At 61.4% G+C, this 57,671-nt stretch carries 44 protein-coding genes, 1 tRNA gene and 1 other RNA gene (1 of these 46 running past the window's edge); 26 read left to right on the forward strand and 20 right to left on the reverse strand.

Translation table 11 applies throughout. The annotated features are described in order from the left end of the window. The 3 genes from ISX93_RS05480 to smpB form a co-directional block, all read right to left on the reverse strand. Positions 1–1,854: DUF5801 repeats-in-toxin domain-containing protein (locus tag ISX93_RS05480; protein ID WP_374987655.1), on the reverse strand; the 1,854-nt coding region annotated here is incomplete at its 3' end. 660 nt (positions 1,855–2,514) lie between these two features. Then, positions 2,515–2,901: a transfer-messenger RNA gene (gene ssrA, locus ISX93_RS05485) on the reverse strand. 78 nt (positions 2,902–2,979) lie between these two features. Continuing rightward, positions 2,980–3,447: an SsrA-binding protein SmpB gene (gene smpB / locus ISX93_RS05490; protein WP_195777713.1), complete on the reverse strand. Its 468-nt coding sequence runs from the start codon at positions 3,445–3,447 to the stop codon at positions 2,980–2,982. A 149-nt stretch (positions 3,448–3,596) separates the two neighbouring features. Here smpB and ISX93_RS05495 point away from each other — a divergent pair, with 149 nt between their 5' ends. Next, positions 3,597–4,031: a type II toxin-antitoxin system RatA family toxin gene (locus ISX93_RS05495; RefSeq protein WP_195777714.1), complete on the forward strand. Its 435-nt coding sequence runs from the start codon at positions 3,597–3,599 to the stop codon at positions 4,029–4,031. After that, complete coding sequence (locus ISX93_RS05500; protein WP_195777715.1) at positions 4,024–4,344, forward strand: RnfH family protein; 321 nt, start codon at positions 4,024–4,026, stop codon at positions 4,342–4,344. Before ISX93_RS05495 ends, ISX93_RS05500 begins: the two co-directional genes overlap by 8 nt. A gap of 52 nt (positions 4,345–4,396) precedes the next feature. Here the strand turns inward: ISX93_RS05500 and ISX93_RS05505 are convergent, their stop codons facing one another. Beyond that, complete coding sequence (locus tag ISX93_RS05505) at positions 4,397–4,906, reverse strand: outer membrane protein assembly factor BamE (RefSeq protein ID WP_195777716.1); 510 nt, start codon at positions 4,904–4,906, stop codon at positions 4,397–4,399. Between the two features lie 96 nt (positions 4,907–5,002). Here ISX93_RS05505 and fur point away from each other — a divergent pair, with 96 nt between their 5' ends. After that, positions 5,003–5,419, forward strand: coding sequence for a ferric iron uptake transcriptional regulator (fur, locus tag ISX93_RS05510; protein ID WP_195777717.1), 417 nt, complete (start codon positions 5,003–5,005; stop codon positions 5,417–5,419). A gap of 213 nt (positions 5,420–5,632) precedes the next feature. On the opposite strand, the gene recN is transcribed toward fur, so the two are convergent. Then, on the reverse strand, positions 5,633–7,306 hold the full coding sequence (recN, locus tag ISX93_RS05515) for a DNA repair protein RecN (RefSeq protein WP_195777718.1): 1,674 nt from the start codon (positions 7,304–7,306) through the stop codon (positions 5,633–5,635). A gap of 153 nt (positions 7,307–7,459) precedes the next feature. On the opposite strand from recN, the gene grpE reads away from it, so the two are divergent. From grpE to ISX93_RS05555, 8 genes are all read left to right on the forward strand, one after another. After that, a complete protein-coding gene (grpE, locus tag ISX93_RS05520; RefSeq protein ID WP_195777719.1) occupies positions 7,460–8,023 on the forward strand; it encodes a nucleotide exchange factor GrpE in 564 nt (187 codons plus the stop codon). A 113-nt stretch (positions 8,024–8,136) separates the two neighbouring features. Beyond that, positions 8,137–10,050 carry a molecular chaperone DnaK gene (gene dnaK / locus ISX93_RS05525; RefSeq protein WP_195777720.1) on the forward strand — a complete coding sequence of 638 codons (1,914 nt, stop codon included), beginning with the start codon at positions 8,137–8,139 and terminating at the stop codon, positions 10,048–10,050. Positions 10,051–10,211: 161 nt separating this feature from the next. Beyond that, positions 10,212–11,336 (forward strand): molecular chaperone DnaJ, encoded by a 1,125-nt coding sequence (dnaJ, locus tag ISX93_RS05530; RefSeq protein ID WP_195777721.1) that lies wholly within the window; start codon positions 10,212–10,214, stop codon positions 11,334–11,336. 44 nt (positions 11,337–11,380) lie between these two features. Next, the gene (dapB, locus tag ISX93_RS05535) at positions 11,381–12,184 is read left to right on the forward strand and encodes a 4-hydroxy-tetrahydrodipicolinate reductase (protein ID WP_195777722.1); all 804 of its coding nucleotides are present in this window, start codon (positions 11,381–11,383) and stop codon (positions 12,182–12,184) included. A 183-nt stretch (positions 12,185–12,367) separates the two neighbouring features. Then, entirely contained in the window at positions 12,368–13,519 is a 1,152-nt protein-coding gene (gene carA / locus ISX93_RS05540) for a glutamine-hydrolyzing carbamoyl-phosphate synthase small subunit (RefSeq protein ID WP_195777723.1), read from the forward strand. A gap of 34 nt (positions 13,520–13,553) precedes the next feature. Beyond that, entirely contained in the window at positions 13,554–16,775 is a 3,222-nt protein-coding gene (gene carB, locus ISX93_RS05545; RefSeq protein ID WP_195777724.1) for a carbamoyl-phosphate synthase large subunit, read from the forward strand. Continuing rightward, positions 16,772–17,248 (forward strand): transcription elongation factor GreA, encoded by a 477-nt coding sequence (greA, locus tag ISX93_RS05550; protein WP_195777725.1) that lies wholly within the window; start codon positions 16,772–16,774, stop codon positions 17,246–17,248. Before carB ends, greA begins: the two co-directional genes overlap by 4 nt. Beyond that, a complete protein-coding gene (locus tag ISX93_RS05555) occupies positions 17,226–17,675 on the forward strand; it encodes a DUF4149 domain-containing protein (RefSeq protein WP_195777726.1) in 450 nt (149 codons plus the stop codon). The genes greA and ISX93_RS05555 overlap by 23 nt, the downstream gene beginning before the upstream one ends. A 25-nt stretch (positions 17,676–17,700) precedes the next feature. On the opposite strand, the gene yhbY is transcribed toward ISX93_RS05555, so the two are convergent. Then, positions 17,701–18,015 (reverse strand): ribosome assembly RNA-binding protein YhbY, encoded by a 315-nt coding sequence (yhbY, locus tag ISX93_RS05560; protein ID WP_195777727.1) that lies wholly within the window; start codon positions 18,013–18,015, stop codon positions 17,701–17,703. Between the two features lie 74 nt (positions 18,016–18,089). On the opposite strand from yhbY, the gene rlmE reads away from it, so the two are divergent. The 15 genes from rlmE (at position 18,090) to rsuA (ending at position 34,015) form a co-directional block, all read left to right on the forward strand. Continuing rightward, positions 18,090–18,719 (forward strand): 23S rRNA (uridine(2552)-2'-O)-methyltransferase RlmE, encoded by a 630-nt coding sequence (gene rlmE, locus ISX93_RS05565; protein WP_195777728.1) that lies wholly within the window; start codon positions 18,090–18,092, stop codon positions 18,717–18,719. A 132-nt stretch (positions 18,720–18,851) separates the two neighbouring features. Further along, the gene (ftsH, locus tag ISX93_RS05570) at positions 18,852–20,765 is read left to right on the forward strand and encodes an ATP-dependent zinc metalloprotease FtsH (RefSeq protein WP_195778010.1); all 1,914 of its coding nucleotides are present in this window, start codon (positions 18,852–18,854) and stop codon (positions 20,763–20,765) included. Between the two features lie 9 nt (positions 20,766–20,774). After that, on the forward strand, positions 20,775–21,626 hold the full coding sequence (gene folP / locus ISX93_RS05575; protein WP_195777729.1) for a dihydropteroate synthase: 852 nt from the start codon (positions 20,775–20,777) through the stop codon (positions 21,624–21,626). Positions 21,627–21,643: 17 nt separating this feature from the next. Further along, on the forward strand, positions 21,644–22,981 hold the full coding sequence (gene glmM, locus ISX93_RS05580; RefSeq protein ID WP_195777730.1) for a phosphoglucosamine mutase: 1,338 nt from the start codon (positions 21,644–21,646) through the stop codon (positions 22,979–22,981). A gap of 65 nt (positions 22,982–23,046) precedes the next feature. Then, the gene (gene tpiA, locus ISX93_RS05585) at positions 23,047–23,802 is read left to right on the forward strand and encodes a triose-phosphate isomerase (protein WP_195777731.1); all 756 of its coding nucleotides are present in this window, start codon (positions 23,047–23,049) and stop codon (positions 23,800–23,802) included. Between the two features lie 3 nt (positions 23,803–23,805). Then, positions 23,806–24,192 (forward strand): preprotein translocase subunit SecG, encoded by a 387-nt coding sequence (gene secG / locus ISX93_RS05590; RefSeq protein ID WP_195777732.1) that lies wholly within the window; start codon positions 23,806–23,808, stop codon positions 24,190–24,192. Between the two features lie 7 nt (positions 24,193–24,199). Further along, a tRNA-Leu gene (locus ISX93_RS05595) sits at positions 24,200–24,285 on the forward strand. A 299-nt stretch (positions 24,286–24,584) separates the two neighbouring features. Next, on the forward strand, positions 24,585–25,043 hold the full coding sequence (gene rimP / locus ISX93_RS05600; protein WP_195778011.1) for a ribosome maturation factor RimP: 459 nt from the start codon (positions 24,585–24,587) through the stop codon (positions 25,041–25,043). A 47-nt stretch (positions 25,044–25,090) separates the two neighbouring features. Further along, positions 25,091–26,572, forward strand: coding sequence for a transcription termination factor NusA (gene nusA / locus ISX93_RS05605; RefSeq protein ID WP_195777733.1), 1,482 nt, complete (start codon positions 25,091–25,093; stop codon positions 26,570–26,572). Between the two features lie 23 nt (positions 26,573–26,595). Continuing rightward, complete coding sequence (infB, locus tag ISX93_RS05610) at positions 26,596–29,109, forward strand: translation initiation factor IF-2 (RefSeq protein ID WP_195777734.1); 2,514 nt, start codon at positions 26,596–26,598, stop codon at positions 29,107–29,109. 108 nt (positions 29,110–29,217) lie between these two features. Further along, the gene (gene rbfA / locus ISX93_RS05615; RefSeq protein WP_195777735.1) at positions 29,218–29,619 is read left to right on the forward strand and encodes a 30S ribosome-binding factor RbfA; all 402 of its coding nucleotides are present in this window, start codon (positions 29,218–29,220) and stop codon (positions 29,617–29,619) included. Positions 29,620–29,623: 4 nt separating this feature from the next. Then, complete coding sequence (gene truB, locus ISX93_RS05620) at positions 29,624–30,541, forward strand: tRNA pseudouridine(55) synthase TruB (RefSeq protein WP_195777736.1); 918 nt, start codon at positions 29,624–29,626, stop codon at positions 30,539–30,541. Positions 30,542–30,669: 128 nt separating this feature from the next. Next, positions 30,670–30,939: a 30S ribosomal protein S15 gene (rpsO, locus tag ISX93_RS05625; protein WP_195777737.1), complete on the forward strand. Its 270-nt coding sequence runs from the start codon at positions 30,670–30,672 to the stop codon at positions 30,937–30,939. Between the two features lie 183 nt (positions 30,940–31,122). Next, positions 31,123–33,228 (forward strand): polyribonucleotide nucleotidyltransferase, encoded by a 2,106-nt coding sequence (pnp, locus tag ISX93_RS05630; protein WP_195777738.1) that lies wholly within the window; start codon positions 31,123–31,125, stop codon positions 33,226–33,228. 94 nt (positions 33,229–33,322) lie between these two features. Continuing rightward, the gene (rsuA, locus tag ISX93_RS05635) at positions 33,323–34,015 is read left to right on the forward strand and encodes a 16S rRNA pseudouridine(516) synthase RsuA (protein WP_195777739.1); all 693 of its coding nucleotides are present in this window, start codon (positions 33,323–33,325) and stop codon (positions 34,013–34,015) included. A 288-nt stretch (positions 34,016–34,303) separates the two neighbouring features. On the opposite strand, the gene ISX93_RS05640 is transcribed toward rsuA, so the two are convergent. The 14 genes from ISX93_RS05640 to tssF form a co-directional block, all read right to left on the reverse strand. After that, a complete protein-coding gene (locus tag ISX93_RS05640; protein ID WP_195777740.1) occupies positions 34,304–34,948 on the reverse strand; it encodes a two component system response regulator in 645 nt (214 codons plus the stop codon). Positions 34,949–34,952: 4 nt separating this feature from the next. Next, on the reverse strand, positions 34,953–38,114 hold the full coding sequence (locus ISX93_RS05645; RefSeq protein ID WP_308705302.1) for a response regulator: 3,162 nt from the start codon (positions 38,112–38,114) through the stop codon (positions 34,953–34,955). Further along, positions 38,111–42,055, reverse strand: a complete 3,945-nt coding sequence (locus ISX93_RS05650) for a type VI secretion protein IcmF/TssM N-terminal domain-containing protein (RefSeq protein WP_195777741.1) — start codon at positions 42,053–42,055, stop codon at positions 38,111–38,113. Before ISX93_RS05650 ends, ISX93_RS05645 begins: the two co-directional genes overlap by 4 nt. Next, a complete protein-coding gene (locus ISX93_RS05655; protein WP_195777742.1) occupies positions 42,055–42,723 on the reverse strand; it encodes a DotU family type IV/VI secretion system protein in 669 nt (222 codons plus the stop codon). The genes ISX93_RS05650 and ISX93_RS05655 overlap by 1 nt, the downstream gene beginning before the upstream one ends. Next, a complete protein-coding gene (gene tssK, locus ISX93_RS05660; protein ID WP_195777743.1) occupies positions 42,720–44,105 on the reverse strand; it encodes a type VI secretion system baseplate subunit TssK in 1,386 nt (461 codons plus the stop codon). Before tssK ends, ISX93_RS05655 begins: the two co-directional genes overlap by 4 nt. A gap of 67 nt (positions 44,106–44,172) precedes the next feature. After that, positions 44,173–44,787 (reverse strand): type VI secretion lipoprotein TssJ, encoded by a 615-nt coding sequence (locus tag ISX93_RS05665; protein WP_195777744.1) that lies wholly within the window; start codon positions 44,785–44,787, stop codon positions 44,173–44,175. Beyond that, the gene (locus ISX93_RS05670; protein ID WP_195777745.1) at positions 44,784–45,194 is read right to left on the reverse strand and encodes a DUF4150 domain-containing protein; all 411 of its coding nucleotides are present in this window, start codon (positions 45,192–45,194) and stop codon (positions 44,784–44,786) included. The genes ISX93_RS05665 and ISX93_RS05670 overlap by 4 nt, the downstream gene beginning before the upstream one ends. A gap of 9 nt (positions 45,195–45,203) precedes the next feature. Then, a complete protein-coding gene (locus ISX93_RS05675) occupies positions 45,204–45,851 on the reverse strand; it encodes a DUF3540 domain-containing protein (RefSeq protein ID WP_195777746.1) in 648 nt (215 codons plus the stop codon). Between the two features lie 11 nt (positions 45,852–45,862). Next, a complete protein-coding gene (locus tag ISX93_RS05680) occupies positions 45,863–46,828 on the reverse strand; it encodes a pentapeptide repeat-containing protein (protein WP_195777747.1) in 966 nt (321 codons plus the stop codon). After that, on the reverse strand, positions 46,821–49,484 hold the full coding sequence (locus tag ISX93_RS05685) for a DUF2169 family type VI secretion system accessory protein (RefSeq protein WP_195777748.1): 2,664 nt from the start codon (positions 49,482–49,484) through the stop codon (positions 46,821–46,823). The genes ISX93_RS05680 and ISX93_RS05685 overlap by 8 nt, the downstream gene beginning before the upstream one ends. A 16-nt stretch (positions 49,485–49,500) precedes the next feature. Beyond that, the gene (tssI, locus tag ISX93_RS05690) at positions 49,501–52,677 is read right to left on the reverse strand and encodes a type VI secretion system Vgr family protein (RefSeq protein ID WP_195777749.1); all 3,177 of its coding nucleotides are present in this window, start codon (positions 52,675–52,677) and stop codon (positions 49,501–49,503) included. Positions 52,678–52,866: 189 nt separating this feature from the next. After that, positions 52,867–55,557: a type VI secretion system ATPase TssH gene (tssH, locus tag ISX93_RS05695; protein WP_195777750.1), complete on the reverse strand. Its 2,691-nt coding sequence runs from the start codon at positions 55,555–55,557 to the stop codon at positions 52,867–52,869. A gap of 16 nt (positions 55,558–55,573) precedes the next feature. Next, complete coding sequence (gene tssG / locus ISX93_RS05700; RefSeq protein ID WP_308705303.1) at positions 55,574–56,530, reverse strand: type VI secretion system baseplate subunit TssG; 957 nt, start codon at positions 56,528–56,530, stop codon at positions 55,574–55,576. Then, a protein-coding gene (tssF, locus tag ISX93_RS05705) for a type VI secretion system baseplate subunit TssF (RefSeq protein ID WP_195777752.1) crosses the window boundary here: on the reverse strand, positions 56,527–57,671 show its 3' portion. The gene runs 571 nt beyond the window's last position; only the last 1,145 of its 1,716 coding nucleotides appear in the window; its start codon lies beyond the right edge, outside the window — the gene reads right to left on this strand; it ends in the stop codon at positions 56,527–56,529. Before tssF ends, tssG begins: the two co-directional genes overlap by 4 nt.

Genomic DNA, 57,671 nt, shown 5'->3' on the forward strand with positions numbered 1-57,671 from the left:
GATGGTGTCGGTGCGGGTCAGGCGGATCAGGTCGGCGGCGCTGAGGGTCAGGGAGTCATCCGGGTCAGTGCCATCGGGATGCTTGAGGGCGCGCAGCTGGTCGAGGCTGACGGTGCCACTGCCATCCACGCTGACGGTGAACACCAGGTCATCCGAGGTTTCGGTGCGGCCTTCGACCACGCCGCTGCCGTTGACGGTGAGCAACACCTTCTCGTCGGTGGCCACATCCACCAGCCCGGAATCCACCCCCTCGCTCTTCACGCTGAGGGCGTAGTCGCTGTCCAGCGTGCCGGCGCCGTCGGTGCCGTAGGCAGACGAGCTGCTGAAGTTGTCGGCATAGTTGGCGCTGTCGTCGGCCGTCAGGTCGCTTTCATCCACCGTCAGTTCGTCGGCCGGCGCCACCGCACTCACCGACACACTCGGCCCGTCGTCCTCGAAGAGCATCTGCGAGCCGATTTCCAGGGATGAAGTGGAGACACTCAGCAGCTTGAAGCCGCCGATGTCAAAGTCGGCGTGGTTGTTGCCCTTGGCGTTGGTCGCCGCGCCGTTCTCGATGAGCACGCGGTTGTGGTCGGCAGTTGTGGTGAATTCGATCTTGTAGCCGGCCTTGACGCCGGTGATGGTGGCCACGCCGGACACCAGGCTGATGACGATGCCGGGGTCATTCGCCGAGCCGTCGGAGTTCTCGAGTACTGTCCCGCTGGCAATGTCGATCACCCGCACGCCGGTGATGGCGACCGTTGCATCGCCGGCATAGCCGTCGATGAATGCCGCACCGGACTCGAGGCTGGTGTTGAAGGCGGTGATCTTGACCTGGGCGCTCTTGCCGCTCTGCAGCTGCACCACATCGAAGGTGGCGGATCTGGCGCCGAACAGGCCGGTGAAGTCGATGTTGCTTTCCACGTCGGCTTCATTCTGGTCCAGGTTCGGGATGGTGACGTCGGCCCGGGCGCCGGTGACGTAGCTGAAGCGGATGCCTTCCTGCTCGACGATCATCTGGTTGTTGGTGCCGAAGGTGGTCGGGCCGCCGGCCTGGCTGGTATTGATGGTGTCACCGGTGGTGATGTTGACACCGCTGGACTGGTTGGCCGGGTCCTTGCCGGTGGCGATGATGGTCGGGCCGCTGATGCGCATGACGCCGTTGACCTCTTCAACGGTCGGCGTCGCGCTGGTGAACATGAGGAACAGGTTCTGCCCGGAGGGCGCGTTGGCCAGGCTGAATTGCAGATCCTGGCTCGCGCTGACCCAGACCTTGTCGGTCAGATCCAGTGCATCGTCGGGATCGCTGCCGTCCGGGTGCTGGATCGGTTGATAGAGCACCGTCCAGATCTTGCCACCGGTCGCGGTTTCCTCGATGTAGGCGGCGAACACGATTGCACCGCTCGAGCCGCCGGCGCGGCCGAGCAGCAGGTTGTTGTTGCCTGAGTAGGTGTACAGCAGGATGTCGGTGCCATCGAGGGTGTTCAGGCCGCTGTCCTGGCCATTGAGTGCGGCACCGCTGCTGTCGGTGAAGGCAATATCGGTAATCGCGCCGCCCGGCTCGGCGGTGATGCTGAAGGCATCGCTGCCGGTATCGCCGGGAGCCCCGGTGTAGCCACTCAGGGCGGCGCTGACCGGGGTGCCGATATTCAGCTGGCCGACGCCCAGCAGCGTCGAGAAGGCGGCGGGCAATGCGCTGGTCTCGATGTCATTGTCGTTGGCGTCTTCCGCCACGCCAGGCGTGGCAGTCAGGTCCTGCAGCCCGGAGGTTTCATCCAGGGTGGTATCTTCACCGGTCGCGGTGAGGGTCGCGCCACTGCCCGTGCCGGACAGCAGCTGTACCTCGCCGAGCTTGAGCGCGCTGGTCTCGGCCATCGAGAGGCTGGCGTAAGCGATTTCCCCGCTGGCGGAAAGCGGGCCTGCCGCGGCGCGATTGCTCTGCGGGATGCCGAATGCGGTGGACGCAAAGGCCTCGTGAATGGCGGTGCCCAGGAGCGAGTGATTGGCGGTGAGGTAATTGATGTAATCGGCGCTGGAGGGGGCGTAGCTTGCAACGTTGGCCTGGGTCACCCCTGACTTTTTAGTGCTCATGAAGCTATCTCCTCATGTTGGCGAATGCTCGCGCCACCCGGCACCCCGCACCCGCCTCCTCAATGAATGTTTGCGGTACAGGTCAACCCGCCGCAAATGGAGTCTTGTACCGGTCTTGGCGGGTGTCTGTAGGAACAGCGCGCTACCGGTGTAGGCGCTCAGGACGACTTCTGTAGGGGTTTTCCTACAGGGTGGGACAGGCGCAGGCCAGGCGGGCACTGTTGGCGGCTGGGCGCGCAGCATTCGTCATGCATAAGCGACGAAGCCCTCGCTGGCCGCTACCCGGGGCGCAACACGGCGGCAATCTGAGTCGTCCAGGCAGGCGTGGTGCAGGAAGGGGGAGAGATACTTGTCGAAACGGGTCGTTTCAGTGAGCTGAAGCCTGGTATTTACTGGATTTCAGGCACAAAAAAAGACGTCCGTGAACGTCTTTTTTTGTATGGATGGTGGAGCCGGGGGGATTTGAACCCCCGTCCGCCAGTACTCCGCTGTCGGTTCTACATGCTTAGCCGTGTCTACTGAGTTAACCCTTGGCCGCCCGACGGGCAGGGTGCTTTGGGCGAGTTGTGTAATGTTTAGCCGTTACGTCCACAACGTACTACGCGGCGATTCTGTTCTATCTGACAATCATTTCGGGTTTACAGACATCCCCTGATGATTGCTGGAGCCGAAGCTACCAGAAGTGGCACTTGGCTGCTTACGCAGCTAGTTGCGCACCGTAATTGTCGTCATTGGCAATTATGGATTTTGCAACAGTGGATTTACGAGTTCTGTTACCAACTCGGCATGCCCCTCGAGTTTCATCACCGGCGTCGAATCCTAATCGGCCCCAAAACTGTCGTGGTTGTTGCTACGACTCGCAGTCTACGGAAAAGGTTCCCGGCGGTCGATAGATTCTCTTCAGCTGGATCAGTGGCGCATGGCGCGCTGCACTTCGCGGTCGGAATCACGTTCCTTCTCGGTGTTGCGCTTGTCGTATTCCTTCTTGCCCTTGCCCAGGCCGATCTCGCACTTGACCAGGTGCTGCTTCCAGTACAGCGACAGCGCCACGCAGGCGTAGCCTTTCTGCTGCACGGAGGTGGTCAGCTTTTCCAGTTCGCGTTTGCTCAGCAGCAGCTTGCGGCTGCGCAGCGGGTCGGCAATCACGTGGGTGCAGGTGGTGGTCAGCGGGGCGATATGGCAGCCGATCAGCCAGGCCTCGCCATTTTTCAGCAGTACATAGCTGTCGACCAGCTGCGCCTTGCCGGCGCGCAGGCTCTTGACTTCCCAGCCAGCCAGCACCATACCCGCCTCGAACTTGTGTTCGATGAAGTAGTCGTGACGGGCCTTCTTGTTCTGGGCAATGGTGCCCTGCGGGTGTTTCTTCTGCTTGCTCATAGGCGGCGCATTATAGGGGCTAGTGCGCGCGCAGGCTACGCCGCTGCTTGCGCCTTGAGCGGGCTGGGCGAATGCCGGACAATGCGCCAGCGAATTTTACTAGCCGGGCCGCCAGGTAGCGCTCCGCGGGCTGAGGAACTGACAGGTTTATGACTACGCATATCCAGCGTTCTGCGCTGTTGCCCTATCCGGCGCAGGCTTTGTTTGATCTGGTCAACGATGTGCGCACCTATCCGGAGTTCCTGCCCTGGTGTGCGGCGGGCGAGGTGCTGGAGCAATCGGACCAGCATATGCTGGCGGCACTGACGGTAGCCAAGGGCAATATCAGCCAGCGTTTTCTGACCCGCAATACCCTGAACCTGGGGCGCGGGATCGAAATGAGACTGCAGGAAGGCCCTTTTACCGACCTGCATGGCATCTGGGAGTTCAAGGCGCTGGGAGACAAGGCCTGCAAGATCAGCCTTGACCTGACCTTCGAGTATGCCGGGCCGCTGGTCAAGGCGACGCTGGGGCCGTTGTTCACCCAGGCGGCGAATACGCTGGTCGATGCATTCTGCAAGCGGGCGAAGCAGCTCCATGGATAAGCGCACCATAGCGGTTGAAGTGGTCTACGCCTTGCCGGACAAGCAGAAGCTGTTGAAGCTCAGCATGCCGGCAGGGACTACCGTGCGCGAGGCGGCCATCCGCTCGGCGATGGATAGCCATTTCCCGGGGCTGGATCTGGCGAGCTGCCCGCTGGGGATTTTCGGCAAGGCAGTAGCCCGGCCGGAGGAGCGGGTGCTGGAAGATGGCGAGCGGGTTGAGATTTATCGCCCGCTGATTGCCGATCCCAAGGAAGTGCGCAAGCAGCGCGCTGCCAAGGCGGCCAAAGCCAGGGAAGACGCGGCGACCGGTTAAGCCGGCAGGCAGAAAAAAGCCCGGCATGCCGGGCTTTTTGGTTTGTGCGGGTTTACTCGGGCTGTTCTTCGAGCGGCGCGGGTGTCGGCACGGCAATGACTTCGGCGCTATCCACTTCGATCTGCAGGGTTTCTTCCAGGGAGCCGGGCTTGGCAGGCTGCTGGATGTCCGGTTGGCGCGTGATTTTTTCGTCGATCGTGGTGGTGGTCGACTCGCTGAGGATGACGGCATCCTCGCCCATGCCCGGGACGAAGTCGCCGTTGAGGCCGGACAACTGCTCGGCGTCATTGAACAGCAGCGTTTCGCGCTCCTGCAGGCGAGTGCCGCCAGCAGGCTGGATGGTATAGATGTAGTCCCAGCGCGCCGGGTGGAAGGTGTCCTGGATCAGCGGGGTGCCAAGCACGAAGCGGCTCTGGCTGCGGCTCATGCCCGGACGCAGCTTGTCCACCATGTCCTGCGAGACGATGTTGCCCTGCTGAATGTCGATCTTGTAAACGCAGCCGGCAAGGGAGGTCATGCCGATCAGGCCGAAGATGGTCAGCAGGCGCTTGGTGTTTTGCATCGGAGGGTGACTTCCACTATCTTGGCGGGGAGTTAAAGTCCGATCATACCTGCATTAGAGGGAGCTGCGAAGCAGCATCCTGCGAGAAAGCCAACCATGGTTGAAAATACTGAATTGCGCAAAGCCGGCCTCAAGGTGACCCTGCCCAGGCTGAAAATACTCCAGTTGCTCGAGTCTGCCGGTCAGCGCCACATGAGTGCCGAGGACGTCTATAAGGCCTTGATGGAAGCGGAGGAAGATGTTGGCCTGGCCACCGTGTATCGGGTATTGACCCAGTTCGAGAGCGCTGGCCTGGTGGTCCGGCACAATTTTGATGGTGGCCATGCGGTGTTCGAACTGGCCGATGGCGGCCATCACGACCATATGGTGTGTGTCGATACCGGCGAAGTCATCGAGTTCATGGATGCGGAGATCGAGCGCCGGCAGAAAGAGATCGTCAAGCAGCACGGTTTCGAGCTGGTCGAGCACAACCTGGTGTTGTATGTGCGCAAGCCACGGACCAAAGAGGCATAGCCAGCGGCATGCAATGAATAAAAAAGGCGACCAAGGGGTCGCCTTTTTTATGGCTACGTCCCTGTTATGTGTTGCAGCGCTTTTTTGTAGGAGCGAGCTTGCCCGCGATGCGCCTGCATAGCCTGCTTCGCTGTACCTCCTGCAGCCATGCAGTCGTCGCCAGTCAGCGGGCTCTTGCGGAGACCGCCGCCAGGCTTGCTGCGAACCTGGCGGTCAGCCGTTGGCGATGTCGACCAGCTTGCGTGCATGGGCCAGCGACTCTTCGGTGAGGTCGACGCCGCCGAGCATGCGGGCGATTTCCTCGATGCGCGCATGCGGGTCCAGGGTGGCGACCGCGGTGCGCGTCTCGCTGGCACCGCGCTCCTTGTGCACGAACAGGTGTTGATGGCCTTGCGCGGCAACCTGCGGCAGGTGGGTGACGGTCAGGACCTGGCCGTGCTCGCCGAGCTGGCGCAGCAGTTGGCCGACCACTTCGGCCGTCGGGCCGCCGATGCCGACATCGACCTCATCGAATACCAGGGTGGGCACGCGCGAGGTCTGCGCGGTAATCACCTGGATGGCCAGGCTGATGCGCGACAGCTCGCCGCCCGAGGCCACCCTGGACAGCGCCTTGAGCGGTTGTCCGGGGTTGGCGCTGACCAGGAACTCGACCTGCTCCAGACCGCCGGGCTGCGGGTCGGCGCTGCTGGTGGCAGGCAGTTCGATGCCCAGACGCCCGCCGGGCATGCCCAGGCGCTGCATTTCCCGCTCGACCGCCGCGCTCAGGCGGGCGGCGGCGCCTTGGCGGAGCTGGCTGAGTTCGGCGGCTTTTTCCTGGTAGTGGCGGGCGAACGCGGCCAGCTCGGATTGCAGCTGTTCGGCGGCCTGGTCGCCGGCGTTCAGGCCGTCCAGTTCCTCCAGCAAGTGCTGCTGCAGGCCGCTCAGCTCGGCAGGCTTGATCCGGTGCTTGCGGGCCAGGCTGTAGATCGCATCCAGGCGCTCCTCGAGGATTTGCTGGCGTTGCGGGTCGGCATCGAAGTGATCGAGAAAACGGTTCAGCTCGCCAACCGCTTCCTCGACCTGGATCTGCGCGCTGGCCAGCAGGTTGGCTGTTTCGTGGATGGCGCCGGTCTGCCCCGGAAAGGCGTTCAGGCGCTGCAGGCTGGTGGTCAGGGCGGACAGCACGTTGCCGGCATCGCTCTCGCTGCACAGCTCGAGCACCTGGCGGCAGGCGGCCAGCAGCTGTTCGGCGTTGCTCAGGGTGCGGTGATCCTGCTCCAGCTGCTCCAGTTCATTGTCGCCGAGGGCGAGATTTTCCAGCTCCTCGACCTGGTAGCTGAGCAGTTGGTGGCGCGCGCGCTGTTCGTCGCTGTTGCTCGACAGGCGTTCCAGCTCCTGGCTGGTCTGCCGCCAGCGCTGCGCGGCGAGCTGGACCTGGCGAGCCAGTTCGCTGGCGCCGGCAAACTCATCGAGCAGGCGGCGGTGGGTGTCGGTCTTCAGCAGGGACTGGTGTTCGTGCTGGCTGTGGATGTCGATCAGCAGTTCGCCGAGCGCCTTGAGGTCCGCCTGCGGGCAGGGGCTGCCGTTGATGTAGGCGCGGGAGCGGCCTTCGGCGGTGATCACCCGGCGCAGGATGCACGGGCCGTCCTGGTCCAGGTCGCGTTGCGCCAGCCACTGGCGGGCCTCGGGGATCTCGGTCAGGTCGAAGCTGGCGAGGATGTCGGCCTTGTCGCTGCCCGGGCGCACCACGCCGCTGTCGGTGCGGTCGCCCAGGGCCAGGCCGAGGGCGTCGAGCATGATCGATTTGCCGGCCCCGGTCTCGCCGGTGATCACGGTCATGCCACGCTGCAGTTCGATATCGAGGTGTTCGACGATGGCGAAATTGTTGACGGCAAGATGAATCAGCATGGGGCACCCCCGAATGTGAAAGCTGTGTATTTATACAGTATTCGATTTCACCCTGACAATCACCTTTGCCCTTGAACCCGCCTCCGCCGTCCCCATATAGATGCACAGTGCGGGGCGGATCTGGGTTGACGCCCCTATTGAGAGGGAAAACCGATGGTTGACGAACAGACTCTGGACAATTCGAACCCCGAGGCCGCTCAGGCCGCGGAAACCGGCGAGGATTTGCGCGCGCGCATTCTGCAGCTCGAGGAGCAGCTGGCGGCTGCGCAGGATCAGGCCCTGCGCGTGGCGGCGGACCTGCAGAACGTGCGCCGGCGTGCCGAGCTGGATGTGGAGAAGGCGCACAAGTTCGCTCTGGAGAAGTTCGCCGCTGACTTGCTGCCGGTGGTTGACAGCATCGAGCGTGGCCTGGAGCTGTCGAATCCCGACGACGAGTCGATCAAGGGAGTGCGCGAAGGCATGCAGCTGACCCTCAAGCTGCTGGTCGACACCCTCAAGCGTTACCAGGTCGATGCGCTGGATCCGCATGGGGCGCCGTTCAATGCCGAACATCACCAGGCAATGGCCCTGCAGGAAAGCGCTCACGTCGAGCCCAACAGCGTGCTCAAGGTGTTCCAGAAGGGTTACCTGCTCAACGGTCGGCTGTTGCGTCCGGCGATGGTCGTGGTGAGCAAGGCGCCGGCAGAAACTCCGCCCTCGAGTGACGGGCAGGCTTGAAATCCTGCAGTCGGCCCCCATCTAACAGTTCAAGCGTTTAGTGCTGCCGCGGTGCCGTGAAAGGGCTGGGCGGCAGTGATCAACAGACAAGTCAACATTTTGGGAGATTGAATATGGGCAAGATTATCGGTATCGACCTGGGGACTACCAACTCCTGCGTCTCCATTCTGGAAAACGGTAACGTCAAGGTCATCGAGAACGCCGAAGGCGCGCGCACCACGCCGTCGATCATTGCGTACGCCAACGATGGCGAAATCCTGGTCGGCCAGTCCGCCAAGCGCCAGGCAGTGACCAACCCGCACAACACCCTGTACGCGGTGAAGCGCCTGATCGGTCGCCGCTTCGACGAAGACGTGGTGCAGAAAGACATCCAGATGGTGCCGTACAAGATCGTCAAAGCCGATAACAACGATGCCTGGGTCGAGGTGAACGGCCAGAAGATGGCGCCGCCGCAGATTTCTGCGGAAATCCTCAAGAAGATGAAGAAGACCGCCGAAGACTATCTCGGTGAGCCCGTCACCGAGGCAGTGATCACGGTGCCGGCCTACTTCAACGACAGCCAGCGCCAAGCCACCAAGGACGCCGGACGCATCGCCGGCCTGGACGTCAAGCGCATCATCAACGAGCCGACCGCAGCGGCACTCGCCTATGGCATGGACAAGGCCAAGGGCGATCACACGGTCATCGTCTATGACCTGGGCGGCGGTACCTTCGACGTGTCGGTGATCGAGATCGCCGAAGTGGATGGCGAGCACCAGTTCGAAGTGCTGGCCACCAACGGTGACACCTTCCTCGGCGGTGAAGACTTCGACATTCGCCTGATCGACTACCTGGTCGACGAATTCAAGAAAGAAACCGGCATGAACCTTAAGGGTGATCCGCTGGCCATGCAGCGCCTGAAGGAAGCTGCCGAGAAGGCCAAGATCGAGCTGTCCTCGAGCCAGCAGACCGACGTCAACCTGCCCTACATCACGGCAGATGCCACCGGTCCGAAGCACCTGAACGTGAAGATTTCCCGCGCCAAGCTGGAGTCGCTGGTGGAAGATCTGGTGCAGCGCACTATCGAGCCGTGCCGTATCGCGCTGAAAGACGCCGGTATCGACGTGGCCAAGATCGACGACGTGATCCTGGTCGGCGGCCAGACCCGCATGCCGCTGGTGCAGAAGCTGGTTACCGATTTCTTCGGCAAGGAAGCACGCAAGGATGTCAACCCGGACGAGGCCGTGGCGATTGGCGCGGCGATCCAGGGCGCGGTACTGGCGGGTGACGTCAAGGACGTGCTGCTGCTCGACGTCAGCCCGCTGACCCTGGGTATCGAAACCATGGGCGGGGTGATGACGGCGCTGATCGAGAAGAACACCACCATTCCGACCAAGAAATCGCAGGTGTTCTCGACTGCCGACGACAACCAGGGCGCGGTGACCATCCACGTGCTGCAGGGCGAGCGCAAGCAGGCGGCGCAGAACAAGTCGCTGGGCAAGTTTGACCTGGCCGAAATTCCGCCGGCGCCGCGTGGCGTGCCGCAGATCGAGGTGACCTTCGATATCGATGCCAACGGCATCCTGCATGTGGGCGCCAAGGACAAGGCGACCGGCAAGCATCAGTCGATCGTGATCAAGGCCAACTCCGGCCTCTCCGAAGACGAGATCAAGCAGATGATCCGCGATGCCGAAGCCAATGCCGAGGAAGATCGCAAGTTCGAAGAGCTGGCGACCGCGCGCAACCAGGGCGATCAACTGGTACACGCTACCCGCAAGATGGTTACCGAAGCGGGCGACAAGGCCAGCGCGGACGAGAAAGCGGCCATCGAGAAAGCGCTTGGCGAGCTGGAAGTGGCAGTCAAGGGCGATGACAAGGCCGAGATCGAGGCGAAAATGGCCGCGCTGTCGCAGATCACCACACCGCTGGCACAGAAGATGTACGCCGAGCAGGCCGAGGCTGGTCAGGCTGCACCGGAAGCCGAGCAGGCGGCGGGTGCCGAAGACGTGGTCGATGCCGAGTTCGAAGAGGTCAAAGACAACAAGTAACTGCTTGAGCGTGCCGCCAGGACCCTGGCCTGATCGGGGGTTCTGGCGCACATGTACTCCAGCGGCTCGGGGCCCGGCCCTGATCCGGAGGTAAACCGCGCGGGGGCTTGCTCCCGCGTCGGTGTGTCTGGAGCAGATGAATTTGAAGGTGTTGATGATCTATGTCCAAGCGTGATTACTACGAAATCCTCGGTGTCGAGCGGGGCGCCAGCGAGGCGGAGCTGAAGAAGGCCTATCGCCGTCTGGCGATGAAGCACCATCCGGACCGCAATCCGGAAGACAAAGGCGCCGAGGACAAATTCAAGGAAGCCAACGAGGCTTACGAAGTGCTGTCCGACCCGGCCAAGCGTTCGGCCTACGACCAGTACGGCCATGCCGGGGTCGACCCGCAGATGGGTGGCGGTGCCGGCGGATTCGGCGGAGCGAATTTCTCCGACATTTTTGGCGACGTGTTCAGCGATTTCTTTGGCGGCCAGCGCGGTGGCCAGCGCGGCGGTGCCCAGCGCGGCAGCGATCTGCGCTACACGCTGGACCTGGACCTGGAAGATGCCGTGCGCGGCACTACCGTCACCATTCGCGTGCCGACCCTGGTCAATTGCAAGGTCTGCGCGGGATCCGGCGCGAAGAAAGGTACAACCCCGGTCAGCTGCACCACCTGCGGCGGTATCGGCCAGGTGCGCATGCAACAGGGCTTCTTCTCGGTGCAGCAAGCCTGCCCGCGCTGCCACGGCAGCGGCAAGATGATCACCGACCCCTGTGGCAGCTGCCATGGCCAGGGGCGTGTCGAAGAGCACAAGACGCTGTCGGTCAAGGTGCCGGCGGGCGTGGACAATGGCGACCGCATCCGTCTTTCCGGTGAAGGCGAGGCGGGTACCCAGGGTGGCCCGGCGGGCGACCTCTATGTGGTGGTCAGCGTGCGCGAGCACCAGATATTCCAGCGCGATGGCAAGCATCTGTACTGCGAGGTGCCGATCAGTTTTGTCGATGCGGCGCTCGGCGGTGAACTGGAAGTGCCGACCCTGGATGGCCGGGTCAAGCTGAAGATTCCCGAGGGCACCCAGACCGGCAAGCTGTTCCGCCTGCGCGGCAAGGGCGTGGCCCCGGTGCGTGGCGGTGGTGCCGGCGACCTGATGTGCAAGGTGATGATCGAGACCCCGGTCAACCTGACCCGGCAGCAGCGCGAGATGCTCGAGGGTTTCCGCGATAGCCTGCACGGTGATCAGCTACATTCTCCCAAGGCCAGTAGCTGGTTCGAGGGCATGAAGCGGTTTTTTGGCGACTTGTGAGTCAAGGGCGCTGGTCTTGACCCGAAAGCGTTGGAGCGAAATTGATGCAGCGAATAGCAGTGATGGGCGCCGCCGGGCGGATGGGCAAAACCTTGATCGAGGCCGTGCAGCAGGCTTCCGGAGCGTTGCTGGGGGCAGCCATTGATCGGCCAGACAGCAGCCTGATCGGTGCCGATGTCGGTGAGTTGGCCGGTGTCGGCAAGCTGGGCCTGACGCTTGGCGGGGATTTGCCGGCGGCGCTCGGGCAGTTCGACGTGCTGATCGATTTCACCCATCCGTCGGTGACCCTGAAGAATCTCGAGGTCTGTCGCCAGGCCGGCAAGGCCATGGTGATTGGTACTACCGGCTTTTCCGTCGAGGAAAAGCAGGTGCTGGCGGCGGCGGCCCGGGATATCCCGATCGTGTTTGCCGCCAATTACAGCGTCGGCGTGAATCTCTGCCTGAAGTTGCTGGATACCGCGGCGCGAGTGCTGGGTGATACGGTCGACATCGAGATTATCGAGGCACATCACCGGCACAAGGTCGATGCACCGTCCGGTACCGCGCTGCGCATGGGCGAGGTGGTGGCTAATGCGCTGGGGCGCGACCTGCAAAAGGTTGCGGTCTATGGTCGCGAAGGCCAGACCGGCGCACGCGCCCGGGAAACCATCGGGTTCGCCACGGTGCGTGCCGGCGATGTGGTTGGCGACCATACGGTGCTGTTTGCGGCCGACGGCGAGCGGGTGGAAATCACCCACAAGGCCTCCAGCCGGATGACCTTCGCCAACGGTGCGGTGCGCGCAGCGCAGTGGCTGGCGGAGCAGCCTGCAGGGCTGTATGACATGCAGGATGTGCTCGGACTGAGCTGATTGTTGGCTAGATTGGTCTGCGCGGTGGACCGAAAAAGCCTTTTCCTGTAGACTTCCCGCTTTAGTGTATCCACTAAAAGTTACGCAGAATGAATGAGCTGAAAAAGCGGGGTGACGGTCGATACGTCATCCCGCTTTTTTGCAATTTGCTGTGCGTGAAGCATTGACTCACGGGAGGTCTTCTTGAGTAAGCCAGCCATACTCGCCCTTGCTGATGGCAGCATTTTTTACGGCGAGGCCATCGGTGCCGATGGCCATACAATTGGTGAGGTCGTATTCAATACGGCCATGACCGGTTACCAGGAAATTCTCACCGATCCGTCCTATGCACAGCAGATTGTCACGCTGACCTATCCGCATATCGGCAACACCGGCACCACCCCGGAGGACGCCGAATCCAACCGTGTCTGGGCTGCCGGCCTGATCATTCGCGATCTGCCGCTGATCGCCAGCAACTGGCGCAGCAAGCAGCCGCTGGGCGACTACCTGGTCGAAAATGGCACGGTGGCCATCGCCGGGATCGATACGCGGCGCCTGACCCGCATCCTGCGCGAGAAGGGTTCGCAAAATGGCTGCATTCTGGCCGGCGCTGATGCGACTGAAGAAAAGGCGCTTGAGCTGGCGCGCAGTTTTCCCGGCCTCAAGGGCATGGACCTGGCGAAAGTGGTCAGCTGTGACCAGGGTTACGAGTGGCGTTCCGGCGTGTGGGAGCTGGCTAGCGACAGCCATCCGCAGGTTGCCGACAGCGAGCTGCCTTACCACGTGGTGGCCTACGATTACGGGGTCAAGCTGAACATCCTGCGCATGCTGGTGGCGCGCGGCTGCCGCCTGACCGTGGTGCCGGCGCAAACCCCGGCCAGCGCAGTGCTGGCACTCAAGCCGGATGGTGTGTTCCTGTCCAACGGCCCGGGCGACCCCGAGCCTTGCGACTATGCCATCCAGGCAATCAAGGATGTGCTGGAAACCGAGATTCCGGTCTTCGGCATCTGCCTGGGCCACCAGTTGCTGGCCCTGGCATCCGGTGCCAGGACCATGAAGATGGGCCACGGCCACCACGGTGCCAACCACCCGGTACAGGACCTGCAGAGCGGCGTGGTGATGATCACCAGCCAGAACCACGGTTTCGCCGTGGACGAGGCAAGCCTGCCAGGCAACCTGCGGGCCACCCACAAGTCGCTGTTCGACGGCTCCCTGCAGGGTATCGAACGCACCGACAAGGTCGCCTTCGGCTTTCAGGGGCACCCCGAAGCCAGCCCGGGCCCGCATGACGTGGCCCCGCTGTTCGACCGTTTCATTGCCGCCATGGCTGCCCGCAGCCCGCAACTGAGCCAGTAAAGCCAGTAGAGCCCAGGAATTCGAGAGTTACCCCATGCCAAAACGTACAGACATCAAAAGCATCCTCATCCTCGGCGCCGGCCCCATCGTCATCGGCCAGGCCTGCGAGTTCGACTACTCCGGCGCCCAGGCCTGCAAGGCGCTGCAGGAAGAAGGCTTCCGCGTCATTCTGGTGAACTCCAACCCGGCCACCATCATGACCGACCCGGCCATGGCCGACGCCACCTACATCGAGCCGATCAAGTGGCAAACCGTGGCCAAGATCATCGAGAAGGAGCGTCCGGACGCCCTGCTGCCAACCATGGGTGGCCAGACCGCGCTGAACTGCGCGCTGGATCTGGAGCGCCACGGCGTGCTGGAGAAGTTCGGCGTCGAGATGATCGGTGCCAACGCCGATACCATCGACAAGGCCGAAGACCGCTCGCGCTTCGACAAGGCGATGAAGGACATCGGCCTGGCCTGCCCGGTGTCGGGGATCGCCCACAACATGGAAGAGGCCTATGCGGTCCTCGATAAAGTCGGCTTTCCCTGCATCATCCGGCCGTCCTTCACCATGGGCGGCACCGGCGGCGGCATCGCCTACAACCGCGAAGAGTTCGAGGAAATCTGCGCGCGCGGCATCGACCTGTCGCCAACCAGCGAGCTGCTCATCGACGAGTCGCTGATCGGCTGGAAGGAATACGAGATGGAGGTGGTCCGCGACAAGAAGGACAACTGCATCATCGTCTGCTCGATCGAGAACTTCGACCCGATGGGCGTGCACACCGGCGACTCGATTACCGTGGCCCCGGCACAGACCCTGACCGACAAGGAATACCAGATCATGCGCAACGCCTCCTTGGCGGTGCTGCGCGAGATCGGCGTGGAAACCGGCGGTTCCAACGTGCAGTTCGGCATCTGCCCGAATACCGGGCGCATGGTGGTGATCGAGATGAACCCGCGCGTGTCGCGTTCCTCGGCGCTGGCCTCCAAGGCTACCGGCTTCCCGATCGCCAAGATCGCCGCCAAGCTGGCCGTCGGCTACACCCTCGACGAGTTGCAGAACGACATCACCGGCGGCCGCACTCCGGCCTCGTTCGAACCGGCCATCGATTATGTCGTGACCAAGATCCCGCGTTTCGCCTTCGAGAAGTTCCCCAAGGCTGACGCCCGTCTGACCACCCAGATGAAATCCGTCGGTGAAGTGATGGCCATCGGCCGCACATTCCAGGAGTCGATCCAGAAGGCCCTGCGCGGCCTGGAAGTTGGCGCCGCGGGCTTCGATCCGAAGCTCGACCTCGATGATCCGGAGGCCATGAGCATTCTCAAGCGTGAGCTGATCGTGCCCAGCGCTGACCGCGTGTGGTATGTCGCCGATGCCTTCCGTGCCGGCAAGACGGTCGCTGAAGTATTCGAGCTGACCCGCATCGACGAGTGGTTCCTGGTGCAGATCGAAGACCTGGTCAAGGACGAGGAGCGGGTCAAGACCATGGCCCTGTCGGCGATCGACAAGGACTCGATGTACAAGCTCAAGCGCAAGGGTTTCTCCGATGTGCGCCTGGCCAAGCTGCTCGGTGTCTCCGAGAAGAGTCTGCGCAGCCACCGGCACAAGCTCAAGGTGCTGCCGGTGTTCAAGCGCGTCGATACCTGTGCCGCCGAATTCGCCTCCGACACCGCCTACATGTACTCGACCTACGAGGAAGAGTGCGAAGCCAACCCGACGGCGCGCGACAAGATCATGATTCTCGGCGGCGGCCCCAACCGTATCGGCCAGGGTATCGAGTTCGACTATTGTTGCGTGCATGCCGCGCTGGCGCTGCGTGAAGATGGTTACGAGACCATCATGGTCAACTGCAACCCGGAAACCGTGTCCACCGACTACGACACCTCCGATCGCCTGTACTTCGAGCCGGTGACCCTGGAAGACGTGCTGGAAATCGTCCGCGTCGAGCAGCCCAAGGGGGTGATCGTGCAGTACGGTGGCCAGACGCCACTGAAGATCTGCCGGGCCCTGGAAGAAGCCGGCGTGCCGATCATCGGTACCTCGCCGGACGCCATCGACCGCGCCGAAGACCGCGAGCGCTTCCAGCAGATGGTGCAGCGCCTCGGCCTGCGCCAGCCGGCCAACGCCACTGCGCGCAGCGAAGACGAAGCGCTGGCGGCCTCGAAGGTTATCGGTTACCCACTGGTGGTGCGCCCGTCCTACGTGCTGGGCGGCCGGGCGATGGAGATCGTCTACCAGGAAGACGAGCTCAAGCGTTACATGCGCGAGGCGGTGAAGGTCTCCAACGACAGTCCGGTGCTGCTCGACCACTTCCTCAACTGCGCCATCGAGGTGGATGTGGATGCGGTGTGTGACGGCCAGACCGTGGTGATCGGCGCCATCATGCAGCACATCGAGCAGGCTGGCGTGCACTCCGGTGACTCGGCGTGTTCGCTGCCGCCGTACTCGCTGCCGATGCATATCCAGGACGAGATCCGCGAACAGGTCAAGAAGATGGCCTTGGAGTTGGGCGTGGTCGGCTTGATGAACGTGCAGATGGCGGTGCAGGGCGAGGATATCTTCGTCATCGAAGTGAATCCGCGCGCTTCGCGTACCGTGCCCTTCGTCTCCAAGTGCGTCGGTGTGTCACTGGCCAAGGTGGCCGCCCGGGTCATGGCCGGTATGTCCCTGGCCGATGCCGGCTACAACAAGGAAATCATCCCGCCCTATTTCAGCGTCAAGGAAGCGGTGTTCCCGTTCTCCAAGTTCCCTGGCGTCGATCCGATTCTCGGGCCGGAGATGAAGTCCACTGGCGAGGTGATGGGGGTTGGCGACAGTTTTGCCGAGGCTTTCGCCAAGGCCCAGCTGGGCGCCAGCGAGATCCTGCCGACCGCCGGCTGTGCCTTTATCAGCGTGCGCGAAGACGACAAGCCATTCGTCGCGCAAGTGGCGCGTGACCTGGTCGGGCTGGGTTTCGAAGTGGTGGCCACGGCGGGTACCGCACGGGTCATCGAGGCTGCCGGACTGCCGGTGCGCCGTGTCAACAAGGTGACCGAGGGGCGCCCGCACGTGGTCGACATGATCAAGAATGATGAAGTCACGCTGATCATCAACACCACCGAGGGTCGCCAGTCGATTGCCGACTCCTATTCGATCCGGCGCAACGCCCTGCAGCACAAGATCTGCTGTACCACCACCATTGCCGGTGGCGAGGCGATCTGCGAGGCGCTCAAATTCGGTCCGGAGAAGACTGTGCGGCGTCTGCAGGATCTGCACGCAGGAATCCCCGCATGAATAAATACCCGATGACCGTTCAGGGCGCGCGCGCCCTCGAGGAAGAACTGCAGCACCTTACCAAGGTGGTGCGGCCCAAGCTCAGCCAGGACATTGGTACCGCCCGCGAGCTCGGGGATCTCAAGGAAAATGCCGAATACCATGCCGCGCGCGAACAGCAGGGCATGGTCGAGGCGCGGATCCGTGATATCGAAGGGCGCCTGCAGAATGCCGTGGTGATCGATGTCAGCACGATTGCGCACACCGGCAAGGTGATCTTCGGCACTACGGTGGAGATCGCCAATTGTGATACCGATGAAAGCGTGACTTACCAGATCGTTGGTGAGGATGAAGCGGACATCAAGCTTGGCAAGATTTCGGTTGGCTCACCCATCGCCCGCGCCCTGGTGGGCAAGGAAGAGGGTGACGTGGTGACCGTCAAGACCCCCAGCGGTGTAATCGAGTACGAGATTGTCCAGGTCCGTCATCTTTAAGCAGCCACCAGGCGCGGCATTTATCAGTTGGCAGCTGGCCCAGACTTTCTGGGTCGGTGGCCTGTGGCTGCTGCACTTCGTGCTGCTGCCGGCACTCGGCAAATATGGCCTGGCGCCCTTGCTGGTGTCGGAGGTGGGGCGGGCGCTGAGCAGTCTGCTGGTGGGCTTTGCCGCTTTCTGTGCACTGTTGCAGTTGCTGGTGCTGGTGCAGGTCGCACGGCCTTTCAGCATCTGGCGCGATACTCGCGGGCAGTTGCTGCTGAGCGTGCTGGTTCTGGCCGTGGCCTATTTTGCCGTCAGCCAGTGGCTGCCGGAGGCACAGCGCTGGCTGCTGTTCAATTATCTGGTGCTGGCGTTCTGCGGGCTGTTGCTGGTGCTGCAGCCGATTCCTGGCGCTGGCGCTGAGCCCGGATCAGGCTTGCGCTGACCAGGGGCAGTCACGCGCTGCCGGATCAGAACGCCTTGAAGCGGCTGATATTGGAAAGGTTTTTGTTCGGGCGGGCATTCTTGCGGTAGATCAGGGCCATTTTGCCGATTGCCTGCACCAGCTCGCAGCTACTGTTCTTGCATAGCTCGTCGATAATGCTGCGGCGCTCATCGCGCTCGGTGATGCGGAACTGTACTTTGATCAGTTCATGGTCATTGATGGCGCGCTCGAGTTCGGCCATGACGCCTTCGGTGAGGCCGTTCTCGGCAACAATCAATACCGGCTTCAGGTGGTGACCGATAGATTTGAATTGCTTTTTCTGCTCTTGAGTGAGCGCCATAATCTGAATCCTTCATCTGAACCCGCAAAAACGCGGCGGCTAGTGTAACCGAGCCGACCCTTAAGAGGTATGTCGTGGTCCGCACCAAAAGTAGTCAGCGCTGGCTGAAAGAACATTTTGATGATCCTTACGTCAAGATGGCGCAGAAAGATGGTTATCGTTCGCGCGCCAGTTACAAGTTGCTGGAAATCCAGGAGAAGGATCGCATCTTGCGGCCGGGTATGACCGTGGTTGACCTTGGCTCTGCGCCTGGGGGCTGGTCGCAGGTGACCAGCCGGCTGATTGGCGGCCGTGGCCGGTTGATCGCCTCCGACATTCTGCTGATGGACAGCATTCCCGACGTCACCTTCATTCAGGGCGATTTCACCGAGGACGCGGTGTTCGGCCAGATTCTCGCGGCGATAGGCGAGCATCCGGTAGACCTTGTGATTTCCGATATGGCCCCCAACATGAGTGGAGTGAGGTCTGCGGATCAACCGCGGGCCATGTATCTCTGCGAGCTGGCGCTGGATCTGGCGACCCGGGTGCTGGCTCCGGGCGGTGATTTCCTGATCAAGATTTTCCAGGGCGAAGGTTTTGACCAGTACCACAAACAGGTGCGCCAGCTGTTCGACAAGGTGCAGATGCGCAAACCGTTGTCCTCGCGCGACCGCTCGCGCGAGCAATACATGCTGGCGCGCGGCTTTCGCGGCCAGGCTGACTGAAGGTTGCAAAGGGTTACAGAGTGCGCCTGCAGGGTGTGGCGCTTGTGTAGTAGCTTAGGCTTGTAACTATCAGAGTTGAGATGCGGCTTGCCGGTCGGCAGACGCTGCACAGAAGGTGACTAATTGAACGACATGGCAAAGAACCTGGTCCTGTGGCTGATTATCGCAGCCGTCCTGGTCACGGTGATGAACAACTTCTCCGGCAAGGCCGAAAAGCAGCGGCTGAACTATTCGGAGTTCATCGAGCAGGTCAAGGAAGGCAAGGTCGAGCAGGTAACCGTGGATGGCTATGTCATCAGCGGCAAGCGCGCCGATGGTTCAACCTTCGAAACCATTCGCCCGGCGATTCAGGATAACGGCCTGATTGGCGACCTGATCGACAACAAGGTCACGGTGGTTGGCAAGCAGCCGGAGCAGCAGAGCATCTGGAGCCAGTTGCTGGTTGCCAGCTTCCCGATTCTGGTGATCCTCGCCGTGTTCATGTTTTTCATGCGGCAGATGCAGGGCGGCGCCGGTGGCAAGGGCGGGCCGATGAGCTTTGGCAAGAGCAAGGCGCGCCTGCTCTCCGAGGATCAGGTCAAGACCACTTTCGCCGATGTCGCCGGTTGTGACGAGGCCAAGGAAGAGGTCAGCGAACTGGTCGAGTTCCTGCGTGATCCGGGCAAGTTCCAGCGCCTGGGCGGGCGGATTCCGCGCGGCGTGCTGATGGTCGGCTCGCCGGGTACCGGCAAGACACTGCTGGCCAAGGCGGTTGCCGGCGAAGCCAAGGTGCCGTTCTTCACCATTTCCGGTTCCGACTTCGTCGAGATGTTCGTGGGTGTGGGCGCCAGTCGCGTCCGCGACATGTTCGAGCAGGCCAAGAAGCACGCTCCATGCATCATCTTTATCGACGAGATCGATGCGGTCGGCCGTCATCGCGGTGCCGGGATGGGCGGTGGGCATGACGAACGCGAGCAGACGCTCAACCAGCTGCTGGTCGAGATGGATGGCTTCGAGATGAATGACGGTGTCATCGTCATCGCCGCGACCAACCGTCCGGATGTACTGGATCCTGCCTTGCTGCGTCCCGGCCGGTTTGACCGGCAGGTGGTCGTTGGTCTGCCGGATATTCGCGGTCGCGAACAAATCCTCCAGGTACACATGCGCAAGGTGCCGATGGGCGAGGATGTGCAGGCGGCAGTGATTGCCCGTGGCACGCCGGGCTTTTCCGGTGCCGATCTGGCCAACCTGGTCAACGAGGCCTCGCTGTTCGCTGCGCGCGCCGGCAAGCGCGTGGTCGAGATGAAGGAGTTCGAGCTGGCCAAGGACAAGATCATGATGGGCGCAGAGCGCAAATCCATGGTCATGTCTGACAAGGAAAAGCTCAATACGGCTTACCACGAGGCTGGTCACGCCATTGTCGGACGCCTGGTTCCCGAGCATGACCCGGTGTACAAGGTGTCGATCATTCCGCGCGGGCGGGCACTGGGCGTGACCATGTTTTTGCCCGAAGAGGATCGCTACAGCCTGTCCAAGCGGGCGCTGACCAGTCAGATCTGCTCGCTGTTCGGTGGCCGGATTGCCGAAGAAATGACCCTGGGCTTCGATGGGGTTACCACCGGTGCATCCAACGACATCATGCGCGCTACCCAGCTGGCCAAGAACATGGTCACCAAGTGGGGCCTGTCCGAGAAGCTCGGGCCGATGATGTACGCGGAAGAAGAGGGTGAGGTTTTCCTCGGCCGCAGCATGGGGACCCAGCACAGCAATGTTTCTGCCGATACAGCCAAGCTGATCGATCTGGAAGTGCGCAGCCTCATCGATCATTGCTACGGAACCGCCCGGCAGATCCTCGCGGACAACCGGGAAAAGCTGGATCTGATGGCTGAGGCCTTGATGAAGTTCGAAACCATCGATGCGGACCAGATCGACGACATCATGAATGGTCGGCCTGCGCGTGAGCCCAAGGACTGGACCGGGGGTGACGCTGGTGTCGTTGCTGGCAAGCCTAAAGGCGCTGAGTCCGGGCCTGAAGCGCCCATAGGTGGTCCGGCGGGCGAGCACTAAGGCGCTGCCATGAAACAGCTGCAATCTCCCGCGCGATTGTCATGTGGCAGTCGCGTTCTTGATCTGTCCTGTCCGCAGGTGATGGGAATCCTCAATGTAACCCCTGATTCGTTTTCCGATGGCGGCTGCTTTGTCGTTCTCGACAAGGCGCTGCGGCATGCCGAGGCAATGGTTCTCGCCGGTGCGACACTGGTGGACGTCGGCGGCGAATCAACCCGGCCCGGCGCGCGCCAGGTGTCTGCTGGCGAAGAGCTGGATCGGGTGTTGCCGGTAATCGAAGCCATTGCCAGTCGACTGGATGTGATTATCTCGGTGGATACTTCCACGCCGCTGGTCATGCGCGAAGCGGCGCGTCTGGGGGCGGGCCTGATCAACGATGTGCGCGCCTTGCGGCGCGACGGGGCGTTGCAGGCGGCGGCCGACTCGGGTTTGCCGGTGTGTCTGATGCACATGCGCGGCGAGCCGGGCGATATGCAGCAGCAGGTACACTACGACGACCTGCTGGGCGAGGTGCGGGATTTTCTGCAGCAGCGGGTGGGGCTGTGTGTCGAGGCGGGCATCCCGGCTGAGCGGATCCTGCTGGATCCGGGCTTCGGTTTTGCCAAGACCCAGGAGCAGAACCTTAGCCTGTTCAAACACCTGGATTGCCTGCAGGAGCTGGGTCATCCGCTGCTGGTGGGCGTCTCGCGCAAGAGCATGATCGGCAAGGTGCTGGAGCGGGAGGCCGATGGCCGGCTGTTTGGCAGTCTGGCCCTGGCGGCCTTGGCGGTGGCGCAGGGGGTCAGTATCCTGCGCGTGCACGATGTAGCGCCGACGCTGGATGTGGTTCGCATGGTTGGCGCGGTAATGTCGGCACGATAATAAAAAAGGAAGTGGTCATGAGCAGAAAATATTTTGGTACCGACGGTATTCGCGGTCATGTAGGCCAGTTTCCGATCACCCCCGATTTCATGCTGAAGCTCGGCTGGGCTGCCGGGATGGCCTTTCGCAAGAAGGGCAGCTGCAAGATCCTGATCGGCAAGGACACGCGCATTTCCGGATACATGTTCGAGTCGGCGCTCGAGGCAGGACTGTCGGCCGCTGGCGCGGATGTAATGCTGCTCGGGCCGATGCCTACCCCGGCCATCGCCTACCTGACCCGAACCTTTCATGCAGATGCCGGCATTGTCATCAGCGCCTCGCATAATCCGCATTACGACAACGGCATCAAGTTCTTTTCCGGCCAGGGCACCAAGCTGCCGGATGACATCGAGGCGATGATCGAGGAATTGCTTGATCAGCCAATGACGGTGGTCGACTCGGCGGACCTGGGCAAGGTTTCGCGCATCAATGATGCCGCGGGTCGCTACATCGAGTTCTGCAAGAGCAGTGTGCCTGCGGGTACCGATTTTGCCGGCCTAAAGCTGGTGATCGATTGCGCCCACGGTGCAGCCTACAAGGTGGCGCCCAGTGTTTTTCGTGAACTCGGCGCGCAAGTGACCACGCTCTCCGCGCAACCCAATGGGCTGAATATCAACGATGACTGCGGATCGACGCATCTCGGCGCCTTGCAGGCGGCAGTCCTGAACCAGCAGGCCGATCTGGGCATCGCCTTTGACGGTGATGCGGACCGGGTACTGATGGTCGACCGTCACGGCCAGATCGTGGATGGCGATGATCTTTTATTCCTTATCGCCAGGGACCTGCACCTGCGTGGCAAGCTGCATGGAGGGGTGGTTGGTACCCTGATGAGCAACCTGGGGCTGGAGCTGGCTTTCAAGGATCTGGGTATCCCGTTTGTGCGCGCCAAGGTGGGTGATCGCTATGTGATGAGCGAGTTGCTCGCCAGGGACTGGCAGCTGGGTGGGGAAAGCTCGGGGCATATCGTCTGCTGCCATTTCACTACGACAGGTGACGCGATAATTGCTGCGTTGCAGGTTCTGATGGCCCTCAAGCGCTCGGGTGTAAGTCTGGATGAGGCTTTGCAGGGGCGCAGCAAGTGCCCGCAAGTACTGATAAACGTCCGTTTCAAGGGAGATGTGGATCCGGTTGCGCATCCATCGGTGGTGCAGGCCTGCGAAGAGGTAACCGCGAAAATGGCTGGGCGCGGCCGGGTCTTGCTGCGCAAGTCCGGTACCGAGCCCTTGGTGCGGGTAATGGTGGAAGGCGATGACGCGGCGCTGGTGCAGCGCTATGCCGAAGACCTGTCCAAGGTGGTAATCGCGGTATGTGGTTGATTCGGCTTGCCACTGGCAGGGTGCTTGGGTAACATCTGCGCCCACTTTGATCGGCGAGGTTCAGCATGCGTCGCGCCATGGTAGCTGGTAACTGGAAGATGCATGGTACCCGCGCCAGCGTATGTGAGCTGACCGGCGCGCTTGCGGTGCAGGACCTGCCTGCCAATGTTGATGTGGCGGTGTTTCCTCCCAGCCTGTTCATAGGCCAGGTCGTCGAAGCGCTGGCGGGAAAGTCGATTGCCATAGGTGGACAGAACTGCGCGACGCAAGTCGAGCAGGGTGCGCTGACCGGCGAAATCGCTTCATCCCAGCTGGTGGATGCGGGCTGTGAGCTGGTGCTGGTCGGGCACTCCGAGCGTCGCCTGATTCTTGGCGAGAGTGATCAGGTGGTGGCGCAGAAGTTTGCCGCTGCGCAATTGGCGGGTCTGGTTCCGATCTTGTGTGTCGGCGAGACGCTGGAGCAGCGCGAGGCGGGGGAAACCCTGCAGGTAATCGCCAGGCAGTTGGCGGTAGTGATACGGGTGTCAGGTGTTGCCGCGATAGCCAAGGCGGTCGTGGCATATGAGCCGGTATGGGCGATCGGGACCGGTCTTACGGCAACTCCCGAGCAGGCTCAAGAGGTTCATCAGGCGATTCGCAGGCAGTTGGCTGCGGAAGATGCCGAAGTGGCGCAAGCCACAAGAATTCTGTACGGGGGCAGTGTCAAGGCCGCCAATGCTGCCGATTTGTTCGGCATGCCGGATATCGATGGGGGGTTGATTGGTGGTGCCTCCCTCAATGCGAATGAGTTCGGTGCGATTTGTCGTGCCGCAGGAAGTTGAGAAATGCTTGAGTCTGTAGTTATCGTTTTCCATCTGTTGGCCGCGCTGGGTGTGGTTGTTCTGGTGCTGTTGCAGCAGGGCAAGGGTGCAGATGCGGGTGCCTCGTTTGGTTCCGGTGCGTCTGCAACTGTTTTCGGAAGTCAGGGATCCTCTACTTTCCTGAGTAAATTTACTGCTATACTTGCGGCCGTTTTTTTCGTTAGCAGTTTGGGTCTTGGGTATTTCGCCAAGGAAAAGGCGCAAGGATTGGCTTCGGAAGGCTTGCCTTCACCGGCAGCCCTCGAAATTCCTCAGGAACAACCAGCTGCCAGCGATGTGCCGGTGCTGCAGTCAGAAACGAAGCCGGCCGGTGATGCGGCAGATGTTCCGGCAGCGCCAGCGCAACAGTAAAAGTTTTGCCGAGGTGGTGGAATTGGTAGACACGCTACCTTGAGGTGGTAGTGGCCTTAGGCTGTAGGGGTTCGAGTCCCCTCCTCGGTACCAATCAACGACAAAGCCCGCCTAGTGCGGGCTTTGTCGTAGTGGAGTGTTCGGTTGACCATGGTGATGGTCTGGCCGTATACTTTGGCCCCAGCTTTGTTGTGGGGTGGTAGTTCCGGGTCGCTGGTCGGGCTTGATGCTCGGGAGTGATCGGTACGCTGGCTCTTCAAGCAGTGGTTTCGGAGCCCCTCTTTAGGGGCTTTTTGTTAGCTGCACAGTCTGTTGCCGGCTTTTTTCAGGCAGCGTGAATGGATGGGCGTTTCGCCCATTTTTTATTTATAGAGCATGCGCGAGGGGGTCGGGTGTCGAGCAAGCTGGAACAGTTGCAAGCCTTGTTGGCTCCAGTCATCGAAGCGCTCGGCTACGAATGCTGGGGCTTGGAGTTCCTGTCGCAGGGGCGTCACTCCTTGCTGCGTATCTACATTGATCATCCCAACGGAATTCTCGTTGAAGATTGCGAGAAAGTGAGTCGACAGATCAGTGGCGTGCTTGATGTGGAAGACCCCATCAGCAACGAGTACACGCTTGAGGTTTCTTCGCCGGGCATGGATCGGCCGCTGTTTACGCTTGAGCAGTTTGCCAAGCATGCCGGCGAGCTGGTGAAGATAAAGTTGCGTTCACCCTACGAAGGGCGGCGCAATTTCCAGGGTTCCCTTCGGGGGATCGAAGAGCAGGATGTGGTGGTACTGGTGGACGATCACGAGTATCTGTTGCCGATCGATCTGATCGATAAGGCCAACATCATTCCCCGTTTTGATTAAGACGCGGATTCCGCGGATCCAATGGATTGCGAAACACGAGGCGTACAATGAGCAAAGAGATACTGCTGGTTGTTGAGTCGGTGTCCAACGAAAAGGGCGTACCGGCTAGCGTAATATTTGAAGCGCTTGAGCTTGCGTTGGCGACAGCCACCAAGAAAGGTTATGACGACGAAGTCGAGTTGCGTGTCGACATTAATCGGCAGACTGGTAACTACGAAACCTTCCGCCTGTGGAGTGTCGTTGAAGAGTCTGAGCTGGAAAACGATCAGACCCAGCTGACGGTCGAGCAGGCTCAGGCGTTCAAGGCCGGTGCCAAGGCTGGCGATGTAGTCGAGGAGAAAATTCCCTCGATCGAGTTCGGCCGGATCGCGGCACAGACTGCCAAGCAGGTTATTGTGCAGAAAGTCCGGGAAGCCGAGCGCGCCCAGGTAGTGGATGCCTACCGTGACCGGATTGACGAGATCATTTCCGGGACGGTCAAGAAGGTCACCCGCGACAGCGTGATCGTCGATCTGGGTAACAACGCCGAGGCCCTGTTGGCTCGCGAAGACATCATTCCGCGCGAAACCTTCCGTGTCGGTACCCGGGTGCGTGCCCTGCTCAAGGAAATTCGCAGCGAAAACCGCGGTCCGCAACTGATCCTTTCGCGTACAGCGCCGCAGATGCTGGTCGAGTTGTTCCGCATCGAAGTGCCGGAGATTGCCGAAGAGTTGATCGAGATAATGGCGGCAGCCCGTGACCCGGGTTCGCGCGCCAAGATTGCCGTGCGCTCCAAGGACAAGCGAATTGATCCGCAGGGTGCCTGCATTGGCATGCGCGGTTCGCGCGTTCAGGCAGTATCCGGCGAGATCGGTGGCGAGCGCGTGGATATCGTCCTGTGGGATGACAATCCTGCCCAGTTCGTCATCAACGCCATGGCTCCGGCGGAAGTTGCCGCCATTATCGTTGACGAAGATACCCACACGATGGATATCGCCGTAGCCGAGGATAACCTGGCGCAGGCGATTGGACGTGGTGGTCAGAATGTGCGCCTGGCCAGTCAGCTGACCGGCTGGACGCTCAACGTAATGACCGAGTCGGATATCCATGCCAAGCAGCAAGCAGAAACTGGCGACATCCTTCAGCATTTCGTAGAAGAGCTGGATGTCGATGAAGAGCTTGCCCAGGTCCTGGTGGATGAAGGTTTTACCAGTCTCGAAGAAATCGCTTATGTGCCGATGGAAGAGATGCTCAGCATTGACGGCTTTGACGAGGATATCGTCAATGCGTTGCGTGTTCGGGCCAAGGATCGCCTCCTGACCAAGGCCATCGCCAAGGAAGAAATCCTCGCGGATATCCATCCGGCGGATGACTTGCTGGCCCTGGACGGCATGAGTAATGAACTGGCGGTGGAACTTGCCCAGCGTGGCGTAGTAACCCGTGAAGATTTGGCCGAGCAGTCGATTGATGACCTGCTCGACATAGGCGGTATCGATGCAGATCGTGCCGGCAAGCTGATCATGGCCGCCCGAGCCCATTGGTTCGAATAGTTGCGGCCACAGGAGAGAAGTGCATGACGCAAGTCACGGTGAAAGAACTGGCCCAGGTGGTCAACACGCCCGTGGAACGCCTACTGCAGCAGATGCAAGAGGCAGGTCTGCCGCACGCCAGTGCCGATCAGGTTGTCACTGACAACGAGAAGCAGGCACTGCTTGCGCATCTCAAGGGCAGTCACGGCGAAAAGGTAGAAGAGCCGCGCAAGATCACCTTGCAGCGCAAGACCACCTCCACGCTGAAGGTGGCTGGTAGCAAAACGGTCAGCGTGGAAGTCCGCAAGAAGAAAACCTACGTCAAGCGCAGCCCTGCCGAGCTTGAGATCGAGCGTCAGCGTGAGCTGGACGAGCAGCGCGCCAACGAAGAGGCTGCCCGCGTCCAGGCAGAAATTGCCGCGCAGCAACAGGCCGCAGCCGGGGCCAAACCGGTCGAGCCAGAAGTGGTGGCTGCGCCGGTAAGCGCTGCAGTGCCTTCGGACGAGATGGTTCTGCAAGGGGTGGTGGATGCTGTCGCTGTTGACATCAAGCCGGAAGATCGCAAGAAGGTTGAAGAAGTTCGCCGTCCGGAACGTGCGCGTACCGACGATGAAGAGCGTCGTGATCGCAAGCATGCCCAGCATCGGCCTTCGGTAAAGGAAAAAGAAAAAGTTCCGGCACCTCGCGTTGCTCCGCGTACCACCGAAGACGAAAGCGACAGCTTTGGTCGTCGCGGTGGTCGTGGCGGCAAGTCGAAGCTGAAGAAACGCAATCAGCATGGGTTCCAGAGCCCAACAGGACCCATAGTGCGAGATGTAAACATCGGTGAAACCATCACTGTGGCCGAACTGGCCGTGCAGATGGCGGTTAAAGGCGCCGAAGTTGTGAAGTTCATGTTCAAGCTGGGCACCCCAGTGACCATCAATCAGGTGCTGGATCAGGAAACTGCCCAGCTGATCGCCGAAGAGTTCGGCCACAAGGTCAGGCTGGTCAGCGAGAATGCCCTGGAAGAACAGCTGGCCGAGTCGCTGAAGTTTGAAGGCGAGGAGTTCCATCGTGCGCCGGTAGTGACCGTGATGGGTCACGTCGACCACGGCAAGACGTCCCTGCTCGACTACATTCGTCGCGCCAAGGTGGCGGCTGGCGAAGCGGGCGGCATTACCCAGCACATCGGTGCATACCACGTCGAAACCGACCGTGGCATGGTGACCTTTCTTGACACCCCGGGCCACGCAGCGTTTACCGCCATGCGTGCCCGTGGCGCCAAGGCCACCGATATCGTGATCCTGGTCGTGGCTGCGGACGACGGCGTCATGCCGCAAACCGAAGAAGCCATTCAGCATGCCCGCGCTGCCGGTGTGCCGCTGGTGGTGGCGATCAACAAGATCGACAAGCCGGGTGCGGATCTCGATCGCATCAAGAATGACCTCGCGGCGCGAGATGTGATTCCGGAAGACTGGGGTGGCAACACGCAGTTCATCTCCGTGTCGGCCAAGCTCGGTACTGGTGTCGATGAGTTGCTTGAGGCTGTCCTGCTGCAGGCCGAAGTCCTCGAGTTGAAGGCTACTCCTTCCGCGCCGGGTCGCGGTGTGGTGGTCGAATCGCGTCTGGACAAAGGTCGTGGCCCGGTGGCCACCGTGCTGGTTCAGGATGGCACCTTGCGGCAGGGCGATATGGTTCTGTGCGGGGTCAACTTTGGCCGCGTGCGCGCCATGCTTGATGAGAACGGTAAGCCGGTCAAGGCTGCCGGCCCGTCGATTCCGGTCGAGATTCTCGGTCTGGATGGCACGCCGGATGCTGGTGACGATCTGACCGTGATTTCCGACGAGAAGAAGGCGCGTGAAGTGGCCTTGTTCCGCCAGGGCAAGTTCCGCGAAGTCAAACTGGCTCGCGCACACGCCGGAAAGCTGGAAAATATCTTCGAAACCATGGGCCAGGACGAGGTCAAGAGCCTCAATATCGTGCTCAAAGCCGATATGCGTGGTTCCCTCGAAGCCCTTCAGGGGGCGCTTGCAGGTCTCGGCAATGATGAAGTCCAGGTGCGCGTGGTTGGCGGCGGCGTAGGTGGCATTACTGAAAGTGATGTCAATCTGGCGCTGGCTTCGAATGCGGTAGTGTTCGGCTTCAACGTGCGTGCCGATGCCGGTGCGCGCAAGCTGGTCGAGCAGGAATCGCTGGACATGCGCTACTACAACGTCATCTACGACATCATCGAGGACGTCAAGAAGGCCCTGTCCGGCATGCTCGGCAGCGATGTTCGCGAGAACATCCTGGGTATCGCCGAAGTGCGTGACGTGTTCCGCTCGCCGAAGTTCGGCGCGGTTGCCGGCTGCATGGTGACCGAGGGGCTGGTGCATCGCAATCGTCCGATCCGCGTCCTGCGGGATGACGTGGTGATCTTCGAGGGCGAGCTGGAATCCCTGCGCCGCTTCAAGGACGACGTTGCCGAAGTGCGTGCCGGCATGGAGTGCGGTATCGCGGTGAAGAGCTACAACGACGTTCGGGTTGGCGACAAGATCGAAGTGTTCGAGAAAGTCCAGGTGGCTCGCAGCCTCTAAGGCGCGAAGTTGCAACATGCAGCGCCCGATCTGGCTCAAGCCGGATCGGGCGTTTGCCGCTTATGAGTCACCTGCCCGCAAGGCAGTTGGCGCTTACAGGTAGTTGAAATGCCGAAAGAATATAGCCGTACCCAGCGTATCGGTGACCAGATGCAGCGTGAGCTGTCGCAATTGATCCAGCGCGAGATCAAGGATCCGCGCCTGGCGCTGGTGACCATCACCGCCGTCGAGGTCAGTCGTGATCTTTCCCATGCCAAGGTGTTTGTCACCGTGCTCGGCCAGTCGGATGAGGGTGATCCGGTGGAGAAGAACCTGCACATCCTGCAGGATGCTGCCGGTTTCCTGCGCATGCATCTGGGCAAGTCGATGAAGCTGCGCAGCGTGCCGCAGCTGCATTTCCACTACGATGCCAGTATTCGTCGTGGTGTCGAGCTGTCAGCGCTGATCGAGCGTGCGGTGGCCGAAGATCGCCAGCATCTGGGCGACGCCGAGGCCGAAGCCAAGGAGTAGTGGCGTGGTTCAGGTGAAGAAGATACGGCGGCCGGTGAGCGGCATTCTGGTGCTCGACAAGCCTCTGGGGCTGACCTCGAACGCCGCCCTGCAGAAGGTCCGCTGGCTGCTCAATGCGGAAAAGGCCGGGCATACCGGCAGCCTCGACCCGCTGGCAACCGGGGTTTTACCGCTGTGTTTCGGTGAGGCTACCAAGTTTTCCCAGTACCTGCTGGATGCTGACAAGGGCTACGAAACCCTCATGCAACTGGGCGCGACCACCACGACCGGCGATGCCGAGGGTGACGTGCTGGAGCGGCGGCCGGTGACGGTCGGTGCGGCCGAGATCGAGGCCGTGCTGCCGCAGTTCCGTGGAGACATCCAGCAAGTGCCGCCGATGTACTCGGCACTGAAGAAAGACGGCCAGCCGCTGTACAAGTTGGCACGTGCAGGAGAAGTGGTGGAGCGCGCGGCGCGATCTGTTACAATCTCATGCCTCGAGCTGCTTGGCGTTGAAGCGGATCAGGCCCGCTTGCGGGTTGCCTGCAGCAAGGGAACCTACATCCGGACCCTGGTCGAAGACATTGGTCGGGTGTTGGGCTGTGGTGCGTATGTTGCTGCGCTGCGTCGAACCCAGGCCGGACCGTTCAGCCTGGCCCAGGCAGTCAGCCTGGAACAGTTGGAACAGGTGCATGCCGAGGGTGGTTCTGCGGCAGTGGACCAGTTCCTGCTGCCGGCCGATAGCGGCTTGCAACACTGGCCGCTGCTGCAGTTCAGCGAACACAGCGCCTATTACTGGCTGCATGGTCAGCCGGTTCGCGCGGCGGATGGGCCCAGGTTTGGCTGGGTACGAGTACAAGATCATCAAGGACGGTTCATCGGTATCGGTGAAGTGTCCGAAGACGGGCGCATAGCGCCACGTCGACTGATTCGGTCCGAGTGACCGTAGAACCGCCACCAGCCTCTGGCTGGTGGCGGTTTGCTACAGAGGGTGGCTTTCAGCAGGCACGGTCATTCCTCTTTTTAAAACACGGGAAGCAATTCCCGGCCTGTTCACTCAAGGAGCCCATCATGGCACTGAGCGTTGAAGAAAAAGCCCAGATCGTAGGCGAGTACCAGCAAGCTGTTGGCGATACCGGTTCTCCGGAAGTGCAGGTAGCCCTGCTGACCGCCAACATCAACAAGCTGCAAGGCCACTTCAAGGCCAACGGCAAAGATCACCACTCGCGTCGTGGTCTGATCCGCATGGTCAACCAGCGTCGCAAGCTGCTGGATTACCTGAAGGGTAAGGACACCACTCGTTACAACGCCCTTATCGGTCGTCTGGGTCTGCGTCGTTAAGACGTGGCTCAGGCTGGAAGCTGGAAATCTGGAAGCACAGGTCGGGTTTGCCCCGGCCTGTGCTTTCGGCTTTCCGGCTACCGGCTTTTTTACCCGGGCAGCTGAGCGGCCGATTCCCCTGACTGCCCAAGAATTCTGCAACAACCTGTTTCCCCAAAGGCAACCAAAGAGAAGGAAAACACCGTGAACCCGGTCATCAAGAAATTCCAGTTCGGTCAGTCGACCGTCACCCTCGAAACCGGCCGCATCGCCCGTCAGGCCAGCGGCGCCGTATTGGTCACCGTCGATAACGACGTCAGCGTGCTGTGTACCGTGGTCGGTGCCAAGCAGGCCGATCCGGGCAAGGGCTTCTTCCCGCTGTCCGTGCACTACCAGGAAAAAACCTATGCTGCCGGCAAGATCCCCGGCGGCTTCTTCAAGCGTGAAGCGCGTCCTTCCGAGAAAGAGACGCTGACCTCGCGCTTGATCGACCGGCCGATCCGTCCGCTGTTCCCCGAGGGCTTCATGAACGAAGTCCAGGTCATCTGCACCGTGGTTTCCACCAGCAAGAAGACCGATCCGGACATCGCCGCGATGATCGGCACCTCCGCCGCCCTGGCCATTTCCGGGATTCCCTTTGATGGCCCGATCGGTGCCGCGCGCGTGGCTTTCCATGAAAGCACCGGCTATTTGCTGAACCCGACTTACGAGCAGCAGAAAGCTTCCAGCCTGGACATGGTCGTGGCGGGCACCAAGGACGCCGTGCTGATGGTCGAGTCGGAAGCCAAGGAACTGACCGAAGACCAGATGCTCGGTGCCGTGCTGTTTGCCCATGAAGAATTCCAGGCGGTGGTCAAGGCGGTAACCGAGCTGGCTGCCGAAGCGGGCAAGCCTCGCTGGAACTGGACTGCACCGCAGGAAAACAGCGAACTGCTGAACGCCATTCGCAGTGAGTTTGGCGAAGCGATTTCCCAGGCCTACACCATCACCGTCAAGCACGACCGCTACGATCGTCTGGGTGCGCTGCGTGACCAGGCGGTTGCCAAGCTTTCCGGCGCTGAAGGCCAGCCTTCAGCCGGCGAGGTCAAGGACGCTTTCGGCCTGATCGAATACCGCACCGTGCGCGAGAACATCGTCAACGGCAAGCCACGCATCGACGGTCGCGACACCCGCACCGTGCGCGGCCTGAACATCGAAGTCGGCGTGCTCGACAAGACCCACGGTTCGGCCCTGTTCACCCGCGGCGAAACCCAGGCCCTGGTAGTTGCCACCCTCGGTACTTCGCGTGACGCGCAGCTGCTCGACACCCTCGAAGGCGAGCGCAAGGATCCCTTCATGCTGCACTACAACTTCCCGCCCTATTCGGTCGGCGAATGTGGGCGCATGGGCGCTACCGGTCGCCGCGAGATCGGTCACGGCCGTCTGGCCCGCCGCAGCGTTGCCGCCATGCTGCCCTCGGCTGACGTGTTCCCTTACACCATTCGCGTGGTTTCCGAGATCACCGAGTCGAACGGTTCCAGCTCCATGGCTTCGGTGTGCGGTGCCTCCCTGGCGCTGATGGATGCCGGTGTGCCGATGAAGGCGCCGGTAGCCGGTATTGCCATGGGTCTGGTCAAGGAAGGCGACAAGTTTGCCGTTCTGACCGACATCCTTGGTGATGAGGATCACCTGGGCGACATGGACTTCAAGGTTGCCGGTACCGCCAAAGGCGTTACTGCCCTGCAGATGGACATCAAGATCCAGGGCATTACCGAAGAGATCATGGAGATCGCTCTGGGTCAGGCACTCGAAGCGCGGCTGAACATTCTTGGTCAGATGAATCAGGTACTCGCCCAGTCGCGTACCGAGCTGTCGGCCAATGCGCCAACCATGATTGCCATGAAGATTGATCAGGACAAGATCCGTGACGTGATCGGCAAAGGCGGCGCGACCATTCGTGCCATCTGCGAGGAAACCAAGGCTTCGATCGATATCGAAGACGACGGCTCGATCAAGATCTTCGGCGAATCCAAGGAAGCGGCAGAAGCAGCCAAGCAGCGCGTTCTGGGGATCACCGCAGAAGCCGAGATCGGCAAGATCTACGTGGGCAAGGTTGAGCGCATCGTCGACTTCGGCGCCTTCGTCAACATCCTGCCGGGCAAAGACGGTCTGGTGCATATCTCGATGCTGAGCGATCAGCGTGTCGAGAAAGTCACCGACATTCTGAAAGAAGGTCAGGAAGTGAAGGTGCTGGTACTGGACGTGGACAACCGCGGCCGTATCAAGCTGTCGATCAAGGATGTTGCAGCAGCAGAAGCTTCCGGCGTTTAACGCGGCAAGCGGACTGTAAGAAGGGCCCTTCGGGGCCCTTTTTCATGCTGGCTCCGGCCAACTGTTCACAGAAAATACCGAGAACTCTTAATCCATGCGTCTCGATAAATTTATTGCCCAAACTACCGATCTGTCGCGCGCGCTGGTGAAGCTAGCCCTGAGAAACAAGCGCGTTATGGTCAATGGCGAACAGATCAAAGATGCCGGCTTGCACATAAGTCCGTGCGACACCGTACAGCTTGACGGTGCAACGCTGAAACCGCTCGGTCCACGCTATTTTATGCTTCACAAACCCGTGGGATACGTATCCGCCACTGTCGACAGTGACCATCCGACGGTACTCGATCTGCTCGATGAGCCCAACAAACAAACCCTCCATATCGCGGGACGCCTGGATATCGATACCACGGGGCTGGTGTTGATCACCGACGATGGCCAGTGGAGCCATCGCGTAACCGCGCCACGCCGTGAATGCCTGAAAACCTATTACGTCACACTGGCAACGGCGTTAGCCGGCGATGCGGAAGACAAGCTGCAGGCAGGCCTATTGCTCAGCAGTGAGAAAAGCCTGACCAGACCCGCCACGCTGGAGCGCTTGCCCGCCAATCAAGTGCGACTGACGATCAGTGAGGGCAAATATCATCAGGTTAAGAGAATGTTTGCCGCACTCGACAACCGTGTCATCCAACTGCACCGCGAACGCATCGGCGATATCACCCTGGACGACTCACTGGCAGCAGGTGAATATCGCCCATTGACTGAAGCCGAAATCAACAGCATCCGCTAACAACGACAACTGCTTATCCGGCGCAGCGCGGTTCATTCCGCCCGGCTCCATGCCGCTTTGCGGTGTTTCTCATACACATCATTTACCCTGCGCAGCACCGGCCGGTTGCGCCAGCTCTTGATCGGCAGGCCTGATCGACAGGTTTCCACACAGCCTGTGCGGGACCCCGCAGTTTGCCGGAAGGCCGCCGGCACAGGCGGAGGCTTGATAATGATCCGGCCTGTTGTGTTGCACGGAGCCAGCCTGGGCTGCCTGTTGCCGGGGCTGGCCGGATGCTGCCGGCGCAACTCATGCTTGCTCCAGTACACCCAGCCGGTAAGCCCACTGCGTCAGGTCGGCGCCGTTGTGCGCGTCGAGCTTCTTCATCAGGTTCAGGCGATGGGTTTCAACGGTCTTCAGGCTGATGCACAGCAGCTCGGCGATGTCGCGGTTTCGTGAACCTTCGGCCACCAGTTTTAGCACCTGGCGCTCGCGCTCGGTCAGGGTGATACCACTGCTGCTGCCGGTTTCGCTGCGTAACGCACGCACCTGCTCAACATCCAGCTGGCCGTCAATGAACGTGCGGCCCGCACGCACGTCTTTGATCGCGCCGAGCAAAATGTCCCGGTTGCTGCGCTTGAGCAGATAGCCCTGAGCGCCGGCTTCCAGTGTCTGTACCGCATTGTGTTCGGACACGTTGGAGGTTAATGCCAGAATACGGATCTGCGGCCAGCGCTTGAGGATCATGCTGACCGCGGATACGCCATCGAGCAGCGGCATGTTCAGATCCATCAGCACCAGATCAGGCTGCAGGGCGCGACACTGGGCGATGGCTTCATGACCGTTTTCCGCTTCGCCGACCACTTCAAGGTCTGGCACGCCGGCGAGCAGTGCGCGCAGACCCTCGCGGATCATCTGGTGATCATCCACCAGCAGAATTCGGCATACGGGCATTTCGTTACTCCGGTTCAGTCAGGTCAACAGGTATGGATGTGCGCTGCGCATCACAGGCAGCTTCCAGCTGGATCAAGGCTTCCTGCAGTTCAGCCGCCCGGGCATTTCTGGCGGCCTGTTCGGCTGTGGCCGCGGCCGTTTCGATAGCTCGTTCGCCGAACTGTCCGGCACTGCCTTTGAGGCTGTGGGCGAACCTGGCTGCGCCAGTGAAGTTTCCGGCCGCGCAGGCTTCATGCAGGCAGGTGAGGAGATTCTGGCAGTCTGCGCTGAACAGCTGAAGCAAACGCGGGGTGTGCAACAGGGCCAGCCCGTCGCGGTCGTCCGGCACGGCATGTTCAGGTGGTGTGGCCGTTGCGTGTGCCGGCCGCAGCTCCATGTCCCGGCCCAGCTGGTAGTCGATTGCCCGACTGATGGCATCGAATAGCAGCGGCGGCAAGACCGGCTTGGCCAGGTAATCATTGGCACCGGCGGCGATGAAGCGTTCGCGGTCACCGGCCATGGCATCGGCACTCAGGGCGATAACCCAGACGTCTTTGTCCAGTGCCGCCGATTTCCCGGCGCGCAATTGCTGCAGGGTGGCAATGCCATCAAGGCGAGGCATCTGGCCGTCGAGCAGGACCGCATCAAAGACCTTCTGGCGCAATGCCTGCAATGCTTCAAGCCCGTCTGCGGCCAGACTGGCCCGGTGACCGAAACGTTCGAGCAGCAGTTGTGATACTTCCCGGTTGGTCGCAATGTCGTCGACCACCAGTATGTCCAAACTGTAGGCATGCTGTTGCAGTGCTTGCAGTGCACCTGGCTGGCTGCCCGCCGGCGCAGGGGCGCCGCTGAGCACCTGGCACAACAGCTGGAACAGGTGCTGCCGTCTGACCGGGCGGGCGAATGCCGCACTGAGCCCCTGTTTGGCGAGCGTGTCGCCACTCAGGGGGGCGTCGGAGTGCGATGTCATCAGCACGCAGCGGGTGGCGTGAAGGGCTTTGTCACGACCGCAGGCACTGGCGAGGCTCAGGCCGTCAGTGACGGGCAGGTGGAAGTTGATCAGCGCCAGTGCGTACGGAAGCCCATTGTCAGCTGCTTCTTTCATCATCTGTAACGCCTGCTCCGCAGAGGTCGCTGCGTCGCACTGCAACTGCCACTGCCCGAGCATGCCGAGCAATGCCTCGCGCTCTTCCGGTTGCTCATCCACCACCAGTGCGCGCACACCCCACAGGGGGCGGGAGTCAACGGGTACTGCGTGCTGGCCGGGCAAGGGGAGTTCGAGGGTGAAGACGGAGCCTTTGCCGGGCTCGCTCTGCAGGTGGATTTCTCCGCCCATGAGCCGTGCCAGCCGCCGGCTGATCGAAAGTCCCAGACCGGTTCCGCCATAGTGCCGGGTGGTCGAAGCGTCGGCCTGCAGGAATGCGTCGAACACGCTGGACTGGGCATCCGCCGGGATACCGATGCCGGTGTCGCTGATCCGGAAGCCGATATGGCTGTTCTCGGCACACCAGACCTGCAGGCTCACCGCACCCGTGGCGGTGAATTTGACCGCGTTGCTCAGCAGGTTGAGCAGTATCTGCCGGATCCTCCAGGGATCGCCCTGTACCTGTGCCGGCACATTGGTCGCGATCTGGCAGAGCAGGCGCAGGTTTTTTTCGGCAGCCCGGGGAGCGAGCAGTTCGGTGACTTCTTCGACCAGATCAATCAGGTCGAAATCGGTCCTTTCGACGCTCAGGTTGCCGGATTCAATTTTAGAGAGGTCGAGAATGTCGTTGATCAGCGTCAGCAACGCCTCGGAGTTTTCCCGCATGGCGGCAACGAAATGCTGTTGCTGCGGGTTGAGCGGCGTGTCGGCGAGCAGGTGGTTCATGCCGATCACCGCGTTCATCGGAGTACGGATCTCATGGCTCATATTGGCGAGAAACTGCCCTTTGAGCTGATTGGCGCGGTCGGCCACTTCGCGGGCGGCCTGCAATTCGCCGGTGCGCAATGCCACCAGTTCTTCGAGACCCTCGTGTTGCGCCTGCAAGGTGTCGAGCAGGGTGTTGTAGGCACTGGCAAAGCGCCCGAGTTCGTCTTCACGCTGCACCGGCAGGCGCAGGGCCAGGTCGTCGCGGCGGGCGGCCTGTTCGACGGCCTGCGCGAAACCGGCCAGCGGGCGGGCCAGCTGGCGGCGCAGGACCAGCAACAACGCCAGACTCAGGCCAATCAGCCCGAACAGGGCAAAGGGCACTTCGGCCAGCACCAGCTGCAGCGAACGGGCGCGTAATTCAGCCTGGGGATAGGTGGCCACCAGATACCAGTCGGGTTGGGGCAAGCGGGCCACGACGGCCGGTGTTCCGTCCAGCTGGCTGATCTGGGGAAACCCGGCATGCCGGTCAAGCCGGCTCAACAATACATCAAGGGCTGAAGGTGTCACCCCGTCCAGCGCACGCATGGACAAATCGGCGATGCGCCGGCCTTGTGCATCAAGCAACAGGCTGGCATGTCCGTCGAGCAGGCTGGCCATGCGCTGGAAACGTTCATCCAGCGCCAGTTCGTAGCCGGTCAGCATGACCGGTGTGCCTGCTGCGTTGCGTGAAACCACGATGATGCTGAGCAACTGCCGGTTGAGAGTTGGCTCGTAGGTCGGCCCTATCCACAACACTTGCGGTCCCCGGGGCCCGAGCCCGGCAAACAAGTCACGCAGTTTTTCTGCCCGTGAGTCGATAAAACCCGCCGGAATATCCGGCACGCTGGAAAATGCAGCACCGTCTTGCGGAAAGAAATAGAAGGTATCGACGATCATGCCCTGCCCGGCAGCACCAAAGGCTTCTGCTGCCGCGGCAGCCCGGGCGAGACGCTTAATTGCCTGATCGTTGGGCGGCTCCGCTGCAGAGGCTGGTGGATTGGCTACCCAGTGCATGGTGCTGCGCTGATTGATCTGGCTGGCAAAGCCCGCTGCCGCGCCACTGTTCCATAAGGCCAGCAGACGCAGAGCGCCGGCCTCGGCTTCCCGCAGCTCGTCATTGTCCACCCGTGTCAGCAGGCCGGTACGTTGCCGCAGGTCCTGCATCGCTTCGGTTTCCAGCTGGCGGTAGGTTCGCCAGGCGCTCAATGCAGTGGCCATACACCAGCTGACAGCCAGCACCAAGACCAGGACGGTGGTGATCCGCAGCGCCAGCGACTGGCGCCAGCGCCGGATCACTGCACGCCCACCTGCGCCGGTGGTGCGGAGGCGTGGGTGGCGGCAATGTTGAGTTTGCGGCCGATGTCCTTGATTGCCTGCTCGGCGGCCCGGTGGCTGGTCAGTCCGATCACAAAAAGTTTCTGGTAGCGGCTGCCATTTTTCGACTCTAGCGCTTGTACCTGGGTCTGGTAGCCCATGGTTTGCAATTGCAGCTCAAGTCTCTTGATACGGTTTTCGTTGTTGTAAATACCGACCAGCACAGCATCCTGTGCCAGACCGTTATCCAGCACCGGACTGGCCGGGACAGGCGTCCAGCACCAGGCAATCTGGGTCGGCGGGGTAATGCTGGCCAGACTGCGGTCAATGGTTGAGCCGTCGGTCGCCAATGCCACTGATTCTGCTGCGGCTGCGTTCTCAATGGCAGTCAGCTCAGCGGCTATTGCCGTCAGACGCTCATTGGCGGCATTCAGCTGTGTTTGCAACTGGTCGGCCGAGGTGTAGTTGGCCAGCAGCGTCTGCTCGCCCTGTTGCCGGTAGGTCAGCTGCAGCGAGGTCAGGTTCTCGCTGGCCATCAGGTCGCGTTGATCAGGAAAGTCATCCTGGGTGAAGGTGTGTTGTCCGCCCGAGAATGTCTGCAGAAAATCGATGAAGGCACGCTCGCCATTCCAGTTCTTGGTCAGTTTGTAGTTGGCGAAACTGATTTGCAGCGACACATTGGTACACAGCCCTGGTCCCCAGGCGAAGGTGGCGCTGCTGGGGAAGTTGTAATTGTCCAGCGTGGTTGCGCCGCTGTTGCACTGCAGGGTAAGGCTGGTCATGTTCGGCAGCTGGCGGGCCCCGGCATTCACCTGTGTCGGTGTCGCCGACAGGGTGACCACCGACGATGTGGCTTGCAGTTTGCTGATGCTTTGCTGCAACTCGGTTTGTTGCGCCTGCAGGGTCTTCTGCTCGGTTTCCAGCTGCTGCTTGGTCTGCTTTTGCCGGGCCTGCTGTGCGGCGCTCTGCCGTTGCGCGCTGGCCAGATCATTTTGCGCATACTGCATGCGGCTGACGTAGGCGAAGAAGGCTCCGTTGAGCGGGATCTTGGCGCCAAGCGCTTCACGGCCACTGAACGTATTGGTGCCGCGCTGGACGAACGGGGTCACCGACCCTTTCAGGAATGCGGTCAGCTGGCCTTTATCGCCATACAGCAGTTCATTGATCAGTACAGGGTCCTGGACACCCTGAATAGCGCTCAGCACCTGGCTGTTCCAGTCACTTTGCAGCTGGCAGGCAGCGATTTCGCCGGCATATGCCAGGCTGAAATCCAGCGAGCCGGTGACCAGCGCCATCACCACATCATCGCGCGGGTCCTGGGTGCCGATGCTCTGGATCAGGTTGTTACGCAGGTCATGGGCTGTCCACAAGGGCGCCGCCTTGACCGCCGGGTCACTGCCGAAGCCCCAGGTGTCCTGGGCAACCTTGAACGCTTGCGCATCGCTTTTTTGCAAATCAGCCACGACGCCGCTGATGGTGCTCTGGAATTGCTCCAGCAGCTTGGCCTGGGTCAGATCGGCACGGACCTGCCGGCTTGCCGAGGAAACCGAGGCGCCGGCGGCAACACTCTTGAGTACATCCCCGCCCAGTGCGTTGGTGATGTTCAGGCTGCCGGTGCCGCTGTGCAGGTCATTGTTGTTGGCCAGCGCCAGTAGCCGGTCAATTTCTACGGCGCGGCTCGCCCATGCATCGCGCTCGGCCACCGGGATCAGCGCAAAGCGTTTGGCGGTCTTGCTCAACAGCTTGATATAGGGATCATTGCGGGTGCCGACCACGCTGAGGGTTTCCAGCCAGTCGGCGCGGCTGTCCAGATGGTTGCGCGAGGCCAGCAAAAACTGCTGGATAAACTGATACCAGGCGTCCTGGGTGTCACTGTCGTACTGCGTCAGGAAGCGGGCGCGCTGCGCTTTCCACAGCTGCTGGTCGCGGCTGGCTTTGCCGAGTTCATCGATAAAACCCAGAATCGCATCCCGGCCGGCAATGGTGTAGGCCCCGTTCAGCTTGATGTCAGCCGTGTCGGCGTCCGGCCAGTAGTCGGTCAGGCGGATGGGCGGCAGATTCCCCTGCAGATCAGCCCAGGCGGTGAGCCAGGACAAGGGCAGGTTTTCCAGCCCCATGCTGTCGAGCATGACCAGCAGGCTGCTGCGCTGGTTCTGCAGCAGCGCAATATCGGTTTGCCACTTCATGTAGGCCAGCATGCTGGTGCCGATGGTGGCCATTTCCGCGCTGGATAAAGCGGGTGCCGTCCCGGGCGCGTAAGCCTGATAGAGCAAACCCAGTCCATGGCCGGGCAGTGGCAGCTGGTCCATCGGCTGGTTGTTCAGGCGGGCATCGAGCAGGTTGATGCTGCGCACCACGAATTCGGCGTAGGCGGCGATTACACTCGGGTTTCCCGAAGCCAGTGCGTTGCGCAGGCTCTGCGACATGATCAGCTCGAATACCGGTTGGCGCACTTCACTGTTGAACAGTGCAACGAAATCGGCCCGGTAATGGGCCTGAACCTGCTCGATCCGGCGGGAGAATGGCAACAGATCCTTGACCCCGCCCTGATGCTGGGCAGTGAAGTCTTCCTGCGCCTGGCGGAAACGCTGCAGTGCGGCCAGGTCCGTATCCAGCCCGCCGGAAAAATCAGTGGCTGGCGGCTGCTCCTGCAACGACTGGTTAAGCACTTCGCGGGTATGCGGGTAGGCATACAGCAACAGCGCCGCAGTGCCTGCACACAGTCCCAGCCAGCCAATCACGGCCAGATGGGCGAGCAGGCGCCGCCAGTGCCGCCAGCTGTCTACCGGCTGGTAAGCGTAACGTTGCTGTGGCAGCAGCTGGCCGAGCAGCTCGCGGCTGAACAAGCCCTGGCGCATCCGGTCCTGGCCCTGGATCTCGCCGGTCAGAAACAGTCCGCAGAGCAAGGGGGGCTCGCTGTAGGGGCTGGCATCGAAGGCCGGCAGCAAGACCTTTTCCAGCCGTTGCCGCAGCTCTGCCACTCTCTCCGGCAGGCTGAATGCGGCCTGACTTGGCAGGCCACGCAGCCCCAGTTCAATGCGCAATTCGAACAGGCGCTTGCCCAGCCCGCTGAACATTTCATCGAGAAAGGCGTCAGCCCCGCTCTCCCGCTGGCTGCTGAGCAGCCCGAAAGGTTGTTCGCGCTGCTCGTCGGAGAGCTCCGCACCCCATTCAGTAAGGCCTGGCAGGGCTTCTGCGCCAGTGATGATCAGGTAGACCGGCAGCCGTGCGCCAAACACTTTAACCAGCTCATCCAGACGCACGCGCAAGCGCTGACCCTGATCGGCCAGGCGTTCATCCGACTCGTTCAGCAGTTGCTCGCTGTTGAGTACCAGCAGCAGGCCGTTCAGCGGTTCGCGGCGGCGGGAACGCAGCAACCAGTAGAGCAGGCGTTTCCATTCAAAGCCGCTCTCGCCAGCGCCTTCGATCAAACGTCCCGCCGGGTCGAGCACCACGCTGCGCTCAAGGAACCACCAGTCCAGCGTGCCGGTGGGTGCGACATTGGCGCGCTGATTGACCGGGCGTAGCGAGGAAAGCAGGCCGCTGCGCGTCAGCAGGGTGCTTTTGCCGGCACCACTTTCGCCCAACATCAGGAACCACGGCAGCACATACAGCGGCGCACCCAGTCGTCCCAGGCGTGATTGATTGAGCAGGCGTATGCCGGCGTTCCAGGCAGCATCCATCTGCGGCGCTTGTTCACGACGCTGCTGCGGCAATTCACGCTGCATGCGCAAACGCAGACGCCAGGCATCCACGCGCAGGTAGATCCAGCGAGCGGTGAATGTCGCAAGGATGATCGCTATAAAGAGCAGTGGTGCATACCACACCGGCCAGCTCTCATAGAGCGTCAGTCCCCAGGTAATCAGGGCCAGGGCCAGCAAGATGCCGATCCAGAGTAGCGCCATGCCGGCTTTCTTCAGCATCAGCGAACCCTCAGAATGTCAGCGACCTGTTGGCCGAGTGCCATATCGAAGCCCAGGTACAGAGCAGCCAGGGCCAGCAGCGGCAGCACCACCAGCAATACCAGGGCGATACCCGGCAAGCCGCGGCGCAAGTGCATGGCGCGCTGGGGAAGATTGTTTGGTGGTTGCGGGAACAGATGACTGAAGGCATCCAGCGGGGGCATCTGGTTGTCCAGCACGATACGTTCGAGCAGTTGCCTGCGGTAGTTCGTCAGCTCGCCACCCGGGCGCGTGGCGTAACGCCCCTGAAAGCCGCTGAGCAATACCAGACCGAACACTTCGCGGGCGCCCTGCGCTGCTTCCGGCAGGGCTTCCAGGCGCTGAAAGAACTCGACGCCTGCACGGCTGGTGGAAAAGTAGTGGCGCTGCATTGGCGCACGGCGCCAGGCGTCGGCCCCCGGCCAGTTGCGCGACATGGCGCTTTCATCCACCCAGGCGACCATGGCAAACAGGGCTTCACGAATCTCGGCCTCGGCAAATTGATGCTCGCGTGCACGATTGCCAGCCTGATCAAGTAGCGCGATCAGCCTGGCCGAGAGGCTTTCCTGAGTTTGCGTGGAGTCTGCAAAACCGGCCTTGGCTGCGTCGAAGACGCCCATCCAGCAATCCACCAGGCGAGTAACAGTCATGCGCGTACCACAACCAGTTCAATCATCAGGTCAGCCGGTGTTTCCGGCAGGAAGAACGCCGCCTGACGCTCACGCTGCAGGGCTTCCCAGGCATCACTCAAGGTTTCCAGGCGGAAATACAGGGCGTCCGAGACGCGTGGCAAGCCTTGCGGCGGCACCTGCAGGTAAATCAGTTCGACGCCCGGCAGAGCCCGGTTGATCAGGCGCGAAATGGCCTCCTCGGCGCCCAGCTTGCCATCGCGTGGCAGGCTCTCGACCAGTGCATCCGCCGCGCTGGCACTGCGCGCAACCAGGTAGTAGCGATGCCGCGGGCCGAAGAAGGTTTCCGGCAGTTCGCCGTGGAAAATACCGTCCTGCAACTGCAGGCGCACCAACAGCTCCGAGCCGACACTGATTTCATTGAGTTGCTGGCCGATCAGCTGGGCCAGCCCGATGATCGACTGCCCGGCTTCCTCGTGCCGGTAGGCAGGTACCAGTGAATGGCCGTCGGGGGTTTCGCCGAGCATGTCACAACGCTCGGAGAACAGGCTCAGCTCGCCTACCAGCTGGCGCAACACGCCATACAAAAGCCATGGCGAGACCTGCGGGGTTTCCAGCAGATGGGTCAGCTGCGGGGCGTAGCGGTTGAGCATGCTCAACGCCATCATGTAGTTAACCTGACTGGCATCCACATCGCCGCGGCGCGAGTCAGAAGGTTGCTTGAACACCGAGAGCTGGCGAGCGCGACCAACCAGTTCGTCGCGGATCTCGCGCAATGTCTGCATCAGCATCGGTGAGGCCGCCAGATTGACGCAGGCCGGAACATAGCGGGGCGCAGAGCGGATCCGGTCGCCATCCAGCTCCAGGCGTGCAATAGGCAGCAATTCATAGGTGCTCAGGTGGGCCAGTTCGTCTTCCCAGAACAGCCGCAACACAAAGGACATCGGCCGCACGCGGGCCTCCGGCGCGTCACCCAGCTGATCAGCCACCAGCTCGGGATCAGCCGCCACCACAAAGCGCACATCTGCCTGACTGCCGTCAGACAGTTTTTCAAAGACCTGAACATTGGTTTCTCCCGGCATCAGCCGGCGCAGGCCCAGATACAGGGTTTGCCCGCTGGCGGAAAACTTGGCCGGATCAAGGCTGCGGCTTTCCAGCACGGCATTGCCCGGATACTCGGCCAAGGTGCCGTCGGGAAAGCGTACCGACAGCTGATCAAGCAGGCACTGCCGGGCGACCAGAGCAGCGTCATTGAGCTTGAGTGAAATCAGCCCCCACGGATATGGCTGCGTCAGCTCGGTGGTGCGTGACAGGCGCTGCTCTTTGCAGGCATCGCTGAGCTGGAAATGCTGCGGCTGCAGGAACAGTCCCTGATGCCAGTACAAGGGTTGATTGATATTCATAAGGCTCGTACGTGCAGATGAGTGCGGGATAGGGGGCCGGTAATCGTGAGCGCGATAAAAGTGTTCATCACTGCGCTCCCGGCAAGTTCACTTCGCCAGCCTTGGGCTGCTCGGGTGGCGGTATGGCCAGTTTGCTGTCAGCTCCGCGCAACAGGGCGTCCGGGCCAAGCAGCAGGTCGATAGCGATGGGCTGCGGCTCAGCCGTCCAGGTCTTGCTGAAGAAGCCGGTGGACGTCACCTCTACCCCGATCTGATACAGCTTGGCGCTGCGCAACGGATCAAGATGGGCATAACCGGCGGCAATGCCGATCATCTTGGTCCCTTCAAGGCGTGGCAGGCTGATGCTCTTGGTCTCGCCCGGGTCGACGAAAATACGGTTGATGCCGATCATGCCGGTGGGCGCACTGGTCATGAGTAACAGGCTGCCCAACTGCTGGGAGCTGCCGGTGTAGGTACTGAAGGCATTGGCGCTATCGAACTGCGCGACCACCAGCAACAGGTTATGTGCCTGTCCGTCGTACTGGTTCAGGCCCTTGTCGGCGGTCAGGTTGAGCTGGATGGCGTTCTCGGCGTAGGACCATTTGAGGTTGCTCAGCGCCGTCTGCTCGGGCGTCGGCCCGGAGCTACCGCAGCCCAGCAGGCCGGCACTCAACAGCACGATAACCAGCCATTGCCTGATCATTCGAGCACCAGCACCGCGGTCTGGCTGGGCACCGAGACCATGCCGATGGTATTGGCCGGTGCGCCGTTGTGCTCGGTCTGGCAGGTCACGCGCACGGCCGGAAGGCCGCCGACCATGACCACCGCACTGCCGTCGATAAACGCCATTTCACCCATGACCTTGGCACTGACCACGCCACCACCGGCCGAACCGGCGGTATCGCCTTCGCTGAGCAGAATCTTGCTCATCATGTTCAGTGCCGGCATGGCATCGACCAGCACTTCGGGAACCAGCCCGTCAGGGTCAGTCATGTCGGTTGAGGCAATGTTCGGGTAAGGCACCGGAATAGGGCTGGGCGCGGCCGGGGTCTGGCAGATATCCGGTACCGTGGCCATGGCGGTCGCGCCGCCATTGTTGAGCATGAACATGTGAACCCCCTACCCCAATTTTATTCTTTCGGCGTCTAGTGCAACCGTTATATCGGCGAACAGATCCAGTGTCTCGCCGCTGATGCTCCAGTCCCGGGCCACCCGCTGGCGCATGGAACCGGCCTCTACTTCCTCATGCCCTTCAACCTTGCGCCAGCTGTCGGCGTATTCGGCACTGTGGAAGGTGGCCTGCTCGCTGGCGCGATGGGCCTGCAGGTTGTGTTCAATCCAGTGGCTGTCAGCCTGCTCGCCGGTCACCGTGAGTGTCCCCACACTCAGGCTGGCCTCCGCAAATTGCACCACGCTGCTTTCGGCCTGCACTGCTAGAGTCGGCCCGGCATCCAGCAGCAGTCCGTCGCGGGTTTCAATACTCAATGCGCCACTGGGCAGATGCAAACGCAGGTCGCCGGCAACACGCAATTCTGCGCTCTGCGGCTGGCTGCGCTCAAGCACGCTGAGAATATAGCCTTCCTCGCCGTCCAGCGACACTAAAACGCGGTCGCCTAGAGCCGGCTGCAGCAGGCAGCCGAGCGCGGGTTTCAGCCAGTAACGGTGTCCATCGGAACTCACCACGCCAAAACGCTCGGCCTCGACCGCGTTAATGCGGGCATGGCGCAGGGTGGCCGGACGGTCAATCAGGTGCAGTGCTTCGTTCATGATGATGTCTCCTAGTGGGCGGGCTGCCAGCTTTGGGCTGCCAGACGCTCGGGGTCAGGGGCGCAGATGGCGCTGCGATTGGCATCGCGCCAGTCGCAATCGCTCAGGTCTGCACCATGAAAATCGCTGCCAGTCAGGTCCGCGCCGGCGAATGACGCCTTGGGCGCACGCATTGACTGGCATTGGCAATAGCCGAGGGTGGCGTTATTGAACTGTGCTGAGGTGAAATCGGCACCACTGAGCACCGCCATGGTCAGCACTGCCTGCGTAAAGTTGGCCTGAGGCAAGCTGGCCTGACTGAAGATGGCCTTTTCCAATACCGCACCGGTGAAGTTCAGCGCGCTACCACGGCACTTGAAAAACGAAGTGGACTGCGTGCTGGCCGCGCTGAAATCAGCACCCTCCAACGCAGACTGGTCAAACGCACACTGCTCCAGCCGGGCGCCGGTAAAGCGCGCCTGGCTGAAGCTACAAGCAATCAGGCGTACCTGCCGCCATTGCGCCTGACTGGCATCCAGATCGCTGAAAACGCACTTGTCCCACTGGCATTTTTGCATCGTCAAACCGGTCATCAGCGGCGCAGTCAATTGGCTGTCACCAATCGACAAGCTGCTCAACTGAGCCTGAGTGAAATCCACCCCCGCGCCCTTGCAGCGCAATACGCGGCCGCCAGTCAGACTGGCGCCTTTGAGGTTCAGCCTGTCCAGCGAACAGTCGCTCAGGTTCAGGCTGCGTACCTGGCAACCGGATAAATCCGCACCATCGAGCTGGCATTGCTGCCAAGTGCTGCCATCGAGTTTTGCGCCGCTGAACTTCGCACCACGAGCGTCCACGCGCTCAAAGCGCGCATGGGTCAAGTCCACGCCAGAATAATCACCGCTGACAAGCACGGCATCGCGAACCGGCAGGCGCTTGGCCAGCAACGTTTGCAGCGCCTCGGGACTTAACGATTGGGGGTTCAGGTCCAGATCAGCCATGGGCCAGATCCTCATTCAGGCGGCAACGGGTCATCAGCGCATCGTCCAGACGCACCGCATTGCCATGGGCGCCCTCACTGTTCAGGCCATGCAGATTGCTGCCACGCAAGTCGGCATTGCTCAGGCTGACCTTGCGCAGCCGCGCTTCAAGGAAATTCGCGCCCAGCCAGCTGGAATGGCTCAGGTTGCTGCCGGTGAAGTCCGCGCTGGAGGCGTTGGCGTGATAACCATCGGCATGGCTGAGGTCGCAACGCGAGAACAGCGCCTTGGTCAGGTTGGCTCCGCGCAGGGTGGCGTTCTGCAGCCCGGCATATTGCAGACTGGCCTTGGTCAGGTTGGCATTGTTCAGATTCAGCGCTGGCAGACAGCAGCCCTGATCGATACGCCAGTTTTGCAGGTTGGCGTCACTGAGATTGACTGCCGTGCCGGAGACTTGCGACCAGGACGACGCCGGCAACGCCGCTCGGCGCAAATCGGCATTGTCCAGCGGGCAGGCATGCAGCTGTGCCTTGGCCAGATTGGCCTCCTGAAGATTAACCCCGCTCAGGTCACAACGCTGCCAGCGCGCGCCGGCAAAGTCGCCCTCCGGCAGCGTCGCACCGGCAAAGGCGCTGTCGACAAACTGTGCACGTGCAGCCAGTGCCTGCGTTAAGTCGGCGCCATCGAACGGGCTTTTCTCGGCGTGCACGGCATTCAGGCTGGCCTTGGCCAGTTTGGCCTGAGTGAAGGTGCAAGCCTTGAAGGTGCTGCTGTCGAACAGCGCCTGCTGTAAGTCGGCCTGGGTGAAATCACAGTTCGTGAAACGTCCGCTGCTGAACAGGCCCGTGGTCAGTTTGGCGCCCTTGAACTGGCAGTTCTCAAAGGTGCAGTTCTGCAACACGCCGCCGCTCAGATCGATACCGCTCAGGTCGAGATCAATAAAACGCTCGCCGTCGAGTTTTTCTTCCGCCTTATGACTGGCTTCGAGCAGTTCGCGGGTCCAGACGATGCGCGGCTTGAGCGTGGGCAGGCCGGAAAGAGCGGGCAGCTTAGGGCGTGCGGCCGCAATCGTCGCGCTTTGGGTTGCCAGTTTGGTTTTGAGGTCGGCCATTCCTGTGTTGAACTTCGCCACTTGCGTGGTCACCCGGTTGTGCAATTCAGCCTTCTGCTTGGGAGGCAGATCAAGGCGATCCACCGCTGTCACCGGATCAACCGGCGGCACGCTGGCGCGATGGGCCTCGGCCTGCGCCAGCATGGCTTGCGGATCCATGCCCATCTTTTTCGCCGCCTGCTCGAACTGCTGCATGGCGGCCGACTTGGTGTTGGCCAGCTTGGCTTCCAAGGCAGCCTTGTGTGCTGCCGGATCAAATACTGGTCGCTCGACGGGCAGGCTCTTGGCGATCTCGGCCAGATTGGGTGCCTGTACGGGCTTCAGCAAACTGGGCTCAATGGTGATGCCGCCCTTGGCAGCCATTTGCTGGGCCTGGGCAAATACCTTGGCCTGTTTCTCGGCAAAGCTGGCATAGCGCGCATCCAGTGCGGCCTGCATCTTGGCCAGCATTTCTGCCTTTATTTTTTCCACATCCGGCGGAGGCGGCAGGTCCGCAGGAGGCGCTTCGACCGCCAGTGCAGCCGCTTGTGGCCAGAGCTCGGCAATCCATTGCTCACTGCTTTTGCCAGGCTCGCCAGAGCGCTCCACGCCCACACCCAGTGCGGCAAGGTCTTCACCATCGATATCCGTCACGCGCAGGGTGGTGCGGTACAGTAGCAATACGCGTTCGGCATCGGGGAACAGCCAGACGGTATCCAGCTCCAGTCGCGCCTCCTCTATTGGCTCAATCGCAGGCTGGTCTTTGGGCAGGGACGGCGCTTCGGCCAGTGCGCGGCGCTGCACAAACAGGCGCGGACGCAAACCCGGCAGGCGGCCACTGACTTCTGCCAATTGCGGATGCATACCGGCCACGCTCCAGGCTTCGTTGCCCGCCCAATAACCTTGCGTGCACTGATCCTGCGCAACTTCATCGAACCAGCGCGGATCGGTATCCAGCGGCAGGAAGGGTGCGCGCTGTTTTTTCCAGCGCTCATCACAGGTGCCTAAAAAGGCCATGCGCTCGCTTGACTGTGGTGGCAGCGGCAACAGACTGGCCGGCAACAGTTTCTCGCCCGGCGCACGCAGTGGTCGGCGCGGGTCTTCAATTTGTGGCAAGGGCAAGCCTTCAGCCTTATCCGGGTCAGCGATATAGCCAACACCCTCCGGATTATCCGGGTAATCCTTGGCGCCATAAGCGTGCTGCCAGTCCAGCGGCAGAGTACCGGTCTGTCCGATCGATTCGGCGCTCCATCCGGTCAACCCTTTGCGCCACTGGCGTGGCGGAAACACATGCAGGGTTTTACTCAGCGGGCCAAGACTGGCGCGCACCGCCATGCCTTGCTGCTGGTTGGCACTCAGCGCATAAGCACTGCCGTGCACGGCAAAGCTGCCGCGGCTTTTTTGCAGGCCATGGTCGTAGGCCTGTTTTGAAAAGCGCTCGGCAAGCCATTTCTGCGCCTCAACAGCTGCCACGATGCCGTTATCCGGCCCACACAGCAGCCCGACAGTGGCCACTATGCAGGGACCTTGAGCGTCGCGCTGGCGCGCGCTGAGCAACAGGCTGGCATCTCCATTTTTGAATTGCATGAGTTAACCCTTCGAGTCAGAAACCACCTGGCAGCTCTGCAAATGCAGCAGCCAGCGCGGCCTCTTCAGCGGCCTTCGTAAGTGCATCCGTCGCTGCCTTCAGGGTCGCATTCGCAGTCTTCAGGGCAGTAATCTCGCCTTGAGCAGTGGCTATGGCAGCGAGGGCCGGAGCGGGATCATAGACGCCAGAGCCAAGCATCCCGGTTGTAACCGTCAAGTCGGTAAATGTGGCCGCCGGTGCTCCAAGGGCTACAGTGGCTTGAACATTCGCCGCAGCGACGTCAATTGTGGTTAGGTTGCCCGTGGTGCTCAGGTTGCCGGTGACTTGCACTGCGTTATTCAATTGAATCGGTGCGGCCGAATTGATTGAAATGCCACTAGCCTGGATGGTGATTGAGTGAGGGCCCACAGCGAGCTCGATCATGGCCGCTGCCTCAACTTTGAAGACGCCCGTTTTGAACACCGACTGAACACTTTCAGTTTCCTGTACACCCAGGTTGCTTTTCGAGATCCCTGCAATGAACTTGTGTACCGGCGTGGCGTGCTCATTGCCCCAGGTCTTGAATTCGTAATGCGGCCCGATTTTCCAGTCGACGCCAATCACACTGGCATTGATGTCGGTAAATTGGGCAAAAGCCTCGACATACTGCTTGACGATGCCAGCACTACCTTCCCACTGCTCGCCGGCCAGGTTCTGCTCGACCATCAGTGCCGAAGCGGTGGCTTCTGCTTTGATAAGCGGCGCGGAAGCTCCGCCCTTGCCCCACCATTCGTTGAGTTCCTTGGTGTGCGGATACTTGGGCTTTTCGTTTTCCTTTTCTTCCTTTTCTTTCTTTTCTTCTTTTTCTTTCTGCTGTTCTTCTTTTAACTCTTCGTACTCATAGTTCTTATTGTTGTATTCCTTTTCGGCCTCCTTATAGGCCTTGGCTTTTTCCGGGTCAGTCGGATCAGCCTCTGTTGCCGCCTTTGCCTTGGCCAACTTATCGGCGGCCTTGTCCTTCTCCTGTTTCAGCAATTGCTCCTTTCTGAATTCGCTGAAGGCCTTTTGCTGATCTTTGTATTTTTTCTGCGTAGCCTTCAGTTTGTTGAAATTTTCTTCGGAAGGGTCGCTGTCATACGCAGTTTGTGCGGCTTCCTGATTGCTTTTGGCATCGGCCAATTGCTGCTGCTGCGCCTTATATTCGTCCAGGGCGCTCTTTTGCTTGGCATAGGTCGTATCGGCCGCCTGCTTTGCCGCAAGATTCTCCTTAGTTGGGTCCTTCTGATATGCCGCGTCCGCTGCCTCTTTAGTCTTCTTAGCACTCTCCTCTGCTTCAGATTTCTCCTTATAAACAGAGTCGGTTGCAGGGTCATATTCGGGAGGTGAGGGCGGTGGCGTTTCCTTTTTCTCAGGAGGTACGGTGGAATCGGCCGGTTGCCCACTGCCGACGGTTGCAGGCTGACCCTGAGCGTCAGATGCAGCACCCAGCCCGATCTTCTTGGAGTACAGCCCCGGGATCTGATGCAGGAAAGAGGTCGAAGAGAACTGCATATGGTTCTGCGTCTGCAGCTGAGCACCGCTGATCTCACCCTGGCCGAGCGAGAAGATGGTGCTACCGACTGGCGCACCCATCTGCATCAGCGGGCCGTTGGGGCTGTCTTCCATGGCCAGGTAATGTCCGCCCGGCGTCGACAGCCCGCTCTGGGTGGCGTTCTGCTCGTTGACCTTATTGGGGTTTTCCGAGTTCGGCACACTGCCGGTGATTACCGGGCGGTCGGGGTCGCCGCCGATAAAGGACACCAGCACTTCGGTGCCCTTGAGCAACGGGAAGTGCATGCCGTGGCTGGCGCCGCTGGACATGGTCGCCATGCGCAACCAGGCCGAGCCGCGGGTGGCGCCTTTGTCGCTGCGGATAAACGGGAAGATCACCTTGTAGCAGCCGTGCTGGTTGAGCAGTGGCTGGCCGGCATCATCGCCGTCGACAATGGCGCTGAGCAGGCCCTGCACCCGTGGTTTGCGCGTCAGGCGTGGTGGGCGGAACTGCACGTCGCCGGGGATGGCGATAAATCGGGTATTGGTGTCGCCGGAGGTGCCGGCCTGATCCTGACCAAGACCGGGCAATGGCTGGCTGCCGTCATGCTGCACCTGAATGATCAGGTACTGGGTGTTGAGCGGCAGGCGCAGGTGCCCAAGCAGGCGCATCGGATAGCCGGCGCGCAGGCCGACTGCACGACCATTACCGTGGAACTCGCGGTGACGGCAACCCAGGGCTTCGGCGCGCAACTGGGCCAGTGCCTGGCCTTCCTGATTGGAGCCGAAGTGCTCGCCGTACAGCCATTGTTCGCCGGTAAAGCCGGGGGCGTTATCCGCCGCCTGGCTTTGCTCGCTGTCGGCATTGGCCGGAAGACTGGCATTGGCAATCGAAGCGCTGTCCAGTAACTGCAGCTGGGCGTTGCTCGCGGAAAAGTCCTGCAGCACCACCTGCTTGGCCTGGCTGGCCAGTTTACGGTTAAAGGTACGGGTCAGGGCGATGCCGCTGCCGGCATCCAGTGCGGTATCCAGCGGGCGGTAGTTGAGCAGGGTTTCGCTTTGTGGCTGGTAACGCTGGTCGCCGCAGAAGACGATGGCTTCATGGTCGTCCTGCTGCTCGAAGAAGTAGTAGACGCCGTAGTACTCCAGCAGCCGCGAGAGGAAGGCAAAGCTGCTTTCCTCGAACTGGCAGGTAAAGCTGGATTCCTGCAGGGCCAGGTCATCCTGCGCCAGACGGATATCAAAATCGTAGGTGTCGGCCTGCGCGCCACTGGTGCCGGGGCCTTCCGACTGCAGGCCGGCCTCGCTGACGGCCGCGCGGATCAGGTCGGGCAGGTTCTTGTCCAGCCAGATTTCCGAGAAGCGCGACTGGCGCAGGAGGGCCATGCGCGGTTCGAGGACCACGCGGAAGTAGAAGTACTGACCATCACCGTCGAGCAGTTCGGCTTCGGTAACGATGCCGTGATAGGGCTGGGCATTGCCTTTGGCATCGGTCAGTTTCAGCGTGGCCGGCTGGCCGAGCATGGCTTCGTCGTCCAGCAGCGGATTGAGTGTCGCCAGCTTGATGTCGAAACGATAGGGTTGCGAGATCGCTTCCTCGCCACGCCACTCGACCACCAGTAACGGTTCGAGGGGGGTTGCGGTGCTGCTGAAACTGCAGAGTGGCTGATCAAGCAGGGACATCGTTCAATCCTCATCACAAGAGTGCAACAGGCAGGTTTTGAATCGACTGCTGATCGATTCCTTCCTCTGGCATTGTCCGGTGGGTAGCGCGCCGCTTACCCACCTTACGAATGACCGGCCCTGTGTTTACCAAACATGTGGCTAATGTAGAGCGCGCCGGTCGGCAGCGCTCTCGGGTGTACACCTGAATTACTCCGCCGCCACCGAGGTGATCAGCCAGTCGCCGGCTTCATCCACGCTGACATGCAGTTCGGCCAGCGGACGCTGGTCGGCCACGGCGCCGAGCAGGACATCGGACAGCCGCGGGGTCAGGCTCTTGCGCAGAATGGCGTCGATGTTGCGCGCGCCGGTTTCCACCTCGGTGCAGCGTGCGGCGATCACCGCGGCCACCTCGTCGGCGAACTTGAGCTGCACCCGGGCCGTGGCCAGCAGGCGCTCGCTCAGGCGGCCCAGCTTGAGTTTGACGATGCCGGCCAGACGGTCGGCGGGCAGGGTGAAGTACGGCACTATGGTCATGCGTGCCAACAGCGCCGGCTTGAAGTGACGCGAGAGCACCGGGCGGATTTTCTCGGCCAGCGTGTCGGGGTCGGGGCGGCCGTCTTCACACAGGGCGGTGATTTCATCGGTAGCCAGGTTGCTGGTGAGGAACACCACGGTGTTGCTGAAATTGATCTGCCGCCCTTCACCGTCGGACAGCGTGCCCTTGTCGAACACCTGATAGAAGATGTTGACCACATCCAGATGGGCCTTCTCCACCTCATCGAGCAGCACCACCGAGTAGGGGCGCTTGCGCACGGCTTCGGTGAGCAGGCCGCCTTCACCATAACCGACATAGCCGGCCGGCGAGCCGACCAGCCGGCTGACGGTATGCTTCTCCTGATATTCGCTCATGTTGATGCTGATCATCGCCTGCTCGCCGCCAAACAACTGATCGGCTACCGCCAGTGCCGTCTCGGTTTTGCCCACGCCGGACGGGCCGACCAGCAGGAATACCCCCATCGGTTGCTGCGGGTCGCGCAGGCCGGACTGTGCAGCCTTGAGCACTTCGCTGATCTGCTCGACGCCGGTGTCCTGACCACAGATGCGCGTCTTGATGTTGTCGGCCAGTGCCAGGATGCCACCGGCGGCATCACGCAAGACCTTGCCCAACGGTACGCCGGTCCAGTCGGACACCACCTTGGCGATGGCGTCCGGGTTGACCTCGGTAAACACCAGCGGCTCGTCACCTTGCAGTTGCTCCAGCGCAGCGCTGGCGGCATTGAGTTCGCTCTGCAGGGCTTCGAGCGTTGGTTGCTCGGCAGCCGTTTCGTCTTCAGTCACTTCGGCTGCTGGCGCTTGCGGGTCATATGAAGCTACCTGCTTGCGTGCGTCGAGTACCCGCAGCGCCGCTTCGCGCTCGGCATTCCAGCGGTTTTCCAGTGCGGCCCGCTCGGCCTCGATGCTGGTTTTTTCTTCGGCGATTTCTTCCAGGCGCTTGGCCTCGACCGGGAAGCCGTCGGCCTGGTCACGGGAAAGCGCAGCAAGCTCACGGTCCAGTCCGGATTGGCGGCGTTCCAGGCGCTCCAGCTCGGCCGGCTTGATGCCCAGACTGATGCGTACCCGGGCGCTGGCGGTGTCGAGCAGGTCGACTGCCTTGTCCGGCAACAGGCGGCCGGTGATGTAGCGATCAGAGAGTTCGGCGGCGGCAACGATGGCGTCGTCACGCACGCTTACCCCATGCACTTTCTCGTAGTAGCCCTTGACCCCGCGCAGGATCAGTACGGCGGTCTTTACATCGGGCTCGTCCAGTTGCACCAGCTGGAAACGCCGCGCCAGTGCCGGGTCTTTCTCGAAGTACTTTTTGTATTCGGCCCAGGTGGTGGCGGCGATGGTGCGCAGTTCGCCACGGGCCAGGGCCGGCTTGAGCAGGTTGGCGGCGTCGGAACCGCCGGCGGCGCCACCGGCACCGATCAGCATGTGCGCTTCGTCGATGAACAGGATCACCGGGGTGGTGGAAGCCTTGATCTCTTCGATAACCCCCTTGAGGCGATTCTCGAACTCGCCCTTGACGCTGGCGCCGGCTTCCAGCGCGCCCAGATCGAGGCTGAGCAGGCGGGTGTTCTTCAGGAAGTCCGGCACTTCGCCCTGGCTGATCAGCAACGCCAGCCCTTCAACCACAGCGGACTTGCCGACCCCCGGCTCGCCGACGGCAATCGGGTTGTTTTTCCGGCGGCGGGCGAGGATGTCGATCATCTGGCGGATTTCGTTGTCGCGCCCGAAGATCGGATCAATGCGCCCGGCGGCTGCCTTGGCGGTGAGGTCTTCGCAGAAGCGCCCGATGTTTTCTTCAGCGCTGGCCGGCCGGCCACCGGCGGCGGCCACCGCCGAAGCTGCCGGACCCATGGCCAGACCTTCCATGGCGCCTTCGCTGGAGCCGTTGACCAGATCGGCAAACTCGCTGGTCAGGGCATCTTTGGAGATGGCCTTGAACAGGTCGCCGTAACGGGTGCCGGCGGTGTAGTAGCCCAGCCGCGAGATCAGCGCGAGCAGCAAGGCGCCGCTGCGCACGCGGCCGCAGCCCAGCACCAGCGAGGCTATCAGCCAGGCGTCCTGCACCCACTCGGTGAGCAGGCCGGCAAACACCGGGCGCCCGGGATTGCCGTTCTTCAGTTGCGCCAGGCTGTCATCCAGTTGTGCTGCCAGGCGCAGCGGGTCAATCTCGAAGCGCTTGAGAATGCGCGTGAAATCGGCGTTCGGGTCCTCCAGCAGCAGGCGCAGGAAATGTTCGAGGGAGATCTCGTAATGGTTGCGCGCCAGCGTCAGCCCGGCGGCATTTTCCAGCGCCTTGGTGCTGTAGGGGTTGAGGCGGGCAAACAGTGGCTTGAGTTCAACCTGAATCATGACATTCCCTCTCTGATTAATTCCGGCCTGAATCGGCGGTCAACATGAATTCGACTTCGTCCTGTGCCGCGCCATCGCCCAGCCAGGTGTCCAGCCCCAGGCGTTGCCAGCCATCACCAAGCGTGGCGCAGCGCTGTTCGTTGGCGGCCAGGCGCAAGACCAGCCGGCAACGCAGGGGCGTTTGCAAATACAGCTTCACCAGCTGTTCCAGCCGCTGATACAGCGCGCGACCCGGTAGCAACAGGTGAAAGCGCAGGCCACTCAAGGGGCCGACGCGGATGTCCAGTGAGCCGCTGCGGTCGAGGACCTGCTGGCCGAGCAGGCTGTCTTCGCCCAGCGCGCAATTCTGCTGGCCGAGCTGGCAGCGCGCCGCCGGATCAATCGGCAGGCGGGTTTCGACGCAGGGCACGACCTCCACCGGATCGTCATCCAGCACCGCCTGCACCAGTTGTTGCAGGCCGAGTGCGGAGCGCGGGTACTGGTTGAACAGCCCGGCATAGCGCAACAGGCTGTGGGCGTTGTTGCGCAGCTGCGCCGGTGCTTCGGCCACGCCGATCAGCGCTTGCAGGTGACGCAGGCTGCTGAGGTCGCGGCGTTCGCTGATGGCCATCCAGATGCGGTGCTTTTCCCAGGCACGGAACAGCAACGGGTAGAGCGCGGCATGCAGGATGTCGATGAAGTCGCGGCCGGCCGAATGGCCCTGGCGTTGCTCGTCGATCAGGTCTTCGGTGTAGAAGGTCGGCAACGGCGAGGTAACACCATAGAGGCCGAAGAAATTCGCCTCGATACGGTAGCGCCCGTCCGCGTCCAGCTCGATCTGCTCGATGTCGCGCTGCGGAAAGCCCAGCCCGAGGCGCGGCCGGCCCCGGACATTCTCGGTAAAGGTCTTTTCATCCGGAAAGCGCAGACGCAACAGCCGCCACGCCTGAAAGAACGCGTAGTCGCGGCTGTTCTTGAGCAGCGGGTCGCTCACAGCAGGCGTTGCCGACCGATTTTCGCGGGCCATTTCAGGGTCTCGTGGTTGACGCTGTCGAACAGCGTGAAAGCGCTAAAGCTGTTGATCGCGCTGCAACTGGCAAAAAACTCATCGAGCACGCAGCCGAACAGGTAGAAGTTGCCGGGGCTGGCAAAGTGGTCGCCGCGGCAATCAACCCGCACCACGCTGCCTTCGATCGGCAGGCCACGGACAAAGCGCCGTTCCTGCGTCACGCTGACCTGCTCGATGGCTTCGATGCGGCGCAGGTTGGCTTCTTTGGAGCCTTCGCCCACGCTGGGCAGGTACAGCGAGAGCAAGCCGCGCAGGTAATCCCGGTCGGCCAGACGGAAATGGTTGGCGTTGATCTGCGAGAGCATGCGCCAGAGCAATTTGTCATCGAACCTCGGCGGTTGGGCCGGGGTAATGGCGCGGATATTGCGGAACGCGACCCGCGGCGGGGTGTTGTCGGTGGGTTGATTCAGATCGCCCAGCCGCAGGCTTTCCGGCAATTGGCCGTTGGTGCACAGCAGGCTGATGGACAGGGTCATCTCACCCGGTGTTTTCGCGTTGCTGTACGGCAGGCTGAGGTAATGCTCGTAACCATGGGCATCCAGGCTGGAAGGCTTGATGCGCAGGTTATAGGCGTCACTCTGGGAAAAGGTATTGAACGGCTGCATGGTCTGCTCGCCATTGCCGCCGGTATAGCTGACGACTTTAAGCAGCGAGTGGATGCGCAGGCTCTGGCGCTGGCCATGATCGGCCGGATGAATGCGGTAGTCGGGTTGTTTGTGATCGATGCGCAGCGGATGGGCATCCTGTTCAAACAGGTTCACCACCGGCGTCACGCCCAGCTTGAAACTGTTCTCGGTTACCGCGGGCGTCCACTCCGGAAGCGAGTCGAACATCAGGCGGATGCTGAAACGGCCCTGGGTGCCACGCGAGCGCCATTTGCCCAGGCCGCTGAGTTCGACGAAGAGAAACTTTTCCGGCAGGGCAAAGTATTCCTGCAGGCAGCGGTAAGCCGGGTGGGCGTTGTCGGGGAATGGCAGCAGCGGTGCATCCGGGTCGAAGCCGATGGCGCGCAGGTTACTGGCTGGCAATAGCATCAGCGGCTGGCCGGGCGCAGAAACGCGGATTT

The sequence above is a fragment of the Pseudomonas sp. N040 genome (assembly GCF_015637705.1).
Classification (GTDB): Bacteria; Pseudomonadota; Gammaproteobacteria; order Pseudomonadales; family Pseudomonadaceae; genus Aquipseudomonas.

What these genes read in the sequence shown, in the direction of transcription:
- smpB (WP_195777713.1), bottom strand. Translation starts at nt 3,447, where the DNA reads ATGAGCAAGCAGAAGAAACACCCGCAGGGCACCATTGCCCAGAACAAG.
- ISX93_RS05495 (WP_195777714.1), top strand. Translation starts at nt 3,597, where the DNA reads ATGACTACGCATATCCAGCGTTCTGCGCTGTTGCCCTATCCGGCGCAG.
- ISX93_RS05500 (WP_195777715.1), top strand. Translation starts at nt 4,024, where the DNA reads ATGGATAAGCGCACCATAGCGGTTGAAGTGGTCTACGCCTTGCCGGAC.
- ISX93_RS05505 (WP_195777716.1), bottom strand. Translation starts at nt 4,906, where the DNA reads ATGCAAAACACCAAGCGCCTGCTGACCATCTTCGGCCTGATCGGCATG.
- fur (WP_195777717.1), top strand. Translation starts at nt 5,003, where the DNA reads ATGGTTGAAAATACTGAATTGCGCAAAGCCGGCCTCAAGGTGACCCTG.
- recN (WP_195777718.1), bottom strand. Translation starts at nt 7,306, where the DNA reads ATGCTGATTCATCTTGCCGTCAACAATTTCGCCATCGTCGAACACCTC.
- grpE (WP_195777719.1), top strand. Translation starts at nt 7,460, where the DNA reads ATGGTTGACGAACAGACTCTGGACAATTCGAACCCCGAGGCCGCTCAG.
- dnaK (WP_195777720.1), top strand. Translation starts at nt 8,137, where the DNA reads ATGGGCAAGATTATCGGTATCGACCTGGGGACTACCAACTCCTGCGTC.
- dnaJ (WP_195777721.1), top strand. Translation starts at nt 10,212, where the DNA reads ATGTCCAAGCGTGATTACTACGAAATCCTCGGTGTCGAGCGGGGCGCC.
- dapB (WP_195777722.1), top strand. Translation starts at nt 11,381, where the DNA reads ATGCAGCGAATAGCAGTGATGGGCGCCGCCGGGCGGATGGGCAAAACC.
- carB (WP_195777724.1), top strand. Translation starts at nt 13,554, where the DNA reads ATGCCAAAACGTACAGACATCAAAAGCATCCTCATCCTCGGCGCCGGC.
- greA (WP_195777725.1), top strand. Translation starts at nt 16,772, where the DNA reads ATGAATAAATACCCGATGACCGTTCAGGGCGCGCGCGCCCTCGAGGAA.
- yhbY (WP_195777727.1), bottom strand. Translation starts at nt 18,015, where the DNA reads ATGGCGCTCACTCAAGAGCAGAAAAAGCAATTCAAATCTATCGGTCAC.
- ftsH (WP_195778010.1), top strand. Translation starts at nt 18,852, where the DNA reads ATGGCAAAGAACCTGGTCCTGTGGCTGATTATCGCAGCCGTCCTGGTC.
- folP (WP_195777729.1), top strand. Translation starts at nt 20,775, where the DNA reads ATGAAACAGCTGCAATCTCCCGCGCGATTGTCATGTGGCAGTCGCGTT.
- glmM (WP_195777730.1), top strand. Translation starts at nt 21,644, where the DNA reads ATGAGCAGAAAATATTTTGGTACCGACGGTATTCGCGGTCATGTAGGC.
- tpiA (WP_195777731.1), top strand. Translation starts at nt 23,047, where the DNA reads ATGCGTCGCGCCATGGTAGCTGGTAACTGGAAGATGCATGGTACCCGC.
- secG (WP_195777732.1), top strand. Translation starts at nt 23,806, where the DNA reads ATGCTTGAGTCTGTAGTTATCGTTTTCCATCTGTTGGCCGCGCTGGGT.
- nusA (WP_195777733.1), top strand. Translation starts at nt 25,091, where the DNA reads ATGAGCAAAGAGATACTGCTGGTTGTTGAGTCGGTGTCCAACGAAAAG.
- infB (WP_195777734.1), top strand. Translation starts at nt 26,596, where the DNA reads ATGACGCAAGTCACGGTGAAAGAACTGGCCCAGGTGGTCAACACGCCC.
- rbfA (WP_195777735.1), top strand. Translation starts at nt 29,218, where the DNA reads ATGCCGAAAGAATATAGCCGTACCCAGCGTATCGGTGACCAGATGCAG.
- rpsO (WP_195777737.1), top strand. Translation starts at nt 30,670, where the DNA reads ATGGCACTGAGCGTTGAAGAAAAAGCCCAGATCGTAGGCGAGTACCAG.
- rsuA (WP_195777739.1), top strand. Translation starts at nt 33,323, where the DNA reads ATGCGTCTCGATAAATTTATTGCCCAAACTACCGATCTGTCGCGCGCG.
- ISX93_RS05640 (WP_195777740.1), bottom strand. Translation starts at nt 34,948, where the DNA reads ATGCCCGTATGCCGAATTCTGCTGGTGGATGATCACCAGATGATCCGC.
- ISX93_RS05650 (WP_195777741.1), bottom strand. Translation starts at nt 42,055, where the DNA reads ATGCTGAAGAAAGCCGGCATGGCGCTACTCTGGATCGGCATCTTGCTG.
- ISX93_RS05655 (WP_195777742.1), bottom strand. Translation starts at nt 42,723, where the DNA reads ATGACTGTTACTCGCCTGGTGGATTGCTGGATGGGCGTCTTCGACGCA.
- tssK (WP_195777743.1), bottom strand. Translation starts at nt 44,105, where the DNA reads ATGAATATCAATCAACCCTTGTACTGGCATCAGGGACTGTTCCTGCAG.
- ISX93_RS05665 (WP_195777744.1), bottom strand. Translation starts at nt 44,787, where the DNA reads ATGATCAGGCAATGGCTGGTTATCGTGCTGTTGAGTGCCGGCCTGCTG.
- ISX93_RS05670 (WP_195777745.1), bottom strand. Translation starts at nt 45,194, where the DNA reads ATGTTCATGCTCAACAATGGCGGCGCGACCGCCATGGCCACGGTACCG.
- ISX93_RS05675 (WP_195777746.1), bottom strand. Translation starts at nt 45,851, where the DNA reads ATGAACGAAGCACTGCACCTGATTGACCGTCCGGCCACCCTGCGCCAT.
- ISX93_RS05680 (WP_195777747.1), bottom strand. Translation starts at nt 46,828, where the DNA reads ATGGCTGATCTGGACCTGAACCCCCAATCGTTAAGTCCCGAGGCGCTG.
- ISX93_RS05685 (WP_195777748.1), bottom strand. Translation starts at nt 49,484, where the DNA reads ATGCAATTCAAAAATGGAGATGCCAGCCTGTTGCTCAGCGCGCGCCAG.
- tssI (WP_195777749.1), bottom strand. Translation starts at nt 52,677, where the DNA reads ATGTCCCTGCTTGATCAGCCACTCTGCAGTTTCAGCAGCACCGCAACC.
- tssH (WP_195777750.1), bottom strand. Translation starts at nt 55,557, where the DNA reads ATGATTCAGGTTGAACTCAAGCCACTGTTTGCCCGCCTCAACCCCTAC.